At 66.5% G+C, this 57,671-nt stretch carries 49 protein-coding genes, 1 tRNA gene and 1 pseudogene (2 of these 51 cut by a window edge); 19 read left to right on the top strand and 32 right to left on the bottom strand.

The window, feature by feature from the left end; genetic code table 11:
• From N0D28_RS15110 to N0D28_RS15080, 7 genes are all read right to left on the bottom strand, one after another.
• A protein-coding gene (locus N0D28_RS15110) for a YetF domain-containing protein (RefSeq protein WP_260560298.1) crosses the window boundary here: on the bottom strand, positions 1-89 show its 5' end (the start). It extends 106 nt beyond the left edge of the window; 89 of the gene's 195 nt are visible here — the first part of the coding sequence; its start codon is at positions 87-89; its stop codon lies beyond the left edge, outside the window.
• 90 nt (positions 90-179) lie between these two features.
• On the bottom strand, positions 180-917 hold the full coding sequence (locus N0D28_RS15105; protein ID WP_376777638.1) for an ABC transporter permease: 738 nt from the start codon (positions 915-917) through the stop codon (positions 180-182).
• On the bottom strand, positions 914-1,855 hold the full coding sequence (locus tag N0D28_RS15100) for an ABC transporter ATP-binding protein (RefSeq protein ID WP_260560297.1): 942 nt from the start codon (positions 1,853-1,855) through the stop codon (positions 914-916). Before N0D28_RS15100 ends, N0D28_RS15105 begins: the two co-directional genes overlap by 4 nt.
• Positions 1,856-1,859: 4 nt before the next feature.
• Entirely contained in the window at positions 1,860-3,077 is a 1,218-nt protein-coding gene (locus tag N0D28_RS15095; protein WP_312846418.1) for an ABC transporter permease, read from the bottom strand.
• 126 nt (positions 3,078-3,203) lie between these two features.
• Entirely contained in the window at positions 3,204-4,106 is a 903-nt protein-coding gene (locus N0D28_RS15090; RefSeq protein ID WP_512699008.1) for a glycine betaine ABC transporter substrate-binding protein, read from the bottom strand.
• A gap of 425 nt (positions 4,107-4,531) precedes the next feature.
• Entirely contained in the window at positions 4,532-4,894 is a 363-nt protein-coding gene (locus N0D28_RS15085; RefSeq protein WP_260560295.1) for an HU family DNA-binding protein, read from the bottom strand.
• A gap of 212 nt (positions 4,895-5,106) precedes the next feature.
• Positions 5,107-5,841, bottom strand: coding sequence for a HesA/MoeB/ThiF family protein (locus N0D28_RS15080; RefSeq protein WP_260560294.1), 735 nt, complete (start codon positions 5,839-5,841; stop codon positions 5,107-5,109).
• A 97-nt stretch (positions 5,842-5,938) separates the two neighbouring features.
• Between N0D28_RS15080 and N0D28_RS15075 the strand changes: the two genes are divergently transcribed.
• The 3 genes from N0D28_RS15075 to N0D28_RS15065 all read left to right on the top strand — a co-directional run bounded on the left by N0D28_RS15075 (position 5,939) and on the right by N0D28_RS15065 (position 8,736).
• Positions 5,939-6,382 (top strand): isochorismatase family protein, encoded by a 444-nt coding sequence (locus N0D28_RS15075; RefSeq protein ID WP_260560293.1) that lies wholly within the window; start codon positions 5,939-5,941, stop codon positions 6,380-6,382.
• Entirely contained in the window at positions 6,379-7,428 is a 1,050-nt protein-coding gene (locus N0D28_RS15070; protein ID WP_260560292.1) for a M42 family metallopeptidase, read from the top strand. Before N0D28_RS15075 ends, N0D28_RS15070 begins: the two co-directional genes overlap by 4 nt.
• Positions 7,429-7,500: 72 nt before the next feature.
• Positions 7,501-8,736 (top strand): cytochrome P450, encoded by a 1,236-nt coding sequence (locus tag N0D28_RS15065; protein WP_260560291.1) that lies wholly within the window; start codon positions 7,501-7,503, stop codon positions 8,734-8,736.
• A 22-nt stretch (positions 8,737-8,758) separates the two neighbouring features.
• On the opposite strand, the pseudogene N0D28_RS15060 reads toward N0D28_RS15065, so the two are convergent.
• Positions 8,759-11,787 (bottom strand): annotated as a pseudogene (locus N0D28_RS15060) (adenosylcobalamin-dependent ribonucleoside-diphosphate reductase).
• Between the two features lie 415 nt (positions 11,788-12,202).
• Here N0D28_RS15060 and N0D28_RS15055 point away from each other — a divergent pair.
• A complete protein-coding gene (locus N0D28_RS15055; protein WP_260560289.1) occupies positions 12,203-12,664 on the top strand; it encodes a ferritin-like domain-containing protein in 462 nt (153 codons plus the stop codon).
• Between the two features lie 186 nt (positions 12,665-12,850).
• Here N0D28_RS15055 and N0D28_RS15050 read toward each other — a convergent pair whose 3' ends face one another.
• Positions 12,851-14,134: an aminopeptidase gene (locus tag N0D28_RS15050; protein ID WP_260560288.1), complete on the bottom strand. Its 1,284-nt coding sequence runs from the start codon at positions 14,132-14,134 to the stop codon at positions 12,851-12,853.
• A 172-nt stretch (positions 14,135-14,306) separates the two neighbouring features.
• On the opposite strand from N0D28_RS15050, the gene N0D28_RS15045 reads away from it, so the two are divergent.
• The 3 genes from N0D28_RS15045 (at position 14,307) to ppk1 (ending at position 18,082) form a co-directional block, all read left to right on the top strand.
• A tRNA-Pro gene (locus N0D28_RS15045) sits at positions 14,307-14,383 on the top strand.
• 161 nt (positions 14,384-14,544) lie between these two features.
• Complete coding sequence (locus N0D28_RS15040; protein ID WP_260560287.1) at positions 14,545-15,606, top strand: GGDEF domain-containing protein; 1,062 nt, start codon at positions 14,545-14,547, stop codon at positions 15,604-15,606.
• A gap of 268 nt (positions 15,607-15,874) precedes the next feature.
• Positions 15,875-18,082, top strand: coding sequence for a polyphosphate kinase 1 (gene ppk1, locus N0D28_RS15035; RefSeq protein WP_260560286.1), 2,208 nt, complete (start codon positions 15,875-15,877; stop codon positions 18,080-18,082).
• 550 nt (positions 18,083-18,632) lie between these two features.
• Here ppk1 and tnpC read toward each other — a convergent pair.
• Positions 18,633-20,042 (bottom strand): IS66 family transposase, encoded by a 1,410-nt coding sequence (gene tnpC / locus N0D28_RS15030; RefSeq protein WP_260560285.1) that lies wholly within the window; start codon positions 20,040-20,042, stop codon positions 18,633-18,635.
• 102 nt (positions 20,043-20,144) lie between these two features.
• Here tnpC and N0D28_RS15025 point away from each other — a divergent pair, with 102 nt between their 5' ends.
• Entirely contained in the window at positions 20,145-20,753 is a 609-nt protein-coding gene (locus N0D28_RS15025) for a hypothetical protein (RefSeq protein WP_260560284.1), read from the top strand.
• Between the two features lie 45 nt (positions 20,754-20,798).
• On the opposite strand, the gene N0D28_RS15020 is transcribed toward N0D28_RS15025, so the two are convergent.
• From N0D28_RS15020 to tal, 14 genes are all read right to left on the bottom strand, one after another.
• On the bottom strand, positions 20,799-21,497 hold the full coding sequence (locus tag N0D28_RS15020) for a phosphodiester glycosidase family protein (RefSeq protein ID WP_260560283.1): 699 nt from the start codon (positions 21,495-21,497) through the stop codon (positions 20,799-20,801).
• Between the two features lie 218 nt (positions 21,498-21,715).
• Entirely contained in the window at positions 21,716-23,311 is a 1,596-nt protein-coding gene (locus tag N0D28_RS15015; RefSeq protein ID WP_260560282.1) for an Rqc2 family fibronectin-binding protein, read from the bottom strand.
• Positions 23,312-23,360: 49 nt separating this feature from the next.
• Positions 23,361-24,335: a DsbA family protein gene (locus N0D28_RS15010; RefSeq protein ID WP_260560281.1), complete on the bottom strand. Its 975-nt coding sequence runs from the start codon at positions 24,333-24,335 to the stop codon at positions 23,361-23,363.
• A gap of 44 nt (positions 24,336-24,379) precedes the next feature.
• On the bottom strand, positions 24,380-24,709 hold the full coding sequence (locus N0D28_RS15005) for a cyclic-di-AMP receptor (RefSeq protein WP_260560280.1): 330 nt from the start codon (positions 24,707-24,709) through the stop codon (positions 24,380-24,382).
• Positions 24,710-24,751: 42 nt separating this feature from the next.
• Positions 24,752-25,369: a hypothetical protein gene (locus tag N0D28_RS15000; RefSeq protein ID WP_260560279.1), complete on the bottom strand. Its 618-nt coding sequence runs from the start codon at positions 25,367-25,369 to the stop codon at positions 24,752-24,754.
• The gene (locus N0D28_RS14995) at positions 25,366-26,136 is read right to left on the bottom strand and encodes a redox-sensing transcriptional repressor Rex (RefSeq protein WP_376777636.1); all 771 of its coding nucleotides are present in this window, start codon (positions 26,134-26,136) and stop codon (positions 25,366-25,368) included. The genes N0D28_RS15000 and N0D28_RS14995 overlap by 4 nt, the downstream gene beginning before the upstream one ends.
• 27 nt (positions 26,137-26,163) lie before the next feature.
• A complete protein-coding gene (locus N0D28_RS14990; RefSeq protein ID WP_260560278.1) occupies positions 26,164-27,177 on the bottom strand; it encodes an SPOR domain-containing protein in 1,014 nt (337 codons plus the stop codon).
• A gap of 334 nt (positions 27,178-27,511) precedes the next feature.
• Positions 27,512-29,248 (bottom strand): tetratricopeptide repeat protein, encoded by a 1,737-nt coding sequence (locus N0D28_RS14985; protein WP_260560277.1) that lies wholly within the window; start codon positions 29,246-29,248, stop codon positions 27,512-27,514.
• A gap of 62 nt (positions 29,249-29,310) precedes the next feature.
• Complete coding sequence (locus N0D28_RS14980) at positions 29,311-30,468, bottom strand: alpha/beta hydrolase family protein (protein ID WP_260560276.1); 1,158 nt, start codon at positions 30,466-30,468, stop codon at positions 29,311-29,313.
• Between the two features lie 81 nt (positions 30,469-30,549).
• Entirely contained in the window at positions 30,550-31,578 is a 1,029-nt protein-coding gene (gene rlmN, locus N0D28_RS14975) for a dual-specificity RNA methyltransferase RlmN (RefSeq protein WP_260561930.1), read from the bottom strand.
• A 45-nt stretch (positions 31,579-31,623) separates the two neighbouring features.
• Positions 31,624-32,745, bottom strand: a complete 1,122-nt coding sequence (locus N0D28_RS14970; protein ID WP_260560275.1) for a hypothetical protein — start codon at positions 32,743-32,745, stop codon at positions 31,624-31,626.
• A 95-nt stretch (positions 32,746-32,840) separates the two neighbouring features.
• Positions 32,841-33,041: a hypothetical protein gene (locus N0D28_RS14965; protein ID WP_260560274.1), complete on the bottom strand. Its 201-nt coding sequence runs from the start codon at positions 33,039-33,041 to the stop codon at positions 32,841-32,843.
• A 29-nt stretch (positions 33,042-33,070) separates the two neighbouring features.
• Positions 33,071-35,365, bottom strand: coding sequence for an endonuclease MutS2 (locus tag N0D28_RS14960; RefSeq protein WP_260560273.1), 2,295 nt, complete (start codon positions 35,363-35,365; stop codon positions 33,071-33,073).
• A gap of 88 nt (positions 35,366-35,453) precedes the next feature.
• Positions 35,454-36,464, bottom strand: a complete 1,011-nt coding sequence (gene tal / locus N0D28_RS14955) for a transaldolase (protein WP_260560272.1) — start codon at positions 36,462-36,464, stop codon at positions 35,454-35,456.
• A 300-nt stretch (positions 36,465-36,764) separates the two neighbouring features.
• On the opposite strand from tal, the gene N0D28_RS14950 reads away from it, so the two are divergent.
• Complete coding sequence (locus tag N0D28_RS14950) at positions 36,765-37,382, top strand: DUF47 domain-containing protein (RefSeq protein ID WP_260560271.1); 618 nt, start codon at positions 36,765-36,767, stop codon at positions 37,380-37,382.
• A 5-nt stretch (positions 37,383-37,387) separates the two neighbouring features.
• Positions 37,388-38,380, top strand: a complete 993-nt coding sequence (locus N0D28_RS14945; RefSeq protein WP_260560270.1) for an inorganic phosphate transporter — start codon at positions 37,388-37,390, stop codon at positions 38,378-38,380.
• A gap of 71 nt (positions 38,381-38,451) precedes the next feature.
• Here the strand turns inward: N0D28_RS14945 and N0D28_RS14940 are convergent, their stop codons facing one another.
• Complete coding sequence (locus N0D28_RS14940) at positions 38,452-39,372, bottom strand: carbohydrate kinase family protein (RefSeq protein WP_260560269.1); 921 nt, start codon at positions 39,370-39,372, stop codon at positions 38,452-38,454.
• Between the two features lie 177 nt (positions 39,373-39,549).
• On the bottom strand, positions 39,550-40,407 hold the full coding sequence (gene rsmA, locus N0D28_RS14935) for a 16S rRNA (adenine(1518)-N(6)/adenine(1519)-N(6))-dimethyltransferase RsmA (protein WP_260560268.1): 858 nt from the start codon (positions 40,405-40,407) through the stop codon (positions 39,550-39,552).
• 40 nt (positions 40,408-40,447) lie between these two features.
• On the opposite strand from rsmA, the gene N0D28_RS14930 reads away from it, so the two are divergent.
• Both N0D28_RS14930 and N0D28_RS14925 read left to right on the top strand, forming a co-directional pair.
• A complete protein-coding gene (locus N0D28_RS14930; RefSeq protein ID WP_260560267.1) occupies positions 40,448-41,380 on the top strand; it encodes a tetratricopeptide repeat protein in 933 nt (310 codons plus the stop codon).
• Positions 41,380-42,825 carry an NAD(P)H-hydrate dehydratase gene (locus N0D28_RS14925; protein WP_260560266.1) on the top strand — a complete coding sequence of 482 codons (1,446 nt, stop codon included), beginning with the start codon at positions 41,380-41,382 and terminating at the stop codon, positions 42,823-42,825. Before N0D28_RS14930 ends, N0D28_RS14925 begins: the two co-directional genes overlap by 1 nt.
• 49 nt (positions 42,826-42,874) lie before the next feature.
• Here N0D28_RS14925 and hrpB read toward each other — a convergent pair whose 3' ends face one another.
• Together hrpB and N0D28_RS14915 are read right to left on the bottom strand one after the other, a co-directional pair.
• Positions 42,875-45,565 (bottom strand): ATP-dependent helicase HrpB, encoded by a 2,691-nt coding sequence (gene hrpB, locus N0D28_RS14920; RefSeq protein ID WP_312846416.1) that lies wholly within the window; start codon positions 45,563-45,565, stop codon positions 42,875-42,877.
• Entirely contained in the window at positions 45,555-46,349 is a 795-nt protein-coding gene (locus tag N0D28_RS14915; protein WP_260560265.1) for an exodeoxyribonuclease III, read from the bottom strand. Before N0D28_RS14915 ends, hrpB begins: the two co-directional genes overlap by 11 nt.
• Before the next feature lie 119 nt (positions 46,350-46,468).
• Between N0D28_RS14915 and N0D28_RS14910 the strand changes: the two genes are divergently transcribed.
• The 4 genes from N0D28_RS14910 to N0D28_RS14895 are packed head-to-tail and all read left to right on the top strand — an operon-like array spanning position 46,469 to position 48,857.
• Entirely contained in the window at positions 46,469-46,777 is a 309-nt protein-coding gene (locus tag N0D28_RS14910) for a hypothetical protein (protein ID WP_260560264.1), read from the top strand.
• 1 nt (position 46,778) lies between these two features.
• On the top strand, positions 46,779-47,354 hold the full coding sequence (locus N0D28_RS14905; RefSeq protein WP_260560263.1) for a UbiX family flavin prenyltransferase: 576 nt from the start codon (positions 46,779-46,781) through the stop codon (positions 47,352-47,354).
• Positions 47,351-48,028 carry a 2-C-methyl-D-erythritol 4-phosphate cytidylyltransferase gene (gene ispD / locus N0D28_RS14900; protein ID WP_260560262.1) on the top strand — a complete coding sequence of 226 codons (678 nt, stop codon included), beginning with the start codon at positions 47,351-47,353 and terminating at the stop codon, positions 48,026-48,028. Before N0D28_RS14905 ends, ispD begins: the two co-directional genes overlap by 4 nt.
• Positions 48,018-48,857, top strand: coding sequence for a 4-(cytidine 5'-diphospho)-2-C-methyl-D-erythritol kinase (locus tag N0D28_RS14895; protein WP_260560261.1), 840 nt, complete (start codon positions 48,018-48,020; stop codon positions 48,855-48,857). The genes ispD and N0D28_RS14895 overlap by 11 nt, the downstream gene beginning before the upstream one ends.
• 9 nt (positions 48,858-48,866) lie before the next feature.
• Here the strand turns inward: N0D28_RS14895 and N0D28_RS14890 are convergent, their stop codons facing one another.
• On the bottom strand, positions 48,867-49,475 hold the full coding sequence (locus N0D28_RS14890; RefSeq protein ID WP_260560260.1) for an IMPACT family protein: 609 nt from the start codon (positions 49,473-49,475) through the stop codon (positions 48,867-48,869).
• Positions 49,472-50,059 (bottom strand): NUDIX domain-containing protein, encoded by a 588-nt coding sequence (locus tag N0D28_RS14885; protein WP_260560259.1) that lies wholly within the window; start codon positions 50,057-50,059, stop codon positions 49,472-49,474. The genes N0D28_RS14890 and N0D28_RS14885 overlap by 4 nt, the downstream gene beginning before the upstream one ends.
• A 124-nt stretch (positions 50,060-50,183) precedes the next feature.
• Here N0D28_RS14885 and N0D28_RS14880 point away from each other — a divergent pair, with 124 nt between their 5' ends.
• Positions 50,184-52,205, top strand: a complete 2,022-nt coding sequence (locus N0D28_RS14880; RefSeq protein WP_260560258.1) for an N-acetylmuramoyl-L-alanine amidase family protein — start codon at positions 50,184-50,186, stop codon at positions 52,203-52,205.
• 15 nt (positions 52,206-52,220) lie between these two features.
• Here the strand turns inward: N0D28_RS14880 and N0D28_RS14875 are convergent, their stop codons facing one another.
• Positions 52,221-53,087 (bottom strand): AIM24 family protein, encoded by an 867-nt coding sequence (locus tag N0D28_RS14875; protein ID WP_260560257.1) that lies wholly within the window; start codon positions 53,085-53,087, stop codon positions 52,221-52,223.
• Positions 53,088-53,143: 56 nt separating this feature from the next.
• Positions 53,144-54,175 (bottom strand): ATP-grasp domain-containing protein, encoded by a 1,032-nt coding sequence (locus N0D28_RS14870; protein WP_260560256.1) that lies wholly within the window; start codon positions 54,173-54,175, stop codon positions 53,144-53,146.
• A gap of 517 nt (positions 54,176-54,692) precedes the next feature.
• Between N0D28_RS14870 and N0D28_RS14865 the strand changes: the two genes are divergently transcribed.
• Positions 54,693-56,987, top strand: a complete 2,295-nt coding sequence (locus tag N0D28_RS14865) for a 3-hydroxyacyl-CoA dehydrogenase/enoyl-CoA hydratase family protein (RefSeq protein WP_260561929.1) — start codon at positions 54,693-54,695, stop codon at positions 56,985-56,987.
• Between the two features lie 44 nt (positions 56,988-57,031).
• Positions 57,032-57,671, top strand: partial view of an alpha/beta hydrolase gene (locus N0D28_RS14860; protein WP_260560255.1) — the 5' portion only. The gene runs 584 nt beyond the window's last position; 640 of the gene's 1,224 nt are visible here — the first part of the coding sequence; its start codon is at positions 57,032-57,034; its stop codon lies beyond the right edge, outside the window.

Raw genomic sequence — 57,671 nt, 5'->3', positions numbered from 1 at the left:
ATAGCGAACTGCACCTTGCCCACATCGGTGACGCCCTGGTGGCGAAGCTGCGGCTTGAGTGACTGCATGGACATGTGGGTGCGGTGCACGGCAGAATTCCGCTGTAACGCCCCGCCCAAGAAGGAGATATTTAGTAGCCGACGCCTGAGGGGTCTTGAGAACTCGTTTATACCTCTGCGTCAATCCTGATGGGCTGCCAGCCCCAGCAGTCCATCCAGACTCAGCGCCAGCAGGGCGGCCAGCAGCGCTCCGATGACCACCAGGCCGGTGTTCTGCTGCGAGAGGCCCTCGATGATCGGGGTGCCCAGGCCGCTCGCGCCCAGCGCCGCACCGATGGTGGCAGTGCCGACGTTGTAGACAGTGGAGGTCCGTACCCCTGCCAGCAGCACTGGCAGGCTCAGCGGCAGCTCGATGCGGAGCAGGCGCTGGCCGTCGGTCATGCCCATGCCGCGCGCAGCATCCAGGGTGGGTTTGTCCACGGCCAGCAGCCCGGCGACGGCGTTGGACACCACCGGCACCAGACCGTAGAGCAGCAGCCCCAGCAGGGTCGGCCTGACCCCGAATCCCAGCGCCGGAACCGCCAGCGCCAGAATGGCCAGGGTCGGCACCGTCTGGCCCAGCCCGGCGACGGCTTCGGCCAGCCGCATCAGCGATTCGCGGCCCGGCCGGGTGACGGCCACCGCCAGCGGCACGCCGATCAGCAGGACCACCACCTCGGCCAGCAGCACCAGCCCCAGGTGTGCCAAGGTCAGCTTCCACAGCGGCGTGTCGAGCACTGGCACCTGCCCCGCCGAGAGCGAAGACACTGCTTTGTTGAGCAGTCCCGGAATCAGGCAGATCAGTAGCAGCACCGGCCAGATGAAGGCGGGCCAGACGGAGCGCAGCGGACGCCTGGAATTGAGTGCCAGCAGCGTCACGTCTGCTCCAGATCACGAAACGACAGCACACCGCTGATCTGACCGTCCTCGCCCAACACTGCCACCGCCTCGGCCCGCTCGCGCAGCATCACGCTTAGGGCGCTGCGGGCGTTGAGCGAGGCGCTGATCTGCGGCAAGCCCGCGCCGTCGCCCGCCCGCGCCAGCGTCCCGGCCTGTATTCCCGCCAGCTGGCGCAGCAGGGCGTCCTCGCCCAGAAACTGCCGCACGAACTCGCTCACCGGGCGGCGCACCAGGTCGTCGGGCGTGCCGAACTGGGCCAACTCCCCGGCGTTGAGCAGCGCCACCTTGTCGCCCAGCTTGAGCGCCTCATCGATGTCGTGTGTCACCATCACGATGGTCTTCTTGAGGTTGTGCTGGATCTCGCGGAACGCCTCCTGCAACTTGTCGCGGGCCAGCGGGTCGAGCGCCCCGAACGGCTCGTCCATCAGCAGCACTGGCGGGTCGGCGGCCAGCGCCCGCGCCACGCCCACCCGCTGCTGCTGCCCGCCCGAGAGCTCCGAGGGGCGCTTGTCCCCAAACTGCCCCGGCTCCAGGCCCACCAGCTCCAGCAGCTCACGCACCCGCGCACGCGTTTTTGCTTTCGGCTGGCCGAGCAGGTCCGGTACGGTGGCCACGTTCTGGGCGACGCTCAGGTGCGGAAACAGCCCGATCTGCTGGATGACGTAACCGATGCGGCGGCGCAGCGCCTCGGGTCTCAGGCTCTGGGTGTTCTCGCCCTCCACCAGAATCTGGCCCGCCGTCGGCTCGATGAGGCGGTTGATCATTCGCAGCGTGGTGGTCTTGCCGCAGCCCGACGGCCCCAGCAGCGCTGTGATTTCCCCGCTGGGAAAGATGAGACTCAGATCCTTGACGGCGTAGAACGGTTGCCCCGTCAGCGGGTTGTCGTAACGTTTTTCCAGGTTTCGCAGTTCAATCATTCTCTCACGCCCTTCCCAGTCTGCGTCCCAGGAACGCTTCCAGCCCGCGCAGCAGGGTGTCCAGCACAATCGCCAGCAGCGCGGCGGGCAGCGCCCCCAGCAAGATGAGATCGGCGGCCCCGCTTTGCAGCCCGCTGAAGATGAAGTAGCCCAGCCCGCCCGCGCCGATGAGTTGCGCCACGCTGGCGACCCCGACCAGCATCACGGCGGCCTGCCGGATACCACTGAGCCACACTGGCAGCGCCAGCGGCAGTTGCACCCGCCAGAAGCGCTGGTTGTCGGTCATACCCATGCCGCGCGCGGCGTCGAGCACGCCCGGCAGCACTCCGCGCAGGGCCACCACGCCGTTTCGGAGCACCGGCAGCAGCGCATATAAGGTCATGGCAGTCAGCGCCGGGGCCACCCCGATGCCGCTCACCCCCACCGCCCGCAGCGCCGGAACCGCGTTGGCCAGTGCCGAGAGTGGCGCGATCAGCAGACCCAGCAGCGCCAGACTCGGCACGGTCTGCACACCGCCCGCCACGCCCAGCACCACGCCCGACACGCGGGCATTTCGTGAGGCCCAGACCGCCAGCGGCGCACCGATCAGGGTGGCCAGGCCCAGCGCCACCAGAATCAGGTAGAGGTGCCGACCCAGTTCCTGAAAGAAGCGGTCATGCTGCACCTGGTACTCGGCCACCACCGACCAGCCGGCGAAGTGGCCCAGCGCTGCCATCGCCACCACGGCGGGCAGCCACAGCCAGGCCAGATACGGCTGCACGCCGCCCGACACGCTGGCCAGTCTGCGTCCGACCAGCCCCGCGCCGTACACCGTCACGGCGGCCCCCAGCAGCCACAGCCACAGCCCGCTGCTGACGCTGGCCCGCGCAAATTCAGCCTGCCCCTGCACGGCGGCCCCGGTGCGCGAGCCGAGCCACCACGCGCCGAGACTCAGGGCGGTGCTGGCAAGGAGCGGTACGGCGCGCGGCCAGAAACGCCCGGCCAGCGCCGTCGCCAGCGCCGCCAGTAGCCCCAGCCCGATGTCCAGCGGCGGCAGGCGCAGGAAGTCGCCCGCTGCCAGCCGGTTGGGCCTCAGCAGCACCCAGGGCAGCCAGCAGGCCACCAGCATCGGCGCGGCCCCCAGCCACAGCACGGTTTGCAGATCACTGCTGAGCCGGGCGGCAGACGAAAGGGCAGGGGAGAGATGCTCTCCCGCTGCCCCTGCGAGTGGGCGGCTGTTCACCAGCCCGGCTCGGTTCGCGCGGCGCGGATAAACTCGGTATAGGTAGGCGTCACTGCGCCCATCAACCGAACTCGCAAAACCGGCAGACTGCCGTTGACCCGCGCCGCCCTCTTCATTTGATCCGGCTCACTTGATCAGGCCCTTGGACTTGAGGTAATCGCTGGCCACCGACTGGGCGCTTCGGCCTTCCAGGGCCACCTCGCCGTTGAGCTTTTGCAGGGTCGGCTGGTCGATGCTGGCAAAGGCCGCGTTCAGGATGCCCGCGATCTGCGGGTTGGCCTTGAGGGTGTCAGTGCGGATGGTGGGCGCGGGCTGGTAAACCGCCTGCGCGCCCTTGGGATCGGTCAGGGCCACCAGCTTGAGGGCGCTGAGGGTGCCGTCGGTGCCGTAGGCCATCGCCGCGTTGACGCCGTTGGTGCCGTTGGCGGCCGCCTGCTGGGCCTGCGGCGGGGTCGCTCCGGCCAGCACCAGCTTCTGATCGGCGCTGAGCTTGAAGCTGTAGACGCTCTCGAACATCGGCATGGTATCGGGGCGGTTGAAGTACTCGGGGCTGCCCGCGATCTTGAACTTGCCGCCGCCCTTGAGGTAACGCGCCAGATCGGCCACGCTCTTGAGCTTGTTGGCGCTCGCCAGTTCCTGCGGCACCGAGATGACCCAGGTGTTGTTGACCTTGGCGGGTTTGAGCCAGGTGATACCGTTCTTGGCATCGAGTTTCTTGGCCAGGTTGTAGATGGTGCCTGAGTTGCCCGCCTGCTTGGGCGTGATCTTGGCGTCGGGAAAGAGGTACACGGCGTTGCCAGTGTATTCGGCGTACACGTCCACTTCACCGGCCATGATGGCCTTGCGGTTGACGCCGGTATCGCCCAGCGCCGTCTTGTCGGTCACGTCCAGCCCGGCGTTTTTCAGGGTCAAGTAGATGATCTGGCCCAGAATCTGCGCTTCGGGGTCGAGCTTGCCTCCCACCACGATGGACTTGGCGGCGGCAGAGCCCATCAAAGCGGCCACGGACAGGATCAGTACTTTTTTCAAATTGTTCGGCATTCGGTTCCTCCATGTTCCTGCCCGGCCCGGCGCTGAGAAGAGAATTGACGCTCCAAACTTCTGAAATGCTGTCCTACATAAGTAAGTCCAGCGTTCAGAACAGCGCCGCGCCGTGAGTCAGAACAAGGCCAACATACCCGCTTGACCTGACGCGAGTTGAACGAACAAGCACAAATGCATGGCCGCCTGCAAAGACACTTCCGCTCACCTTGAGCAGAGATCAAGAACGTTTGACACGCCTTTTTAAGCGAGCCGAATGGTGGTTCAGACAAGTGTTGGCCGACTTTATCTATTATTTAGAGTCGCTTCAGAGAAGATGTTCGGAGCTGGGAGTTGGGCGCTCAGAGATAGGTGACAGCAAAAACCGCCGTCTCCAGACTTGGAAACGGCGGAGTGGTAAAGGCAGTGCTCGCTTAGAGGTTGCCTTTGAGGGTGCTGGCGACTTTGAAGCGCACCTTTTTGCCAGCGGGAATGGTGATCTTCTCGCTGGTGCCGGGGCGCACGCCCTGACGTGCTGCCGTCTTGGCGACGCTGAAGGTGCCCAGGCCTGGCAGGCCCACGCTCTTGCCGTCTTTGAGGGCCTCGACCACGACGTCGAGCATCACGGCCACAGACTCGCCCGCCTGCTTCTTGTTCAGGCTGGTGCGGTCGGCGACCAGATCGATGATCTGGGTCTTGGCGATTTTCTCGCTGGTTTCGGCAGCGGGAGCGGGTGCCTTTTTGGGGGCAGCGGGTTTGGCGGCAGGTTTGGCTGGCGCTTTGGTACTTTTAGCCATGTAGGACCTCCAGGAGTTGAAGTTGAGCAGGTTGTCGGCTCGAAAAAGACAGTAACACACATTTCAGGGTTTGTGAACGGCACCGAGGCCCTCTGGGACCGCCTCTACCACCAAGAGGCGCTGTTCCTGAGAGGACGAATTCCCGCTAAAATCGGCGATTTGCCGTCCTGGACGGACTTAACCGATGAGTTACTTATGTGTAAACAGTTAATTTATGTTCCTGCTGAAATCGTCTTCCCCAGGCGCACGATCCGCACACGGGCGCTCAGGGCGTCGTATGTCCACAGACGACCCGAGAGTACATCTGCCTGCCCGGTCAGTATCTTGAGGGCTTCGAGCGCCATCACGCTGCCGACCACCCCGAGCAGCGGGCCCACCACCCCGATGTCGTCGCAAGACTCGGCTCCGTCCGGTGTCGCAAAGACGTCGCGCAGCCCGAAATCGGGGCCGAACACGCTGACCATGCCCTCGAAGCCGCCTGCCGCGCCCCAGACCCAGGGCAGGCCAGCGGCGGTGCAGGCGTCGTGGACCAGGTAGCGGGCCGTGAAATTGTCGCTGGCATCGATGACCAGATCAACGCCTTCGAGCAGCGCCGGGGCCGTCTCGGGGCTCAGTGCGGGCGCGGCCTCGACTCCCACATACGGATTGACCTGCTGGGCACGGGCGGCGGCGGCCTGGGCCTTGCTGCGGCCCACGTCGGCAGTGGTGTAGAGCGTCTGGCGGTGCAGGTTGCTGAGCGACACCGTGTCGCCGTCGGCGATGCGCAGGAATCCGGCACCCGCCCCGGCCAGATACGAGATGACCGGGCAGCCCAGCCCACCCGCGCCGATGACCAGCACGTGGGCGGCCTTGAGGCGCTCCTGGCTGTCAGCGAACTCCGGCAGCAACAACTGGCGTCCGTAGCGCCGCAGTTCGGTCCGGGAGAGGGCGGCAGGGTCACGGGTCACGCAGGCAGTCTAGAGGCTGGGCTGTGACTGGATGTGGAGACCGAACAGTTGCGTTTGACCGCTTCCACCTGCGCCCGGCCAGTATGATGAAGCGGTGATGAGTTCATCCTCTGCCCAGGCCCTGCTCCTGCTCGACGCGCAGCGCGCCCATCACCGGGCGCTCGAAGACGTTGATCCCCGCGCCGCCGACGCCCGGCTGCTGCCCTGGCGCGCGGCGGTCAGTCAGGCCCGCTCACAGGGCGTGCTGGTGGTGTTTGTGCAGCGCGACGGCGAAGCAGGCAGCGATCTGGAGCCGCTGACGCGCGGCTGGACGCTGCACCCGGATTTCCGGGTCGAGGAGCGCGACGTGCTGCTGCGGGTCGCGGCCAACGACGCCTTCGAGCACAGCGCCTTGGCCCTTGAACTCCGCAGCCGGGGGGTGGGCCACTTGAAGGTACTGGCCCTGCCCGGCAGCGCCGCCGACGCCCCCACCCGTGCAGGAGCGCAGCGGGCTGGGTTCAGCATCATTGAAGCAGCTCCCCAATTGGAGGTCCAACCGTGAACGACGCTGTCCTCGATTTTCTGCTGCGGCTGCTGAAGACGCCCAGCCCCACCGGCTTTACCGAACAGGCCGTGTCACTGATCGAGCGCGAGGTGCAGGCACTCGGCCTGGAGACCCGCCGCACCCGTAAGGGCGCACTTTGCTGGACGCTGCCCGCCGCCCCTTCATCCGACCCGGCCCGGCATCTGGCCTTCAGCGCCCACACCGATACGCTCGGCGCGATGGTGAAGGCCATCCTGCCGGACGGACGGCTGCGCCTGACCCAGCTCGGCGGCTACGACTGGGCCACCATCGAGGGCGAGTATGTGACGGTGCATGGGCAGAACGGTGTGGAGGTGACCGGTACGGTGGTTAACGAGATGCAGAGCATGCACGTCTGGGGCGCGAAGCTCTTTGAACTGCGCCGCAGCGCCGATAACCTTGAAGTGCGGATCGACGAGCGAACGTTCAGCGCAGCCGACACCCGCGCCCTGGGCATTGGGGTGGGCGATTTCGTCAGCTTCGACCCACGTGCTGTGCTGACGCCCGCCGGATACGTCAAGAGTCGCCACCTCGACAACAAGGCCAGCGTGGCCATTTTGCTGGACCTGACCCGGCGGCTGCTGGCCCGGCCTGCGCCCGTCAACGTCAGCTGCTGGATCACGACCTACGAGGAAGTCGGGCACGGCGCGGCTCCCGGATTTGCCACCCCGGAATTCGGTGCGGCAGACGAGCTGATCGCCCTCGACATGGCGGCGGTGGGACGCGGCCAGACCAGCAGCGAGCACCATGTGACCCTGTGCGTGAAAGACAGCAGCGGCCCGTACGACCACGCGCTGGGCAACCGGCTGCGCGCCGCCGCCCGCCGCGCAGGGGTTGATCTCAGGGTGGACATCTACCCCAACTATTCTTCCGATGCGAGCGCCGCCTGGCGGGCCGGGCACGACCTGCCCACCGCCCTGATCGGCCCCGGCGTGGACGCCAGCCACGCCTACGAGCGCACCCACACCGACGCCCTGGACGCGAGTGCGGCGCTGATCGAGGCGTACTGCCAGGTTCCGGACTGAAGTCTGCCGGGGGCCGGGGAGAGGCCCGTGAGAATCACACTTGAGCCAAATGCCGGGGGCGTAGGCTGAGTCATGACCCTGCCTGAATCCATGTTGCCGGAACCCGAACTGCGCCCTGCGCTCGCTGACGTTCAGGCCGTCTACTCGCGGGCGGCGCTGCCTGATCCGTATCCGCTCTATGAGCGCGCCCGCTCGCACGGTCAGGTCGTGCCGGTGCCGGAATGGAATGCGGTGGCGATCTTCGGCCACGAGGAAGCCAGTCAGGTGCTGCGCTCGCCCGCCGCGCTCTCGGGCCAGCAGATCGGGCAGGCGGTAGAGGTGGGCCAGGTCAGCGAGGCCATGCAACTGCTCGCGCCGATGATGCTCTTTCACAACGGCCCCTCGCACGCCCGGTTGCGCGGGCTGGTGAGCGCCGCCTTCACGCCGCGCGTGGTGGCCGAGCAGGAGGAACTGGTGCGCGGGCTGGTACGTGAGATGCTCAGGGCCGAGGAGGGCCGCCCCTTCGATCTGGTCGACAAGCTGGCGGTGCCGCTGCCGGTGGCGGTCATCACCGGGATGCTGGGGCTATCGAAGGACGATGAGCAGCAGTTCCGGGCCTGGACGCAGAGCGTGGCCGAACTGCTCGGCGGCATCGACCAGTCGCCTGAACTGATGGCCCGCATCGAGGGTGACGCCCGCGAGATGCGTGCTTACTTCCGCGATCTGGCAGGCGACCTGCGCGCCCACCCGCAGCCGGGCCTGCTGAGCGCCCTGGCCGCCGCCGAGGACGAGGAGGGCCGCCTGAGCAGCGCCGAGCTGCTGGCCAACGCCGTGCTGCTGCTGGCCGCCGGGCACGAGACCACCAGTAACCTGATCGGGCGCGGGGTGCTGGCCCTGCAAGAGCAGCCGGGCGCGTGGGCTGAGCTGGCTGCCCTGCCCGACATCGGCAACACGCTGGCTGACGAGCTGCTGCGCTTCACCAGTCCGGTGCAGCTCACGGGCCGCGCCCTGGGTGCGCCGCTGGAGATCGGCGGGCAAATGTACCCCGCTGGAACCCATACCATGCTGCTGCTGGCCGCCGCCAACCGCGACGAGCGCACCTTCACCGACGCCAACCGCCTGAACCTGACGCGGGCCAACGCGGGGCGGCATCTGGCCTTTGCCAGCGGGCCGCACTACTGCCTGGGCGCGAGCCTGGCGCGGCTGGAAACGCGGGTGGTGTTCGGTGAGCTGGCCCGTTACCCGAAGTTGCGTGTGCTGGAGCAGACGCCGCAGTACCGCCCCAATATCGTGCTGCGTGGGCTGAGCAAGCTGATGGTGGAGCTTTAGGAATTGAATTCGGAGAAGCGGATCACCCGCACTTGCTATACCCGCACGCCTGGCACTTCAAGCACCCCTCTTCCCGAATCACCGCCCGCTCCTCGCACACCGGGCAGCGCTCCTGCCCCAGCCCCTCGGTGCTGACGCCCTGGCTGGCGGCGGCGGGAAGGCGGCGTCTGAGCTGCCCCCCGAGAGCGGCGGCAACCTGGAGGCCTCCATGTCGCGGGCGAAGGTTTCCAGCGCCACCGCGATCAAATCGGCCTTGCTGCCCACCAGCCTGCCGTTGTAGCTGCCGTACAGCCCGCCGTTGATGCCGCGCATGGTCTTGATCAGCGCCTCGGCGGGCACGCCGTGTTGCAGCGCGATGCTGACCACCCGTCCCAGTGCCTCGCTGTCGGCGTTGGCCTCGTCGCCCGCCCGCCCGGAAATGACGACCACTTCCACCGGATTGCCCTGAAGGTGGTTGACCGTCACCAGAAAGCTGCGGCGGTGGCCGCTGGTGGGGTCGGTGAGCTTCACCATGTCGGTGACGCCCTGGAGGCGGGTGGGGCGCTCGTAGCGCGGCTGGTTCGGGCGCGGGGCGGGGGCGGCGGGTAAGCTGGCCTTGACGGGCACGGGCGTAGCTTCAGCCATGACCTCGGCGGCGGCCTCATGCACCAGGTCAGGCTGCGCCGCGTTGGGTTGAACAGGGTCAGGTGAAGCGTCGTCTGCCTTCGTCTCCGTCTTGCTGGTACTCAGCACCTGAAACTGGCGCGAGCCGTCGCGGTAGACCGTGATGCCCTTGCAGCCGGTCCGGTACGCCTCGCTGTAGGCGTCCTGCACGTCCTGAACGGTGGCCGAGTTGGGCAGGTTGATGGTCTTCGAGAGACTGTTGGCCGCGAACCCCTCGGCGTCGAAGGCCCGCTGCACCGCGCCCTGCATCCGCACATGGTCGAGCGGCGCGATATCGTGGGCGCACACGAACACCTGCTGCAAGGCGGCGGGAATGAAGCTCAGGCCCACCACCGAGCCGTGGTTCTCACTGACCGCCTCAGTGACCTTGGCCCAGTCCCATTTTCCATCGCCGTTTTGACCGGGTAAGGCCATGTTGGGCGCGGGCGGGTAACTCTCCAGCAATTCCACGAACAGCGGGGCCAGCAGGGCGCGGTACTCGCTGCCGATCTTGCGCCAGATGAACGGACTGAATACGGGTTCAATACCGCTGGACACGCCCATCAGCATGGAGGTCGTTCCTGTCGGGGCCACCGTCAGCACTGCCACGTTGCGCCTCGGTGCGTGCGGCATCTGGCCCGCGTTCCGCTGGTAGACGGCGTACACCCCGCGCTCCTGGCCCAGCCGTTCGCTCTCGGCCACGGCTTCCTCGCGCAGCGCGGTCATGATCTCGAAGATCATCTCGCGGCCCGCCTCATTGTCGTAGCGCAGCCCCAGCTTGATCAGGGCGTCGGCCAGCCCCATCACTCCTAGCCCCAGGCGGCGCAGGTCCTGCGAGGCGACCCGGTTGTCTTCCAGCGCGAACACGTTCACGTCCAGCACGTCGTCGAGGAAGCGCACGCAGGTCCGCACATCAGCGCGGAAGGTGACGAAGTCAAAGCGGCTGTTGTCCACGTAGGCGGCCAGATTGATCGCACCCAGATCGCAGGGTTCGCCCACGGTCAGGGGAATCTCGCCGCAGGGATTGGTACTCCGAATCTGATACCGCTCTCCCAGATCCTTGAGTGCCGAGTACTCGTTGATCCGGTCCACGAAGATCAGCCCCGGCTCGCCGGTACTCCAGGCGTGCTGCGCCACCTGATCCCACAGCCAGGCGGCGGGAATGCCGCTGTGCTGACCGGCGTTGTAGATGGGCACGCCCCTCGCACCGTCCTCTGCGCGCTCCGGCAACTCGGGCCAGCTGCCGCTGAAGTCGCCCGCCTGCTCGGCCAGGTAGTACTTGCCCGGCACCTCCTGGGCGGCCAGGGGCCACACCCCACCCGCTTGCAGGGTGTCCCAGAACGCCTCATTCACCAGAATGGAGATATTGAACGTCGAGATGTCGCCCTCGCTGGCCTCGCGGTCCAGGTCCTTGGCGGTCAGGAAGTCGAGCACGTCGGGGTGTGAGACGCTGATGGTGGCCATGCCTGCGCCTCGCCTTGTGCCGCCCTGCCTGACCACCCGCAGCACCGGTGAGTACACATATCTCAGCGTGTTCACTGGCCCACTCTGCTCGGCTCCCCGGTTGGCCCACTCCAGAAAGTTGTCGAAAATCTCCATCAGAAAGCTGACCGGGCCGCTGCTGGTGCCGCCCGAGCCCTGAATGGCCGCGCCCTCAGGCCGCATCTGCGAGAGGTCGAGGCGCGGCTCCAAGTTGAGCTTGGCGGTTTCGGCCACGCTGCGGGCTGCGTCAATGATGCCGCCCATGTCGTCGGGCACCTGACCCACGCCCTCGGGCAGATCGCGTACGATCTGCACCCCGTTTTGCCGGGCCAGCCGCACCAGTTCGCCGCTCACAGCCTGGCCGTAGACCACCCGCGTCCAGTTACGGATCGCCACCGGCTGCTTATCGCCGTCCGGCTGGGTGGGCGGGCGCATCAGGCCCAGCACGAAGTCGGTCACGTCGGGGTGCGAGGCCGCCATATAGACCCAGCCGCGCACGCCCGCGTCGGGGCGCGAGGACGCAGCGCGCGGCGTGTACACGTCCAGATTTACACCGTTGCCGCCGCCGACCTTGGTGACCAGGGCCAGTTTCTTGGCGACTTCCATCACGCCCTCGAAGCTGCTGGGGGCGTGCTCGGTGGCCCCCTGCACGAAGCAGTTGAGGACGTTGCCGTGCTGCGTCCCCGCGCCCGCCAGCACCCGCCCACCGGGGCAGAACTTCTTGCCCACCATCAGGTCGTAGTACTGCTGTGCCCAATGGGGCCGCGCTTCTGTCGCTTCGGCCCCGGCGACCCAGTGGGCAATGCGCTCGAACATGCCGCCGAGATCGCCGTCGCTGCTTTGCAAGTACTGCCGCCCGGCGATGTGGTGGGCATTGTCGTCGAAGTTGGTCAGGGCAGCACTGCTCAGGCGGGGCGTGGTGGTCATTTGAACTCCTTAAGACAGTATTTCGGCAAGAGAAGGCGAGGCGGCAAAAGGCGGCTCCACCTGCTCAGGAAGTGGTGCGAGGATTGCGGTCAACGGCGACCCCGACGGGATGTCCAGCGATGCATAAACTCTAGCACCGCCGCCTCCTAGGTACAACGGCTTGTATGAGCGAGCGAATAGGTGTACAAGATGCAGCTTGAATGCCGCTGTGCTGGGCGGCCCAAAGCCCCAGCCGATGGAGCGTCTGCGCCTGATATTGCGGCACTCCACACAGTTGTGCCTCACTTTCTGACCGCTTCCCCAGCATCGACCCAGGGTCAGTTGAATGGCCCGGCCCGCTTTTCTCAGCCCGGTGCAGATCTGATCTCCGAGAATAAACACATCAAGCGCTCCCCCGCGATGAGGAGAACCCACCATGACCATGAGCAACGACCAAGTCAACGACAAGCTCCAGTATCTGCTCGGCACCCTGCGCGACGGCGAGAAGGGCTTCAACGAGGCTGCCGAACACGCCAAAGATGCCAGCCTCAAGCAGCTCCTCCGGGCCCGCAGCTCGCAGCGTGCCGAGATGGCCAGCGCCATAGAAACCCACCTGATGCAGGGCGGCGAGAAGCCCAAGTCGGGCGGCAGTGTGGGCGCGGCCCTGCACCGCACCTGGATCAATGTGCGCGACGCCGTAACCGGCAAGGACGACAGCTCTGTCGTGGCCGAGACGGTGCGTGGCGAGGACGCAGCCGTCAAGAACTACCAGGACGTCCTTAAGGAAACCGATTTGCCCGGCGACGTGCGCTCACTCGTCGAGAGCCAGTACGCCCAGATCCAGTCCAGCGACGCCGAGCTGAACGCCCTCAAGCGTCAGCATGAAGCCAAGAGCTGAGTATTCAGTAATTAGGACGTGGAGAAAGACGCGTCTCCACCGCAGTTCCCAGAAGTCTGGAACCAGCACAGAAGATAAAGCGCCGCACTCCTGACTGGGGTGCGGCGTTTGGTCATGTGCTCAGCAGTGACGGCGGACCTGATGCCTGTGGACGGTTTCCGCCGCCCGCGCACCGCCCGCTCCAGCTCAGAGCACGAACTCGCCCGCCCGCATCACGGGTTCGTGCTCGCCGCTCTTGGTCACGCCGTCCACGTTCATCTCGGCGCTGCCGATCATCCAGTCCACGTGGACCAGCGAGTCGTTGCCGCCCTTTTCCACAAAGGTGTCATTGCTCTCCACGCCGCCAGTCACGTTGAAGCGGTAAGCGCTGCCGATGGCGATGTGGGAGGCGGCGTTCTCGTCATACAGGGTGTTGTAGAAAAACAGGCCGCTCTGGCTGACCGGGGACGAGTGCGGCACCAGCGCCACCTCGCCGAGACGGTGGCTGCCCTCGTCGGTGGCGATGAGCTGGCGCAGGACTTCCTCGCCCTGCTCGGCGCTGGCCGCGACGATCCGCCCGCCCTCAAAGCGGATGCGGATGCCGGAGATCAGCACACCGTTGTAGCTCAGCGGCTTGGTGCTGACCACCGTGCCCTCGGTGCGCTCGCGGTGCGGCGCGGTCCAGACCTCCTCGGTGGGGATGTTGGCGACAAATTCGATCCCGGCGGGCGTGGAGCTGCTGCCGCCGCCCCAGATGTGGTCGTCGGCCAGGCCCACCGTGAGGTCGGTGCCGCTCTTGTCCTGACTGAAAAAGTGCAGGGCCGCGTACTGCTTGTCGGTCAGAATCTTCTTGCGGGTGTGCAGCTTGCCCAGGTGCTCTTTCCAGGCGGCCAACGGGTCCGGCTGGTCGGCGCGCGTGATCCTGAAGACGGCTTCCCAGTACTGCTGAACGGCCTCCTCGCAGCTGACCTCGGGGAAAATCAGCCCCGCACTCTCCGGCAGCGGCGCGGTGATCAGGTTCCAGTTGAGCCGGTTGGTCATCACCTGAAGGCTGTAGGGCTTGCGGTAGGTCGCCAGCGCCCGCTGGTGCTGGGCCAGGGTGGTGGGGTCGGCCCCGGCGTGCAGCTTCGGGTCGGTGGCCCGGATCGCCAGCACCGCGCCGCCCGCGTCGGCGGTTTCCATCTCCGCGTCCACCCGCCAGCGGCTGATCAGCTCAAAACTGCCTTCCGGGGCCAGCTCGAAGCGGGCCTTTTGCACGTCGTCATCGTCCCATCTGACATCGGCAAAGACGGCCCCGGCCCGGTAAGCGCTGCGGACGATGGCGCGGGCCAGGGGCGCGGCCTCCACAGGCGACTCGACCAGCAGGTGCTGACCGCTTTTGAGGCCCAGCCCCACCTGCACGGCCAGGTCGGCGTAGTTCTGGAGTTTTTGCTCGAAGCTGAGGCCAGCGGCGGGCGCAGCGGTGGACGGTCCAGCGGAAGATTGGGTCATGTCTGGCAGGATACGCCGCGCAGGCAGACGGCCCGCCACGTTTAAGGCTCTTCTGAATATCCGGGCCTGATCTGGCGGCAGGATGCAGCTTCGGGAACAGGGTTCGGGGGAGAAGTTCAGCGCCGCTTGACCAGGCCCCCAAACTCCGCTACACTGCCCGTCGCTGGTTTGACGAGGCGTAGCGCAGCTTGGTAGCGCACTACCTTGGGGTGGTAGGGGTCGCAAGTTCAAATCTTGTCGCCTCGACCAGCGTGGCGGGAGTGGAGAAATTCACTTCCGCTTTTTCGTTTTTTGAGCGTTCGATTTCTGAGCGCCTGCCAGCACGGATCTGCTGCTTTCCTCGTTCCTGTCTGCATGAGCGTTTCTTGAGTGTGCCGAGTTTGTCACGGTCCCAGGTCTATTCTCCAGGCATGAAACCGATTCCGGGGCTGATCCGTCTCCGCACCGCTCCCGGCGTGAGGACTGAGGAGCTGCGGCGGCGGGTTTACCTGGGGGTGGCTGCGCTGGCCTGCCTGAGCCAGCTCACTGTGACGGGTCTGGACATCTTCCAGGGCGGCGGCTTTCAGAATGGCCTGCACTGGCAGGCACTTCACGGGGAACCGGTGTTCGGGGCGCTGCTGTGCGGCAGCCTGATTCCACTGCTGCTGCGCCGCACCATTCCGGTGCAGTGGATTGATTTCGGCGTGCTGGGGGTCGCCTCGGCGGCCGTGGCCTTCGCACTGGTGGCCGCCTTTCAATCACCGGACGTGCCACAGGCCCGGCTGTATTTCGTCGGGGTGTTTCTGTTTCTGGCGGCGTTCAGCATCCTGCCCGCTTCTCTGGCGGCGCTCTATTCGGCGGCGCTGTACTTCATTGTTGTGGCCCTGACCCTGCTCAAGGGCGGTGACACGACCCTGCTGCTCGAAATGGCCCTGATCGTGCTGCTGATCGCCCACCTTTCGGTGTTCGGGCAACGGGTGAGCGCCGAGCGCCGCGAAACCCAGGTGTTTCAGAAGCTGGCCGAAACCGACGCCCTGACAGGCCTGACCAACCGCCGGGCGATGTACTGGCAACTCGAACGGGTGCTGACATCCAAGGCCAATGCGAATTCGGCGGCGCTGCTGCTTGACATCGATCATTTCAAGCAGGTCAACGACCAGCACGGGCATCTGACAGGCGATCAGGTGCTGCAATGTTTCGCCTCGGCCCTGCAAGGAGCGGTAGGTCCGGACGACGTGGTTTCGCGCTGGGGCGGTGAGGAATTTCTGATTCTGCTCTCCAATGTGAACCAGGCAGGTGCCCTGGCGGCGGCCCAGCGCTTACTGGACGCGGTGCGGCGCTGCGCCATGCCCGCAGGACTCCATATCACCGCCAGTTGCGGCGTGGCCCACGCCCGTGAAGTGACCTCGGCGGCGGCGTGGCTGAGCCAGGTGGACCTGCGGCTCTACGCCGCCAAACATGCCGGACGAGACCGGGTGATGCCGCAAGCCTGAGCTGTATCCGGGCTGCACCTGAGCCGCACTTGTGCTGGGGGCGCGTGAGGGCGGTCTTTATTTTCTCAGTTTTGTGCTGGCCTTCGTAAGCGCTAGGCTCAGGACATCCTCTCGCCGTGAGGTGCGGGGCCACCTCGCCCGGCACTCCCTTCACGCGGCCCTGACCCCCGGTCTACTGAATGGAAAGCCCCTGGACCGGGTCAGACCCGCACGCCCCACACCGACTAAAAACCTCCAAAAAACCGAGCCAAAGTGGTGAGTCCCTGTCATGAACAAATCAACCCAGAAGTCGGCGCTCGCCAAAGCCCTTTCCGTCAAGGCCCAGCCTGAGGCGGCTGAAGCCAACGCCAGAGCGGCCCACAAACACCACAACGGCAAGAATGCCAAGCTGCCCAGGCCGGGGCCGCTGCCCGAAGGCGTCAAGGACCAGACCCAGAGCACCAGCGCCGTGCTGGACAGCACGTATCTCAACCGCGAGCTGTCGTGGCTGGCCTTCAACGAGCGGGTGCTGTTCGAGGCCAGAAACGAGCGCAACCCCCTGCTGGAGCGCCTGAGCTACGCAGCCATCTGCGGCAGCAACCTCGACGAGTTCTTCATGGTGCGGGTGGCGGGCATTCACCGCCAGATCGCCGCCAACGTGACCACCAAGAGCCTGGACGGCCTGCTGCCCAGGGAAGTGCTCAACCTGGTGAGGTCGCGCACCCACGTGATGCTGCAAAGTATCGAGAAGACCACCCGCGAGATCTTCAAGAGCCTCCAGTCGCAGGGCGTGGAGATCGGGCGCGTCAAGGACCTGGGCAAGCGGGCGCGGGCCACCCTGCGGGCGCAGTACCTCTCGCAGATTCAGCCGGTGCTGACCCCGCTGATCGTCGATCCGAGTCACCCGTTTCCGTATATCAGTAACCTCAGCCTGAATCTGGCGGTGCTGCTCGACGCCGGAAGCGGCGAGGCCCCCGACTTCGCCCGCGTCAAGGTGCCAGTAGGGGTCTTGCCGCGCATCGTGCGCTGCGGCGAGCACCTGCTGCTGCTCGAAGATGTGATTGCCGAGCACCTGGGCGAGCTGTTCCGGGGTCGCACGGTCATCCGCGCGCACGTCTTCAGGGTCACCCGCAATACTGATTACGAGTTCGACGAGGACGAGGCCGAGGACCTGCTGGCGACCATCGAGGACGGCCTGCGGCGGCGGCGCTTCGGCTCGGCGGTGCGGCTGGAAGTCACCAGAGACATGCCCGGCGAGATGCTGGACCTTCTGCGAAGCCGCCTGAAACTCGCTGACGAGGACATCTTCGAGCTGCAAGGCCCGCTGGGCACCGCCAACCTGATGGGTCTGCCGGTCGAGCGCCCGGATTTGCAGTTCCCACTGTTCTCGCCGCGTGTGCCGGATCTGGACGGCGAGGACGATCAGGGCATTTTCCACACCTTGCAGCAGGGCGACGTGCTGCTGCACCACCCGTACGATTCGTTTACCAACGTGCTGGCCTTCGTGCAGGCGGCGGCCAGCGACCCCGATGTGCTGGCCATCAAGCAGACCCTCTACCGCACCGGCGACGATCCGCGCCTCATCGGCGCACTCAGGACCGCCGCCGAGAACGGCAAGCAGGTGGTGGCCCTGATCGAGCTCAAGGCCAGGTTCGACGAGCAGCGCAACATCTCCTCGGCGCGTGAGCTGGAGCGGGTCGGGGCGCACGTGGTGTACGGCGTCAGCGGTCTCAAGACCCACGGCAAGGTCACGCTGGTGGTGCGCCGTGAGGGTGAGCAACTCAAGCGCTACGTGCACATCGGCACCGGTAACTACAATCCCAAGACCGCCCGGCTCTACACCGACCTCTCGCTGCTCTCGGCCCGCGAGGAACTCGGCGCAGACGTGGCAGCGCTGTTCAATCACCTGACCGGCTACGCCGAGGCCGACTACGCTTACCTGCTGGTGGCCCCCGACACTGCCCGCAGCGGCTTCATCCGGTTGCTGGAGAGAGAAGCGGCCAACGTGGCGGTGGGCAAGCCCGGCTGGGCGCGGCTCAAGTTCAACCAGCTCACTGACCCCGGCATGATCGAGGCGCTGTATCAGGCGTCCCAAGCGGGCGTGCGAATCGAGCTGATGGTGCGCGGGGTGTGCTGCCTGCGCCCCGGCGTGCCGGGCCTGTCCGAGCACATCGAGGTCCGTAGCCTCATCGGGCGCTTTCTGGAACATGCCCGCATCTACGCTTTCGCGGGCGACGCCGCCGATGGCAAGGGCCGCGCGCCCGATGTGTATTTCGGTTCTGCCGACTGGATGAGCCGCAACCTCGACAGGCGGGTGGAGGTCATCGCCCCGGTGTTCGAGGACCGCCAGAAAGCCAAGCTGCTGGCCCTGCTCGGCACCGAGTGGGCCGATACGCGCGGCGCGTGGGTACTGCAAGCCAGCGGAGAGTACTTCAAGCTCAGCGGCGATACCAGCGCCCAGTCGGTTTTCATGGGCAGTGAGGACGCGCCGGGCTGAGCGGGGGTGGAGGTCAGGGCGGGCAGCTCACTCCGGCGGGCCAGCGTAGGGCGGCCCCACGTTGTGGCCCGCTGCTCTTCGGCTCGTCGCTCGCCTGCCGCAATGATCAGCTCCAGCATTGGAAGTCCCATGTTTTCCAGCGTGCGTCCCGCCTGTGCCGAATCCCTGGGTCGGCTGGGATTGGAGCAGACCGAAATTGGACCATAAAAAATCCGCCTCACAGGCGGCTTGTCGTTTGATTGATAAGAGCAGTTTAGCTTGGTATACAGCTGAAGTCAAGAACCATGCACTGAAACGGAGCCAAGGGACTGAACGTAGAGCGCTGGGAGGGAAATTTTTGGATCGCTTCTAGTGTAGGGGTAAGACGTTGCTGGGCTGGACGGCATTCAGAACGCGCTTCTGCGGCTTAAACACGGTGTGTCGTCGACCCTGCTTTTCTGACCTTCTCACCGCCAGTCGGAGAGAGACTGATGTGGCCAGCGCAGTGAATGGTAAGAGAATCGAGTCCGGAGCTCAACAACGACCCAGAGCCAGGGGTCTGTGATTAGCGTCAGCGGATGAGGTTGATCAGAACCGCGACGGGATCCTGACCGCGTAATCGCGCGGTCTCCACCGTGGACTTGATGCGCATGTACGTCTGCGCCCCAACCGCGTTCTTACTGCACTGAGAGACCTTCCTCGCCATCACCACGGTCCGTAGGCTCCGTTCAGCCGCGTTGTTCGTCGGGGGAATGTCGGGGTCCTTCAGGAACCGCCACAACCGATCCAGCACGTACTGCTTCAGTATGCCCAGCCGGAGGCGCTCGTTTGACTTCGACTTCAGCGGTGCCCGGTTCAGCAGGGCGTCCAAGCGCAGGGTGAGTCCCTCACCCTGCTGCGCATATTCCTCCCGCGTACACCCACCCATCGTCACGTCCCGGTGCAGTCGGATGCCATCCCGGAAGACCTGCGCCACCCGCTGTCCGTAGACCTCCCCGCGCCCTGGACGACCCTGCTCCCCAGCAGCCACCTCATCCGCATTCCGGATCAGGTGCGCCAGGCACTTCTGCTGCTTGACGCCTACCAGGAAGCGACTGTCGTACGAGGAGAAGCGGTCACAGATCAGCACACCCGCGAAGTTCTGTCCCAGGCCTTCCCGGAGTTCCACGTTCGTGTGCTGCAGGTTTGCGCGGAACAGCACCGTGTCCGCACTGCGGAACGCGCCGACCCAGGCGTTCTGGGTGCCGACTCGCCAGCCGGTGTCGTCGTGATGCACGAACGGCGCTTGCTGAAGATCTGCCTGTAGGGCGTTCACGTGGGCAGTGAGAGGATGGCCGTCAGCGGCAAGCCGCTGTGCGGCTTGCGTGATCGCACTCTGCGTGACGGGCAGCGCGGTAAGCAGTTCCATGACCCGCCCGATCCGGCGGACAGGCAAGCCCACCTCGTGATGCAGGGTCTGGAGGGTGGCGTGCAGGACAGGTCCGAGTCTATGGGCAGTCGCGCCCACTTGATCGGCTTTGAGAGCGGGATGGTCACCACGCACCACGGCGTGACACTGGGGGCAGTCCATGACGGGCACGTGGTACTCGGTGACCTGCACGGCGTTCTGAGGGGCGAGTTCTGTGACCCAGGCCTTGTCGTGACGGGTGAAGATCAGCGGTCCTGTGAACCCGCAGCGACGACAGGTGTTCGGCGTCGCGACCTGCACGGTCTCGGTAACCTGTTGTGGGGTGGGTGGGGACTTGTGCGCGAATGGGCCTTCACCAGAACGCCGTCCTGGTGATTTGGGCTGGGCGGTGCGCGTCTCCCGGCTGAAGGGAGCGGTGTACTTTCGAGCACGTCGTTCCAACTCTTCGATGCGCTTCTTGAGACGGGCGTTTTCAGCCTGGAGCGCTTTGTTCTGCGCGATCAACTGGTCGATCTGCTCGGACTGGCGACGAATGATCTCGAAGAGATCCTTCTGAGTCACCTTGGAGTCCATGGACAGCATGGTAACGGCAAGGGTGCCTACCTGGAAGCCGGGCACCTAGGGGGCGCTAATCACAGACAGCCAGGGTGGGCCCACCTCGGCTCTGCGTCAGCTATGCGCTACAACAGAGACCATGATGCGCGCCGCCAAGAGCAAGAGATGAAGACTGGACCCCGCACGATTACGATTCTGCGCCATGCCGAAAAACCCAGTGCAGCGGATAGCCTCCAGCCTGCCTTCGGGGTTGACGAGCAAGGGCAGCCGCAGGCTGAGTCGCTGATCCCGCGTGGCTGGCAACGTGCGGGGGCTCTGGCCGCCGTACTCAGTTCTACTGCGCCACCTCCACCGTTCGTCCGTCCGACGGCGCTGTTCGCCCCCGCTTATCCGGACGAAACGTTGCATCGGCCTGGTGAGACGATCACGCCGCTGGCGCGCAAGCTCAAGGTGCAGATCCAGACGCCGGTTTCCAAGGGTCAGGAGGACATTCTGGTCCGCGCTTCCCTACTTTCTCAGCCGGGTCAGGACGTGCTGGTGTGCTGGGAGCATCACCACATCCCCGCCATCGTGGCCGCGCTGTCGCTCGCCTTGAGCGTCAGCACATTGACCCCCAATGGAACGCTCTGGCCTGACACCGACTTCAGTTCGGCCCTCTTGTTTATCCGCCAACCGGACGGTCTGTACACGTTGACGCAGGCCAGATTGAGGTTGTTAGACAGTGACTGACCCTTGAGGACGAAGAACGAAGCGGTTCGCAGGTTCAGACCACTTTCAGCGCTTCGTCGTCACGGCCCACATTCCGGCAAAGTTGACGAGTTGTCCGTCGCCGAGCTGCGGTGTGTAGAGGGCGCTGATTGAGCCGTCGAGGTAAAGGGCGTCGGGGCAGTTCAGGGCGTCGCGGAAGAAGGTGGCGAAGGTGTAGAAGTTGACTGGCGCGGCGCTGATGGCGAACTTGACCAGTGTTTTGCCGGTCTGTTGATCCTGGCAGACGCCCACGCCGCTCCTGAGCTTGAAACTGGTGCTGCGGGTATTGAATTCGGGATGCAGTTTGCCGCCGATGACCAGCAGCGGCCCACTCTGCGCGGCGTAGTCGGCAGCGGGGGCGCGGCGGGCGTAGGCGTCGGTTTCCAGAATGCCTGCCGTGCCCGCGCCGACCCAGAACACGCCGTTGGGGCGCAGCGAAAAGTTGCCGCCCCCAGTTCCGGCGCTGCTGCGGGCGTTGTTGAGGCGCACCAGGGTCTGGCTGCCCTCCACATGCAGGCCCAGCGGGGCATAAGCGGGGGTGTAGATGCCGCTGTTGGTGGCAAACAAAACCGTCTCGCCGCGCCCCGCCAGATACGCCCGCAGCGTCTGGAAGCGCAAAAAAGGCTGGCCTGTCTGCGGATTTTTCCAGTAAAGGCGCAGGGTGTCGCGGCTGGGATCGAGGGTGGTGACGGTATAGCTGTTGCCCTGCCAGACGGGAGAAGTCACGTTCAGCGCTCCGGCGGGCGCGCACCCGGTCAGGGAAAGGGTGAGCAGAGGGGAGAGGAAAGCGCGGCGCATCAGTGGCCCATCATGCCGCCCGGAGCGTGGGGGAGATGAGTCATACCGATTTGCTCTGAGTCCGACATAGGTTTTCATCGCCACCAGTCTGCATTCCCTTATTCTCGCTCCGCTCCGCTTCGTTTTCGGCTCAGCTGAAGTTGGTATCAGGTGCTGCCCTCCTCAGTGCGGGGATCGAGCGGGTCCACGTAGACGGTTTTCTGCTGGGTGTACTGGACCTGCCCGCTGGGCGCGCCCTTGGGCCGCCAGACGTGCTTGATGCGGGTGTAGTCCACCGGCACGTTGCCGCTTTGCCGGGCCTTGCTGTGCCAGGCGGCCAGCCGGGCGGCGTAGAGGATATCCGGCAGATCGAGGTCGCGCCCACCGGAGCGCACCAGCACGTGTGAGCCGGGGTAGCCCTGAACATGAAACCAGTAATCCTGGCTGCGGCCCAGGCGATGGGTCAGGGCAGCGTTTTCCTTGTTGTTGCGGCCCACCAGCACCTCGAAACCGCCCGGCGAGGTGTAGCGCGCACCGTAGGCACTGCGCAGGGGCTGCTCGGCGCTGAGCTGACGTTCCAGCGCTTCGAGCTGCTCCAGGCTGGCCCCGTCGAGGTCGGCCAGGCGGCGCTCGGCGTCGGTGTAGTCGGCCCGTAGGGTGGGTTCTCGCTGGGCCAGACGCTCGAAGACCTCCTCGCGGCGGCGGGCGCGGGTGTAGCGCTTCTCGGCGTTCTGGATCGGCGTCAGGGCCGGGTCCAGCGCGACGGCCACCTCGCCCTCGCCGGAAAAGTCGGGCAGCAGCGCCGACACTACGCCTGCTTCCACTGTGTGCGCGTAGGCCATCAACAGATCGGCCTCGCGGCGGTCCTGGGCCGCGTCGTCCAGATTGTTGGTTGCCCGCTCCACGTCGCCGAGCTGGTGGGTCAGCAGGGTCAGGCGCTTGGCCAGCGGTTCGCGCAGGGCCTTGCGGAGCTGTGCGGCCTTCTCGCTGCGGGCCGACTCGCGCGAGGCGTCGTTGAGGTCTGTCTCCGAGGCGCTGAGGGTCGGGTCGGTGACCAGGCTTTGCAAAGCCCTGAGCGCCTGCGGCCACTGCGCGCCTGGCGGCCCCGTCAGCCCGGCCCGGCGCGCCAGTTCGGCACTGAGGGTCGGCCCCAGCCCGTCAATGTGCTCCCGCCAGCGGGAAAGTGGCAGCTCGGCCAGCGTCCGGGCATCGTCGTGCGTCATGGTGCGCGGATCGAGCTTGGCATAGGGCGGCGGCGGCACGTAGAGCCCACCGCTGCGGACCGTGCGAAAGCGGTTACGGCTGCCAGTGATCTCGCGCCCGGCGGTGAGGATGCGGCCCTGCCAGACGTCCGCTTCTTCGGCGGCGGGCGGCAGGGCTTCCAGCACCAGCAGGTTGGTATTGCGTCCGGTCAGCTCGAACAGCAGCCGCGCGGCAGGCACATCCACGAAGCCGCCCTCGCCCGCGAAGCTGAGCTGGGCCACCCGGTCGAGCTTGAGCTGCTGGGCACCGATCAGGTCGCCGCGCACCTTGGCTGCCAGAAAGCGCTGAAAGGCGTTGTGGGCGTCGCCGCGTAGCCGCTCACGGCTAAGATACAGCACCGGCTGCGGCGGGCGGTACGACAGCACCAGATTGCTGACGCCCCGGCGGCCTTCCAGCAGCAGCGCCGCCGAGGTTTCGTCGGGAAAGACCCAGCCGAGCGTGCGGGCGGGCAGATGTTCCCGCAACTCGGCGAGGGTGTGGGCCAGGGCTAGACCTTCCATAAGGCTTCATTGTGCCTCAGTGACAAGCGCTCTATCTGTTACCGAACTGTTACTGGCCCAGCACGTAGCGGATCAGTTGCAGGGTGGCGGCAGGGTCGTAGATGTTGGGTACCTTGTAGCCGTTGACATAGAGGGTCGGGGTGCCGTTGACGCCGACCACTGACGCTTCTTTAAGCCCCGCGTCCACCTGGGCCTTGCCGTCCCGGTTGGCCAGGCAGGTCTTGAACGAATCGGCATTGAGCTTGAGGGTTGAGGCCAGCGCCAGAAAATTGGGATTGGGGTTGGCCGCTGCCGTCCAGGTCGCCCAGTTCCTGGGATCAAACAGCGTGTCCTTGTAGGCCCAGAACTGCCTCTGCGCGGCGGCGCACTCGCTGGCCTCGGCGGCGGCGCGGGCGTTCGGGTGAAGCTGCTCTAAAGGCAACTGGTGAAACTCGACTCTTACTTTGCCGCCGAAATTTTTCTGCAACTCGGCCTTCAGGGTCGGCCAGGTCTGGGTCTCGAACTGCTCGCAGTAGGGGCACTGGAAGTCGCTGAAGAGGCGCAGCACCACCGCTGCCTTGGTCGGGCCAGTGGCGTTGGCGCTGCTGGCAAAGGCGCTGGCGGGCACCTCGCTCAGCTTGACGCTGAATTGCAACTTCCCCCCGGTCTGCCTGGTGGTGATCAGGTACTGCTCGGCGTTGACGGACGTGCCTGCCGGGGTGTTGAGCTGCGGTTTGACCTGCGGGTTGTCCAGATACCCGGCGTAGGGGGTGCCTAGGCCGTCGCCGTAGCCAGTCAGCACCCCAAGCAGTTGGCCTGCTCTGGCCGCGTCGAAGGTCGGGAGCGTGACGGTGGCTCCTGCCAAGTACGGTCCCCGGCTGGAGAGGACGATCTGGGTGCCGTCGGGAGCGCTGAGGGTATTGCCGCTTCTAGCATAGTCGCTGAGGGCCGGGTTGCCGCTGAGCGATGTGGCGGGGCCGCCCACTTGGGCGAGAGCGGCGCTGCTGAGCAAGGCCAGTGAAAGTGGGCGCGCAAAACGAATCATCCCGCCATTCTAAGCGGGATGATTCAGGGAGAGCGCAGGCAACTTCAGACCCGCACGAACTCGTCCACGTTGACCACGAACATCACCGCGCCGCCCACCGGCACTTCCACCGGGTCGGACACCAGGCCCTCGCCCTGCTCACCCATCGGCACGCTGGGCGTGACCAGGCGGCTGCGGCTGCGGCAGTTCTGGCCCACCAGGGTCTTGAGATGAGGCAAGCGCTCGTCTTGCACGCCGATCATCAGTGTGGTGTTGCCCTCGCGCAGAAAGCCGCCGGTCGAGGCCAACTTGGTGACTTCGTAGCCCTGCTCGGAAAGGCTCCGCATCAGCCCCGGCGTATCGGCGTCTTGGACGATGGCCAGTACCAGTTTCATGGAGAGGAGTTTAGCAGATGGGATGTGAGGGGGAGGTCAGGGTCAGGAACCCGCTTTTGCAGGATTGGTAAATTGATAGCGCTGCTTCCAACTCACTTTGGAGCCAGTGGACATGTAAGCCGTGTAAGTGAACTCGGCGTACCACTGAGCGGTGTTGCCCTCTTTCGCGGCTCCGATGTTGGCAACGGCCCATTCGCCTGGGGTAACGGCTTTGCTGGCTACCGTGTTGGCGGCCCAACTGCCGTTGTTGCTCCATACAGCGTCCGCACTCGTGGGGGTACAAGCTGTTTCTGGTGTTGCGCCTGTGCAGCGGTAACCGCCTTTTCCCCCGACCAGCAACGTGCCGCTGGCCGGAACGATGGGCGAGTTGTCAACGGCTGCAGGGTCACCGTTCCCATTCAAAAGTACGGCAGTGTAGTCAAGTTCGCGGACATCAGGCGCGCCAGCCGTGGCAGTTAGGATGGCGGTAACGGCAGGAATGGTGATCTTCCCCGTTGTATCAACTTCATAGCCCAGATTGGTCAGGCTCACCCGGTAGGCGTCCTGATACCCTGTCGGCGTGATGCCGCTGACACCGCCGTTGCACCCCACCAGCGGCAGCATCAGCGCGCCGAGCAACCAGATCTTGTGGGAATAGCGCCTGTTTTTTTCGTGCTTCATGTCCTCTCCTCCGGGTCCTGGTCTTTGAGCTGCGGATTGAGCATATAAAACGCCAGCCGCTTCATGCCCACCAGAAAGTCCACGTTCTCGACCATCACATCACGCCACTCGTCACTGATCTCTTGCAAAGGCCCGCCTTCTTTGGAGCGCGGCTGAATTAAGGTGGGCGCGAAATTCAGAATGCCCTTGATCCCGGCCTCGACCAGCGACTGCGCCGCGCTCTGGGCGTGTTCGGGCGGCACCGCCAGAAAGCCCATGTCAATGGCCTGCTGGCACCCGCGCTGCTGCTGAGCGAAGTCGGCCAGGTCGCGGATGTGCTCGATCCTGAGCTGGCGCGGTGGTGGGGCCTGACCCAGTCCGCTCACCTGCTCGCGCTGGGCGGGCACGTCCACATGCTTCCCGATCAGCTCGGTCTTCACGTCGAAGAGACCCACGTAGCCGAACTGGTACTCACTGGCCCCCGGATAGTGGGCAACGGCCTGCCCCAGCCGCCCCATGCCGACGATGACCACGTTCCACGAGCGGTTGAGGCCCAGCACCCGCGTCAGTTCGCGCTTGAGCACGCTGACGGTGTAGCCCATGCCGCGCGTGCCGAAGCGCCCAAAGTAAGCCAGGTCCTTGCGAACCTGAAAAGCGCTGACCTGGGCGCGCCCGGCCAGCGCGCCGCTACTGGTGGTCAGGGTCTGGGCACGCTCCAACTCTTCCAGAATCCGCAGGTAAGTGACCAGCCGCGAGACGGCGGCGGTGGGAATACCAGGAATGATCATCTGTCCAGTGCTCCAGGCCGACGCGTCTCAGCGCACCCGGAAGTGATCAAAGCCGTTGTCGTTGAGTTTGCTCTCGGCCCTCAGCACCGCGTCGCCGGAGAAGGGGCCGATCAGTACCGTGACTTTCTTACCATCGGGCGCTTGCACGCTGGGTGAGTAACCCAGGTCGCTGAGCATTCCCACCAAGCGCTGGGCGCTGTCCTGGCGGTCAAACGCGCCGACCTGTAAATAGACCGGGCCGCTGGGTGCAGCCGCCTGGGCCGGTTGCTTGGGTGTGGCGGTGCTGGTGGCAGGAGTCGGGGTCGCGGCGCTGGCTGGGGCTGGGCTGGCTGAGCTGGATGCAGAGCTGGCCCCAGAGCTGGCTGTGCTAGTGGCAGCGGGCTTGTCGGGCGACGGACTGGGAGAAGGTTGGCTGCCAGCGTTGGCCGACTGCCGGGGCGCGTAGAGGGCCGCGCCGCCGTAGGCCCGTGCGATATCGCTCAGGGCGGCGTTGGCGGTGGCCGCGTCGGCGAAGGGGCCGACCTGCGCCACCACCTGCGATCCCAGGTCAATCGGGTAGACGGTGTAGCCCAGCGCCCGCACGGCGGCGGTGCTGGCGTTGGCCTCGGCCTCGCTGCCAAACGTCCCGAGGCTGATCCGGTAGTCGCGCTTGAGCGGCGTGCGGTTCTCGCTGGTGGCCACCGCGCCCCCACTGCGGGGAGCGGGTGTGCTGGCGGCGGGGGTAATGGCCCCAGACGAATCGAAGGCAGGCGCATTCGCTGGGGGTGCACTGGGGGCGGGCGGCGTGGTCGTAACTGGCGGCTGTGTGGTGTCAGGTTGCGGCGTCACCGGGGCGGCCACGCTGCTGGTGGGTACGGGGCCAGTGGCTGTGGGGCCGGTCTTGGTGACTCCGGTTGCCGTGCCTGCGCTGCTGGGTGATTCGGGCTGCGCCGGGACCGCTGAGGTTGCGGAAGGTTGGGCCGGAGCAGTTTGCGCTGTGCCGGTCTGCGCCGTTGAGGGCTTGGTGGCGGACTGGGCCGCGCTGTCCGGGGCGCTGGGCACCGGCTGAGCGGCGGGCGGCGTGACAGCCTGCGTCTGGGCAGGCGTCTGGGATGTACCAGGGGCGGCAGGGATACTGGCGGTGCTGTCGGGTGTGGTGCTGGCCGCTGGGGGGTGAGGGCGCTCGGCGTGCTGGCGGCGCGGTTGCGCTGGGTCAGCAGCAGACTGCCCAACCCCAGTGCCAGCACCACGATCAGGATGCCGATTAGAATATCGGGTAAACGTCGTCCAACAAGTCTCATATCAGGTACCTCACGCTACAGAGTAGGGTATTTTCCCTGCCTTGCAACGCGGTAAAACCTGTGGAGGAGATGTGAACGGGCCGCCACACATCACACTATTTCAGTTCGGTCCTGGCCTCGGCCAGCCCCAGCTTGGCGGCGGAGGCAAACGCCGTTTTGGCCTCGGCGTTCTTGCCCTGGGCCTTGCGCGACAGCCCCAGTTGATACCAGGCTGCCGCGTTGCTGGGGTCCTCGACCACCACACTGCGGAGGTTGGGTTCGGCTTCGGCAAAGCGCCCCGCTGCCAGGAGCGCCGCGCCGAGGTTGAGCCGGGCACTGGAGGTGTTGTTCAGCCGCACGCTGTCACTCAGCGCCGCAATCGCCGCCGGGTACGCCTTCAGGGCGTAATGGCTCAGGCCCAGCCACAGTGAGGTCTCGGCGCTGGGCTGCCGGGCAGCGCTGCCTGCGAGGGCGCTGGCGGCGGCAGGATAATCCTTGAGGCGGTAGGCGCTCACGCCCTGCACGAAGGCGGCGCGGGCCAGGGTGGCGCTGTCGCTGACGGCGGCCAGCTTGAGGGTCAGCGCGGCGTTGTGGCGGGCCTCGGTATTCTGGCCGAGCGAGAGTTGCACGGCGGCCAGATTCAGCAGGATGCTGGCGTTGGCGGATTCGAGCTGTGCGGCTTTTTTCCAGGCGTCGAGGCTGCCCCTGAGGTCATTGGTGGCGGCCAGCAGCGCGCCCAGGGTCGCCTCGGCACTGGCCGAGCGGGTGTCGGCCAGCGTGGCTTCCCTGGCGGCCTGGGCGGCGGGCTTGAGCTGGTTCTGGGCCTGAAGGAGCTGGGCCTTGCGAACCAGAAGGCGGGCGCGGTCGGTGCCGCTGAGCGACTGCCCGGCAGCGCTGTCGAGTTCGCGCACGGCCCGGTCCGGCAGCTTCTGGGCGTCGTAGATGTCGGCGATAAGGAGCGCGGCCCCGGCGCGGGTGGCGTTGTTCTGAAGTGCGCCGTAGAGCAGCGGCAGCGCTCGCGCACCGTTGCCGGACAGCGCCACCGCCTGACCGAGCCGGTACTGGAGCGAGACGTCATTCGGGTCGATGGCCAGCGCCTGGGTCAGCGTGGCGCTCAGCCCGGCATAATCCAGGCGGCGGTTTTGCTCGCCTGCCAGCGCTTCGAGGACCTGACGGCGGGCACTGGGGGTGGCCTTACTGGAAAGGGCCGCCGCCGACGTGAACTGCTTGAGCGCCTCGTCGTATTCCTTGTTCTGCACAGCGATGATGCCGAGGTTGTAAGGCCCCTCGAAGCTCTCCGGCGAAAGGGCCACGAACTGATTGAGCTCGAAGCGCGCCCCGGTAAGGTCATTCAGCGCAAACAGGCTCAGTGCCAGTCCGAAGTGCGGCTCGGGCTGCTGGTAGTTGTCGGCGATCAGGCCCTCGTAGATGGCGCGGGCCTGCGCCCACTTGCTCTGCGCGAGGAGCGCCTTGGCCGACTTGAGCCGGGCCGCCTGGGCGTCGCTGAACGGCAAGGTGGGCGTCGTAGCAGGCAGAGTCGGGGCGGCGCTGGTGGGGGCGGCAGCGGGGACTGTACCCGCCGCAGGCATGGCCGGAACCGAGGTGTCCGGCGCGGCCTGGCCCTGGAGCTGGCCTTTGAGTGCTCTGGCCCGGTCAAGGGCCGCCTGACCGCCGCTGACATTTTGCTGGTCGAGCGTGTTGGAAATATTGATGGTCTGCAACGTATCGAGCATCGTCTGGGCGTGGGCTGCCGGTGCAGCCGCAAGAGCGAGGGTCAGGGCCGCCCAGCGCCAGCACTTGCTTGCGGGCGCGAAACGGGCAGGGGCCAGCGGCGAGGGCAATAACGTCTTCATCGTGGCTGACATGCTAGCAGCCGTTTCCTTGCCCAACTCTTACGGGTCATGCCGACTGCTCTTCAGCGGCTGCGCTGCTCCAGCCAGGTGGCCACGTCGTTCATGGGGGCGCGCTGCATCGGCGCAAAAGTATCTTGCGTGATGTCGGGGGCCAGGCCCAGCGAGTGACCCAGACCGGGATAGAGCTTGAGGGTGTGGTCGGGGTTGCCCGCTGTACCCAGAGCGGCGTTGAGACGTTGAGCGGCAGCAGGATCGATGTTGCCGTCGTTCTCGCCCTGCACGATCAGCACCGGCAATGTGAGGTGCGGGGCCAGTTCGCCCAAGGTCGGCAGGCTGGTGGCGGGGGCGTACATCGGCGACTGGGGCGTGAACTGCTGGTAAAACTGGCGAATCTGCGGCAGGGCTTCCGTCTTCAGGTCGATCAGGCCGTCGTGATTGGTGTCGAGCATGCTGCTCAGAACGGGCTTTTCCGGCGTGCTGCTCAGCGAGAGGAGCAGGCTGGCCTCCGTTTTGGCCAGGCCGCTGCCGGGGCCGTAGAGGGCGGCGAGCACGCCTTTGAGGTCTATCTTTCCGTCCACGCTGTAGGGCTTCAGATAGGTCAGGCCCACCCGTTCAAATTGGTTGGCGAACGAGTCGGCAAACGAAGCCACCACCGGCCCCTGCAAGATCAAACCGCTGGCGCGGCTTTCCAGTGCCAGGCTGGCCGCGACCACTGTGCCCTCGCTCCAGCCGTAGATGAAGACTTTGGAGGTGTCCACCCTCGGCTGCTCTTTGGCGGCGTTGAGAGCAGTGCGGGCATCTGCGAGCAGGTCAGTCATGCCAAGCTTGCCGTAAGCGGTGAAGGCCGCCTGCGCCGTCTGGGGCTGGAAGGTGGCGGCGGCGTAGCGTTTGTCGAAGCGCATGACCGCGAAACCCGACTGGCTGAGGTGTCTGGCCAGTGCGCCCATCGAGCCTTGAACGATTTTACCCGCTGCTACGGCGTAGCTGCCGTTTTGATCTTCTGGCCCGGTGCCCTGAATCAGCAGCACCAGCGGCGCTCTGGCTCTGCCTGCTGGGAGTGTCAAGGTCGCCTGAGCGCTGACCGGGCCAAACTGAAGGGTCAGGGGGCGCTCAGGATGCTGCGGGCCAGCACCGCCTGCCAGGGCCGGGACTGTCGATATACCCAGAACAAGGCTCAGCGCCAGGCTTGAGCGGCGCAATCCGGAACGAAGGGAATTCATGGGTTCTATTCTGCTGCCCACACTATGAGAGCCAGACTACTTTCCTTTAAGGGGAAACGCAGTGTCGAGAGCTGTCCGGCCCTAGGCTCCCGCCACCGCGTTCGGCTGCTTGAGGGCCAGCTGTCCGCAGGCGGCTCCAGCGTCGCGGCCCCGTGAACGGCGCACGCTGACCGGTACGCCGCGCGCCGCCAGACGGTCATAAAACGCCTGCAATTCATGCTCGGGCGTCTCGGTAAAGCCGCTGCCTTCCCAGGGATTCATCGGAATCAGGTTGACGTGGCTGACCAGCCCTTGCAGCAGGTCAGCCAGCAGATCGGCTTGCCACAGGGTGTCATTGACGCCCGACAGCATGGCGTACTCGAAGGTCACGCGCCGCCCGGTGACGGCCTGATACTCGCGGGCCGCCGCCATGATCTCGCTGATGCTGTTGGCCTGTCCGGTGGGAATGATGCGCTGGCGGGTCTCCTCGTCGGGGGCGTGCAGGCTGATCGCCAGCTTGAGGCCGAGTTCGTCTTCCAGGGCCAGCTTGCGAATGCCTTTGGCCAGCCCCACCGTGCTGAGGGTCACGCGGCGCTTGCTCATGCCCAGGGCCTGCGGATGCAGCAGCACCTTGGCGGCGGCGATGGTGTGGTCGTAGTTGAGCAGCGGCTCGCCCATACCCATGAACACCAGATTTCGCATCTCACGCGGTGAGAAGCCCTGGTCCCAGCTGACCGCCAGAATCTGGCCGACCACCTCGCCGGGCGTCAGGTTGCGCCCGAAGCCCATCGCGCCCGTCGCGCAAAACGAGCACTTGGCCGGGCAGCCCACCATCGTCGAAACGCAGATGGTCTTGCGGTCGAGGTAGGGCATGTACACCGCTTCCATCTGCCGCCCGTCCGGCAGGGTGAAGAGGTACTTGACGCTGCCGTCGGTGCTCTCGAAAGTCTCGGTGCGGCTGAAGGGATTGAGGGCGTAAGTCTGCTCCAGCTCGGCGCGCCGTCCGGCGGGCAGGTTGGTCATGGCGGCGAAGCTGGGCGCGCCGTGCACAAACACCCATTCGAGCAGTTGTTTGCGCCGGTAGCCTTCCAGCGGGTAGGCGTCGGGGTGCAGGTCGAGGAGCAGCGGCAACATCCCTTGAGTGTACGTCGCGCCGGGCAGTTCAAATGCAAGGGCTTACTTGTCGGTTATGACCAGTCCAAGCTGCCAGACACTGCCTGTCCAGCTGGAGTCAGCGGGCTTGTAGGTATAGATCAGACTGGGGCCAAAGGCGCTCGTGCCGGAGGCAGGTTTGTAGAGGAGGGCGGCCTTGACCGAAGGCAGGCCGAAATAGAAGTCGTACTGGGGCGTGATCTCCAGGGCCAGGAAAGAATTCACCGTGACGCGCCCGGTAGCGCCCAGCTTCAACTGGTTACCGATATTGGCCGGATCGAGCCAGATGACGTAGCCGTCAAATTGCACGCTTCTGAGGGCCAGTGCCGGAGGCATCTGCTGGGGCAGATAGAGTTTGTAAATCGTATTCAAGTGGCTTTCACGGTAGGGGCCAGGGCCAAAGCCCAGCACGCCAGGGGCGAACGACAGCACATCGTTACCCAGGCCGTGGCGCTCCAGATGTGTCACAGAGAAGTTCAGGTGCGGGTTCAGCGGCCCGCTGAGGGCGGCGTAGAGATCGACATTGGTAAATTGCTGGCCTGAGGTGAAATAAACCCAGTTTCGTAGCGTGGTGGCGACATTGAGGGTCAGGCCCGGCACCTTCAGCGCCTTGCCCACGTTGAAATTATTGCCGGTGGTGGCGACGGTGTTGAGATAAGGCGCACTGACCGCACCCAGGGAACCGTACCCCACTCCGCCGTACAGCCGGAAGAAGGCCCAGCGGTGGGCGTAGCCGAATTGACTGTAATTGAGATACGTCTCGGCAGGCACCGGACTGGTTTGCAGCAGCGTGGTGGACTGAAAGCCCTGGTCGGGGGTGTGGTCGATACTGGCGGTCTGGATACCGTCGGCTCCGCCTGTGAAGGTGCCCAGCAGGATATCGGTACCGACGATATGCGAATAGATGCCGTACTCGTTATAGCCGGGGTGGGTGACGAAAAAGAGGCGGATATCGTATTTGAGAGGGAGTGGCAGATAGCGCACACCGTAGAGTGAATTGGCAGTGTCAAATACGCCTGTAAATGCACCGAAGCGTGTGGAGTAATCCGGTGGCAGGGTCACGCCAAAAAAGCCCTGAGCTGAGGCTGCGCTGCCGAGCAAAATGAGTCCGAGCAGGGTGTTACGGGCAGCACTCGAACGAATCAACGAACGAAGTGAAAAGCGCATCTCGACGATTGTGACGCAAAAAACAGGAAAGTAGGTGAAGGCAGCGGTCAGGTTGGTGCGTTTGCCGTCTGCCTCTACACCTTTAAACTCACAGCGCTGTGCCAGGCTGAGCGGTAGACCCTCAGCAGATGGATCAGCGGCTGATCCGGCGCAGCCACCAGATACGACGTGTCGTTGAGGGCGCGGGCGAACAGACGGCAGGTCAGGGCCGGGTCCAGACCGTAGTTGTTGACCAGAAACTCCATCAGCGCCGCGCTGGAGGGCGTGGAATGCATGGCGGGGGACGGTTTGCCCCCAGTCGCTGTCACACCTTCAGATTCACGATGGTGACCCCGTGGCCGCCCTGGTTCGGCTCGGCGTCGTGGAAGCTCTCGACCCGTTTGTCGGCCTTGAGGAAATCGCGGATCAGGCGGCGCAGCACGCCCTGGCCCTTGCCGTGAACCACCCGCAGCGGTGTCTCGCGCAGGGCCGCCGCCTCGCCGATGGTGCTGCGCAGCTCCTCGATGGCCTCCTCGACGTGCTGGCCGCGCAGTTGCAGTTCGGTCTGGAAAGTGCTGGCGGTGCGGCCCACGAAGCTGCGCGCCAGCGTCGTGTTGCGGGGTTCTTCCTTGAGGCGCACGTCGCGGCGGCGTACGTTGACCTTCATCACGCCGAGTTGCACCACCAGTTCGTCGCCGCGCACCTCCATCACCTGCCCGGCGGCTCCGTAGGCCGGAACATTGACGCTGCTGCCGACCTTCAGCGGGTCACCCCTCGGCTCTACGGGTTGACTGGCCTGGGGGCGCTCCTGCTGGGCGGCGCGGCGCAGGTCGCGCAACTCCTGCAACACGCGGGGCCGGGCGGATTCCTCGCGGGCACGGGCACGCAGGCCGCGCACCTGTTCGAGCGCCTGGGCGTAGGAAGCCTCGGCCTTCTGCGAGGCCTCGGCGATCAGTTCGCCCCGGCGCTCCTCGATATCCTGCCGCTGAGACTGCATCCGTTCGCGCTCGATGACGGCCTCGCGGCGGGCCGTTTTGGCGACTTCGAGTTCCTGCGAGAGCTGGCGGCGCTCCACTTCCAGATTTTCGAGGAGCCGTTCCAGCAGCCCGCCTTCTGGCCCCAGGATGGTCTCGGCGCGGGTCATCACGCCGCCGGGGATGCCCATGCGCCGGGCAATCGCCAGCGCGTAGCTGCGCCCCGGCTGCCCGACTTGCAGGTGGTAGGTCGGCGCGAGCGCTTCCAGGTCAAAGCCCATGCTGGCGTTTTTGAGGCCCGGCGTTTCCAGCGCAAACAGCTTGAGCGGGGCCAGGTGCGAGGTGATGACGCCGCGCGCGTCCTGCGAGAGCAGTTGCTCGATCATGGCCTGGGCCAGTGCTGCGCCCTCGGCAGGGTCGGTGCCGCTGCCCAGCTCGTCGATCAGGATCAGGGTGCGCGGCGAGGCGTACCTGAGCACATACCGCAGGTGTTGCAGGTGGGCGGCGAAGGTCGACAGGCTTTCTTCCAGGCTCTGCTCGTCGCCCACGTCGACCAGCACGTCGTCCACGATGGCGAGCCGGGCGCGGCTGGCGGCCACGTAGAGGCCCGACTGGTGCATCAGTACGGCCAGGCCCAGCGTCTTGAGGGTGGCCGTCTTGCCGCCCATGTTGGGGCCGGTGATCAGCAGCAGGTTGGTGCCGTTCTCGCCCAGCGAGAGGTCATTGGGCACCGGGTCCTCAATCAGTGGGTGGCGGGCCTCCTGCATGATGTAGACCGCTTCGGGCGCGGTTTCGGGTCGGTTGAGCCGCCAGTCGCGGGTGAGGGCTGCCTTGGAGGAGATCAAATCCAGCTCGCCCACCGTCTCGATGGTCAGGGCGACCCTTTCGTCGCTGGCGACCAAGGCGCTCAGCTCGGTCAGGATGCGCCGGACCTCGGCCTCCTCATCGAGCAGCAGCCGGGTCAGCTCGTTGTTGAGCGGGGTGACGCTGGCCGGTTCCACGAAGTAGGTCTGCCCGGTGGCCGAGGCGTCCACGATGATGCCCTGCACCTGAGATACCCGGCTGGCCTGCACCGGCAGTACGTAGCGGTCACGGCGGATGGTGATCAGGTTGTCTTGCAGCACGTCGGCCCACTGCTCCAGACTGCGGGTCAGGCGTTCGCGGATGCGCGTGCGCAGCGGCTCTACCTTGCGCCGGATCTCACGCAGTTTGTGCGAGGCGTCGTCGCGCACCTGCCCGTCGCGGTCGAGGCTCTCCAGCACCCGGCGCACCAGCAGGCTGTGTTCACCGAGCAGATCGGAGAGCCTCAAGAGCGGCCCACGCGAGTTGCTGACGATGCTGCGGCGCACCGTCATGGCCGCGTCGAGGGCGTAGGCCACTTCCAGCAGTTCCGAGCCGGACAGGACCCGGCCTTCGAGAGCGCGGCCATGCAGCTCGCGCACGTCGCCGATGCCGCCGAGCGACAGCGACACGCCGAACAAAGCGTCTTCCAGTTCATTGAGGTCGCGCTCGATGCGGCCAGCGTCGGCCACCGGACAGAGGCGGCGGGCGAGTTGCACGCCCATCGGGGTGGCGGCGCGCTCACTCAGGGCGGCGCGGACGCGCGGGTAATCCAGGGTATCGAGGGCATGGGCATCAAACGGCACGCCCCTCAGTATAAAGAGGGGCGCGGCGGCGAGTGTGCGCCTTGTGGCTTAGTGCGGCGCTCACAAAACAGTGGAGGTGAAGCGGGGATCAGGCCCCGGTGTTCGCCACCGCCTGCTTGTCCGGGGCCTTGCTCTGGCCCTGAGTCAGCAGCGCCTTGAGCTTCTCGGTGTCCTGATGAAAGAGCCGGATGCCCTCGTTCAGCTTCTCTCCGGCCATGGCGTCCTCCGCCAGACTCCAGCGGTACCCGGCCTCGCTGACCCTGGCTTCGGTCTGGTGGCCCTGGGCCGGGTTGAGCTGGCGCTCCAGGGTGCCGTGATCCTCGTCCAGTTCGCCCAGGAACTGCGGGCTGACGGTCAGGCGGTCACATCCGGCCAGCGCCTCGACCTGTGCGGCGCTCCGGAACGACGCGCCCATGATGATGGTGTCGTAGCCGTGCGCCTTGAAGTGCTTGTAGATGGCCTTGACCGACTGAATGCCGGGGTCTTCGTCCACCGGATAGTCCTTTGTGCCGGTGGACTTCTTGTACCAGTCGGTGATGCGGCCCACGAACGGCGACACCAGGTAGGCTCCGGCCTGGGCGCAGGCGATGGCCTGCTCCAGCCCGAAAATCAGGGTCATGTTGCAGCGGATGTCTTCTTTTTTCAGGATCTCGGCGGCCTGGATGCCTTCCCAGGTGGACGCCAGCTTGATCAGGATGCGCTCACGGCCCACGCCGTTGGCTTCATAGAGCTTGATCAGGTGGCGGGCGCGGGCCAGGGCGGCGTCCTTGTCGAACGACAGCCGGGCGTCCACCTCGGTGGAGACGTAGCCGGGCACGATCTTGGTCAGCTCGGTGCCGATACTCACCGTCAGCTTGTCGATCACGTCATCGGCGCTCTCGCCGGACTTGACCCAGCCCTGGGCCTCGGTCATCAGCGCTTTGTAGCCTTCGAGTTGCGAGGCCTTGAGAATCAGCGACGGGTTGGTGGTGCAGTCCTGCGGCTGGTATTTCTTGATGGCCTCGATGTCGCCGGTGTCGGCCACGATCACGGTCATGGCTTTGAGCTGCTCAAGTTTGCTGGGCTGGGTGCTGCTGGACTGGGCGTTTGCTTGCGTCATGTGGCTCCTTGGCGGCTGGCCGGTCAGAAGGAGGTGGGGCCAAAAGAAGGGGTTTGCCGGGCCAGCCAGAATCCCCTGCATGCTAGCGCTGCCCCCCACCGGGCAGATGATGAAGGGAACTGCCGCCCGCGCAAAAAGTTAAACCTCGCCTTCACGCCTCGTTCATCTGCCCGGATTCATCTGATCCGGTTCGTTTGACTGGATTCATCTGGCCGAGTCACGCTGCCGCCAGAGCTGACCAAACCCTGACATTCACGCCCCCCAAACCCGCTAGCTTAGGTCATGGTCTTGTCACGCTTCATGCCAAAAAACGAAAAATTCGGTGAACTCTTCACCGCATCGGCCCGCAACGCCCAGCAGACTGCCGAAGCACTGCTGGAGCTGCTGGGCGCGTCAGGCGACCTCGCGCCCCACGCCGGGCACCTGCGCGATTTGGAACATGCCGGAGACGCCCTGGCCGCCCAGATCACCCAGATGTTGGCCGACTCGTTCATCGTGCCGTTTGACCGCGAGGACATCATCGAACTTAACGCCCAGCTCGACGATCTGACCGACTTCATCGAGGAGGCCGGGCGCAAGTTGTGGCTCTACCGGGTGACACCCACGCCCGCCATGCGTGGTCTGGCGGAAGTGGTCCGGCAGCAGTGCGAGGTGCTCTCGCGCGGCATGCCGCTGATCGAGGACAAGAAGCGGGTGTCGGAGCTGAGCGCCCTGGCGCTGGAAGTCCGCACCCTGGAAGACGAGGGAGACCGCCTCAGCGACGCGGCGCAGTCCAGCCTGTACGACGGCGTGAGCGAGGTGGCGCAGATGATCCAGGCGATGCGGGCCGGGGAAATCCTCTCGCTTCTGGAAGACGCCTCGGATCAGGCCCAGCGGGTCGCCAGGACCGTCGAAAATATTCTGCTGAAAAACGGCTGAGTGACATGGACACAGCCCTGCTCGCCCTGATCGGCATCATTGCCCTGGCGCTGACCTTCGACTTCATCAACGGCTTTCACGACACTGCCAACGCCATCGCCACCTCGATTGCCACCAAGGTGCTGACCCCGGCCCAGGCCATCATGATGGCTGCCGTGCTCAACGTCGTCGGCGCGCTGACTGGCACCGCCGTTGCCAAGACTGTCTACAAGGACATCATCTCCCCGGACGTGGCCTCACTGACCTTGGTGGCCGCCGCGCTGGTCAGCGCCATCATCTGGAACCTGCTGACCTGGTGGCGCGGCATTCCCAGCAGCAGCAGCCACGCGCTGGTCTTCAGCCTGGTCGGGGCGGGCCTGGCGGTGGGCGGCTGGAGGGCCATCATTCCGCTGGGCGTCAACAAGACCCTGGCGGGACTGGTAACCTCTCCGGTGCTGGGCTTCCTGATTCCGATTGCTTTTATGTTCGTGGTGGTGTGGCTGGTCGCCCGGCGTCTGAGACCCCGCACCGTCACGCGGGTCTTCGGGCGCTTGCAGATTCTCTCGGCGGCGTTCATGGCCTACAGTCACGGCGGCAACGACGCCCAGAAAACCATGGGCATCATGACGCTGGCGGTCTCGACCTACCTGGGCACCCAGCTCGGCAACGTGCCGCTGTGGATCATTCTGGCGGCGGCGTCGGCGATGGGCCTGGGTACGGCGGTGGGCGGCTGGCGGATCATCAAGACGATGGGCTTCGGGGTGGTCGAACTGCGGCCCATCGACGGCTTCGTCGCCGAGATGAGCGCCGCCGTCATCATCGAGGGGGCCAGCGCCCTGGGCATCCCAGTCAGCACCACCCACGTCATCTCGACCAGCATCATGGGCGTGGGGGCCACCAAGGGCTTCAAGGCGGTGCGCTGGCAGGTTGCGGGCCGCATCGTCGTCGCCTGGATCATCACCCTGCCCACCTGCACGGCGCTCGGCTGGCTGTGCATGAAGGCCGCGCAACTGCTGTAATGCAGCATTGGAACACAGAAAAACGCGGCCAGAGCGAGGAAGCACTGGCCGCGTTGGTGTTTCTATGAGACTCAGGCGAACGATTCCAGCTCGGCGGCGCTGATGGTCCGGGCCTGCGCGCCGAGGCTGGTGGCGCTCAGCACGCCCGCCGCGTTGCCGAGCTTGGCGGCCTCGGCCAGCGGTCTGCCGCTTAGCGCGGCGTGGGCGAAGGCCGCCACGAAGGTGTCGCCCGCGCCGGTGGTGTCCACGACAAGGTCGCCCACCGCCACGGCGTCCACCAGTTCGGTCTCGTCGGGTGTCCAGACGATGCTGCCCATCGCGCCCACCTTGACGACCACCTTCTTGCTGCCGCGTGCGCCCAGGGTAGCGAGGGCGGCACTGATGCTGTGGGTGCCGGTCAGGGCCAGCAGTTCGTGCTGGTTGAGCAGCAGATAGTCGGCGCTGACGGCGCTGTCGAGCAGACCCATACCCACTGCATTGACGGCCCCGGTACCCAGGTCGAGAAACACCGGCACGCCGCCCTTGTGGGCGAGTGCTATCGCCTTGAGGGCGTAGTCGCGCTGCGGCCCGCCAATCAAACTGTAAGCCGAGACGATCAGGGCGTCGGCGCTGTCGATGTCTTTTTTCTTGAGCTTGGCCGGATCGAGTTCGCGGTTGGCGGCCCCGTAGCTGATCATGGCCCGCTTGCCGTCGGGCGTCTGCATCACCGTGATGGTGCTGGTGAGCGCCTCGGTGTCGCGCTGCACCGCCGCTTCCGAGATGCCGCTGGCGCGCACGCCCGACAGCGCGAAGTCGGCGAAGGGGTCTTGCCCGACCCGCGCGGCCAGGATGACACTGTGGCCCAGGCGCGCGAGGGTCACGCTGATGGTGCCGCCCGCCCCGCCCGGCTGCATGGTGGCGTGGCTGGGGGCCACTTCCTCACCGGGCGCGGGCAAGTGGTCCAGATGATAAAGGTGGTCCACCGTCACGTCGCCGATTACATAGAACTTCACTGTCTTCCTCCACACCCGCGCACCGCTCAGCACGTCCAGACTTGAACCCACCACGCTGCGGGGAGAATTTCCGTCTTCAGTACGCTTACCGCCCATCATACACGGCGACTCCTGCCCACGTGGGAGCGGCGCGTGCGCCCGCACAGCGGGAGACGGCAGTGAATGAAAGTGAGACCGTCAGTCTACAGGAGTTGGTGGCGGCAGCGCCGTGAATACTTCGTTCATCTGAGAGAGCGGCACGTCCTCGGCCCGCACGCTCTCGCCCAGGCGCGCGCCGAGAATGGCCGCGTCAATGTCGGTGCCCGCGTAGCCGACCAGCCGCAGGTTGTTGCGCAGGGTCTTGCGGCGGTGGTGCAGGGCCGCTTCCAGAAAGCGCACGAAGGCCGGGTCGGGCTTGTCTCCGCTGAACTCCAGCTTGACGATGCTGCTGGTGACATCTGGGGCGGGGAAGAAGGCCCCCTTTGCCACGTCGCGCACGATGCGGGCGCTGCCGTGCAGCGAAACCAGCGCCGAGAGGTAACCGTAGCCGTCCTGACCGGGTTGCGAGCCGAGCCGCACAGCCACCTCGCGCTGCACCAGCACGGTGGCCGAGACGATGCTGGGGGCCTGCATGAAGCGGGAGAGCAGCGCCGTGGAAATGTAATACGGCAAATTGGCGACGACCCGCGTGCCGGGCGGCAGCGAGGCGTAGTCGAAGGTCAGTGCGTCGCCCCAGACGACCTGCACGTCCAGGCCCGCCAGGGTTTCGGCCAGCACCGGACGCAGCCGCTCGTCTTTTTCCAGGGTGATGACCTGTGCGCCGCGCCCGGCCAGTTCGCGGGTCAGCACGCCCAGGCCCGGCCCGACTTCCAGCACGCTGATGCCCGGCGCGGCCCCGCCGACTTCGGCGATGAGACGCAGGGTATTGCCGTCGATCAGAAAATTCTGGCCGAGGCTCTTGGTGGGGCGCAGCTCGAAGCGGGCCAGCAGATCGCGCACGGTGCGCGGCGAGTAGAGCGGCCCCGCACTTGTCGGGAGTGAATCAGATTGGGTCATAGGAATCCGCCGGGGTGCAAGCAGTCAGTATACTGTCCCCATGACCGAGAGCAAGGCCGCCGTGAGCCTCAGCAAACCGGGGCCAGCGCCCGATTCCACCCCCCCGGACGCCGAATTGCCCATCCCCGCATCACCTGTACCTGAATCATCCGTGCCGCCGCACCTGGAGGGGCTGAATCTGGACTGGGCCGGGTACGTGGCTGCGGGCGAGTACCGCCGCGCCCTGGCTGCCGCCCGGCTGTCACCCACGCCGCTGCCCGGCAGTCTGGTCAGCGCGCTGGAATCGCTGCACGACTTTCAGGAACATGTGCGCGCCCACAAGTACCCGCAGGCCCGCCGCTCCCTGACCCGGCTCAGCGAGGACCTGAGCGAGCCTGACCCGCCGCTCGCCGCCCTGCGCCGCAGCCTTCAGGTGCCGACGCTGGATGCGGCGCTGGGCAGCCTGGAAGCCTCGGAGACGGCCCGCCATGTGGAGCCGGACGCTTTGAGGGCTGCGCTGGCCCCGGCGCTGGACACCACGCTGACCCGCGCCGAGGCCCTGAACGCGGTGGGCGTGCTGCACGCCATCCACGAAGAGAACGGGCAGGCCAGGCAGCTGTTCGAGCAGGCTGCCGAGGCCGATCCTGGCCACTACCGGGCCATCAGCAACATCGGCAACCTGGAATTGCAGGCCGGACACCTGAAGGAAGCCGAGGCCGCCCAGCGCCGCGCCATCGCGCTCAGCCCCGATTTTGCCGGGGCGCACCACAATCTGGGGGTGGCGCTCAGGCGGCAGGGCCGGGTCAACGACTCGGTGAAGGCCATCCGCAAGGGTCAGCGCCTGGCCATCCGGCGCATGCGTGATGACACCCCGCGCGGGCTGGGCGGCGCTGCCGGGAGCAAGGCGGCCACCTGGCTCAAGCCGTCCACTCTACGGATCATCGGGCTGGTGGTGGCGGTGCTGGTGTTCTACTTCTTCCTGAAAGGCCGCTGATGGCAGGGAGCGTGCTGCTGCCCGGCGGTGTGAAGGCCCTTGACGCCCGTCTGGAACGTGCGGGCCTGCTTGATCTGGCGATGGAGACGGCGGGCCGGGCGGTGGCCGACCACCTGCAACAGGTCTTCCCGGCGGGCCGGGTGCTGCTGCTGGCGGGCGGCGGGGCCAACGGCGGAGACGCCTGGGTGGCGGCGCGGCATCTGCTGTCGTTGGAGCGCGAGGTCACTGTGCTGGCGCAGCCGCCCAGACACCCGCTGAGCAAGCTCAACAGGAAGCGGCTGGCAGCAGTCGGAGTAACCTCGCAAGTGCTTGCAGCCACCAGTCTGCGCCGCGCTCTTGCCGCCGTGGACGTGGTGGTGGACGGGTTGCTCGGGACCGGCTTCAGGCCGCCGCTGCGGGCCGAACTCGGCGAACTCGTCGGACTGCTGAACGGCAGCGGTTTGCCGGTGCTGAGCATCGACCTCCCCTCCGGCCTGGACGCGGCCAGCGCCGAACTGCCGGAGGTGGTGGTCAAAGCCGCCCACACGCTCACCTTCAGCGGCCTCAAGCCTGCGCTGATCTACGGCCCCGCCGCGCACGCTGCCGGACAGGTGACGGTGGCCGGGCTGCGTATACCGCCCGATTGGACTGTGCGCGAAGCGGTGGCCCTGCGCCCCACGGACGACGAGATCGCCGCACTGCTGCCCAAACGCTTTGCCGACGCCCACAAGGGGACGGCGGGCCGGGTGTGGGTGCTGGGTGGGCACCCCGGCACCCTGGGTGCGCCCGCGCTGGCCGGACTCGGGGCGCTGCGGGCCGGGGCCGGGCTGGTGACGATTTACAGCGGGGCCGACGTGCCGCTGATCACCCCGGAGCTGATGGCCCACCGAATAAAGCTGAGTGATTTGGAGAGGGAGCAGAAACCTGACGCTGTGGCGGTGGGCATGGGCCTCGGCCCCCAAGCAAGCGAGGTGGCGAGGATGGTGCTGGGCTGGCGTGTACCGACGGTGGTGGACGCTGACGCCCTGCAACCTGGGCTGGCAGGCGCGGGCCACCCGCAAGTCATCTGGACGCCGCACCCCGGCGAGGCGGCACGGCTGCTCGGCACCGATACCCAGGGCATTACCCGCGATCCCCTGAGCGCGGCGCGGGCGTTGCAGGAGAAGTTCGGCGGCGTGGTGGTGCTCAAGGGCGGGCCGTCGACGGTGGCCACCCCGGACGGCCTGTTCGTGGCGCGCGGCGGGCACCCCGGCATGGCCTCGGCGGGCATGGGCGACACCCTCAGCGGCATCCTGGCGGCGCTGCTCGGCCAAGGGCTGAATGCCCAGGATGCTGCTCTTGCGGGCGTGCGGCTGCACAGTAAGGCAGGCGAACTGGCGGGGCAGCAGCACGGCTACGGCTTGATGGCAACGGACGTTTCGGGCGAGCTGGGCCGTGCCTGGCTGGAGCTGGTGGGCGGGGCTTGAGGGGCTAAAAGCAACGTCCTGCTTTCAATTCGACCTTCGCCCTCTCGTTTCACCAGCCGGGGAAATCTTGAACGGGGCGGCCTGAACGCAGACGAAGGCGCAGCCGTCTGGAACGCTGATGCAAGGAACTGCGAGAAACGCCGCGAAGACACCCTACCGAGCGCAGCGACCTGCTCCCTCGCCCCACTGGGGCGGGGCCAGCCGAACATGGCCCCCACAGCGTCAACCCCTCACATTCGCTTTTTCGTCGCCCGCGTGGCCTGCGCCGTCCACGGATCGTCGGGCCAGGGGTGCCTGGGATACTGCCCCGCAAATCCTTACGGACCTGAAAGTAACCGCTCTGCCAGAACGAGCGTAAGTCCTGGGTGATCTGCACCGGGCGGCGGGCGGGCGAGAGCAGGTGCAGCAGCACCGGAGTGCGCCCCGCGTTGACGGTGGGCGTGTCGGCCAGCCCGAAGAGTTCCTGTAATTTGACCGCCAGAATCGGTGCTTCGCCGCCGGAGCGGTAGTCCAGCCGGATACTGTGCCCACTCGGCACCACCACCTGCCGGGGTGCGAGTTCGTCCAGGCGGCGCGGCAGCGGCCAGGGCAACAGGGTTTGCAGCGCGGGCAGCAGCGCGATCTTGCCCAGGTCCTCGCGCTTTCTGACCGGGCCGAGGTGCGGGGTCAGCCAGTCGTCCAGCCGGTTCAGCAGGGCGTCGTCGGAGAGGTCGGGCCAGGCTTCGCCCGAGGGGTCGCTGCCGTTCCAGGCGTGCAGACTCAGCACGCGGGCCTGCCACTGGCGCACGTCGTTCGTCCAGGCCAGGGAACCCAGCCCCTCGGCGGCCACGGCGGCGCGCACCGCCTGAATTCGCAGGGCTTCCGGCACCTGCTGAAGTGGCCGGCTGTCCAGCAGCAGGCGGCCATAGCGGCGCTCACGGGCGGCGGTCAGCGTGCCGCTCCGGCTGTCCCAGGCCACCGTGTCGGTGCTGAGCGAGTGGGCTTCCAGCACGGCTGGGTCGAGCGGTGCGGCCAGATACAGGCGGCCCTCGCCGCTGGTGTGGTCGCGGCTGGACGTGTCGAGGTGGGCGGCCACCAGGTACGGCTGCCCGGCCAGATCGTCGCCTTCCGGCAGCCGTACGCCCTGGCCTCCCGCCAGCAGGTAGCGGTCCAGGCTGCCGGGTCGGAGCTGGGCGGCCCGCTCGGGGTACGCCAGAAACAGCAGCCGCCCCACCTGATCGGCTTCGGGAAACGACTGGTCGGGCTGGACCCTCAGCAGACCGCGCCACTGCCGACTGAGGCGCTCGGCGCGCTCCAGCACGGCCCGGTCTCCCTCGCCGCTGCCGCCTGCCCGGTGCTGGCGCAGGGCGGCCACCCGGCGGGTCAGGTCGCTCCCGGCTCCGCGTGGGAGCGGGTTGCGCTCCTCCAGCAGGGCGGCGAGGTCGGCAGCCAGCCCGCCGAGGCCCAGCTCCGTGCCCACCGAGAGCAGGTGTGCCAGGCGCGGGTGGGTCGGCAGATCGAGCAGTTGGCGTCCTTGCGGGGTGATGCGGCCCTCCTGCAAGGCGTCCAGCTCGGTCAGCAAGATCTGGGCCGTGCCCACGCGCATCGGGGGCGGGGCATCGAGCCAGGGCAAAGCGGCGACGTCTGCGCCCCAGCCCGCCACTTCCAGCACCAGCGGCGCGAGGTCGGCCCCCAGGATTTCTGGCGCTCTGGACGCGGCCAGTAGCGGCTGGGTGCGTTCACTCCACAGGCGGTAGGCCACGCCTGCTGCGGTGCGGCCCGCCCGACCAGCGCGCTGGTCGGCGCTGTCGCGGGTCACCCGGCTGGTCACCATCCGGCTTAAACCCGTGCCAGGGTCGAACTGCTGGCTGCGGGTCAGGCCGCTGTCGATGACCACCCGCACGCCGTCGATGGTCAGGCTGGTCTCGGCGATGCTGGTTGCCAGCACCACCTTGCGCCGGGCCGGGTCAGGCACGATGGCGCGGTTTTGCTCGGCGATGGGCAGATCACCGTAGAGCGGCAGCACCGTCACGTCGGGGTGACGCTCTTTCAGCGCCGCCAGGGTACGGCGAATCTCGGCCACGCCCGGCAGGAAGGCCAGCACGTCGCCGGGGTCGGTGTCCAGTGCCCGCGTCACCGCGCCCGCCATCGCTGAGGCGGGGTCCAGCGGGTCGGCGGCCAGGTAGCGCACCTCCACCGGGTACTGGCGGCCCCGGCTCTCGATGATCGGCACCGCTGCGCCCAGCCGGGCGGGCAAACCGGGGTCGAGGGTGGCCGACATGATCAGTACCCTCAGGTCGCCGTGCAAGGCACCCTGCACCTCGCGCACCAGGGCCAGTGCCAGATCCGCATTGAGGCTGCGCTCGTGAAACTCGTCAAACAGCACCAGCCCGACGCCTGCCAGCTCCGGGTCGTGCTGAAGGCGGCGGGTCAGGATGCCCTCAGTGACGACTTCCAGCCGGGTGCGGGCTGACACCAGCGTCTCGAAGCGCACCCGCAACCCCACTGTCTCGCCGACCCGCTCACCCAGCGTGGCCGAGAGCCGCGCCGCCACCGCCCGCGCCGCCACCCGGCGGGGTTGCAGCAGCAGGATGCGCTTGCCGCCGAGCCAGGGTTCATTCAGCAGTTCCAGCGGCAGCCCGGTGCTCTTGCCCGCGCCGGGTGGGGCTTGCAGCACGGCCAGCGGATGCGCGGCCAGCGCCGCCCTGATCTCCGGCAGGATCTCGAAGATGGGCAGCGTTACGGCCAATTTATTCGTCACCGTCACCCGCCCCACTCACCGTAGCGCTCAGCGGCGCGTGGTCGGAGAAGCGCTCGGTGCGTTCCACCCAGACCCCACTCAGCGGCACTCCCGCCGAGAGCAGGTAATCGATGCGCCAGCCCACGTCGTTGGCGTAAGCGTTGGCCCGGTTACTCCACCAGGTGTACTCGCGCCGATCAATCAGGTGTTCGCGGTGGCTGTCACGCAGGCCCAGTGCCAGATACTGCCCAAACCACTCGCGCTCCTGCGGCAGAAAACCGGGTTTGTTGCGGTTGCTGCGCCAGTTCTTGAGGTCGAGTTCGGTGTGGGCCACGTTGAAGTCGCCGCCGATGACCAGCGGCGGTCTGGACATGCCCGGCGTCGGGAGGTGCCCCTGGGTCCAGCGGGCGAAGTCCGGCAGCACCCGCTCCTTGAATTGCTGGCGGTGCTCGGCACTCGCGCCGCTCGGCAGGTACACGCTGGCAAAGCGCACCCCCGCCACCAGCGCCGACAGCACGCGCCCCTCGGCGTCCACCTCGGGGTCGTTCATACCCACCTGCACGTCCGAGAGGCCGCGCCGACTGAGCAGTGCCACGCCGCTGTACCCGGCTTTCTGGGCCGGATGCCAGCACGATTCGTAGCCTAAAGTGGCGAACACCTCCGGCATGGGGTCGGCGCGCACTTCCTGAAGCAGCACCACGTCGGGGGCATGATTCTCCAGCCAGCCGGGCAGGCCTTTCTTGAGGGCGCTGCGAAGGCCGTTGACGTTCAGGGTGGTCACGCGCAGAGGCGAGGCAAAAGACACGCCCGCAGGATAGTGCAGGCCGACTCGCCAGCCCAGCTCGCCAGCCCAGACGGGATGCGTCAAGACAAGATGTAAGCTGCCCAGACCCAACTTCATGAGGAGCGCGCTACCCTGGAGGCATGGCAGAGATCCTGTTTCGCAACGAGGCCGACGGCAGCCTGTTCCAGATGACGCAGCCCAAGGCCGCCCGCGTGCTGGACGATATTCAGAAGTGGGCCGACAACAACAACTTCGGCCACGTCACCTTCTGGCGCGACGCGGACGACGCCAGCAAGTACTGGGTGCAGCTCGGCGACGATAAGCTCAACTACTGGATTCACGAGACGACCTTCAGTGAGGGCAAGCACGAGGAAGTGGAAATGCAGCTCGACTACGCGCGGGGTGCCCAGCGGCGCTCGGCGGCGGGGTACGCCAAGTTTGACAAGTGAAGTGAGTGATCTCGGTGCCCGGCGGCTGGTGGTGGGCGTCTCGGGCGGCAGCGGTATTCCCTACGCCCTGGCGGTGCTGCGCGCCCTGCACCACCTCGGTACCGAGACGCATCTGGTGGTGTCGAGCGGGGCCAAGCGGGTCATGAGTCTGGAGGGCGGGCCGCAGCTCAGTGACCTGACCGAACTGGCCCACACCGTCCACGATGACCGCGACCTGGGGGCCAGCATCGCCAGCGGCTCGTACCGCACGGCAGGGATGCTGGTGGTGCCGTGCAGCGCCGGAACGCTGGCCAAGATCGCCCACGGCTTTGCCGACAATCTGCTCGCGCGCGCCGCCCATGTGACCCTCAAGGAGCGCCGCCGCCTGGTGCTGGTGACGCGCGAGGACCCGTTGCCGCGCCCGATGCTGCAAAACATGCTGCTCGCCCATGACGCCGGGGCCACTTTGATGAGCGCCAGCCCCGGTTTTTACCACGCGCCCAGGACGGTGGACGAGTTGCTCCACTTCGTGACCGCGCGGGTGCTCGACCAGTTCGGGCTGGAGGCGGGCGGCTTTCAGCGATGGGGTGAGGCTTGAGCGGCGTATTGAAGGTCGCCGCGCTGATTCCCGCTGCCGGATTCGGTACCCGGCTGGGGCAGGGGCCGAAAGCTTATCTGGACCTGGGCGGCCTGAGCCTCCTGGCCCGCAGCGTGGCCGCCCTCGCGCCTCACGTGGACGAGGTGGTGGTGGCGCTGCCGGAAGGTTTTGCCCTGCCTGAAGGCATACCCGCCAGGGTCGTGATCGGCGGCGCGACCCGGCAGGCGTCGGTGCTGGCCCTGCTGCGCGCCACCGACGCCGAGGTGGTGCTGATTCACGATGCGGCCCGGCCCTTTTTGCCGCCCGAGGTAATTCGCACAGTGCGGACTGCCGCCGCCGAAACCGGAGCCGCCACCGCTGCCCTGCCGGTGGCCGATACGCTGGTGCGTGGGCAGGGCCAGGCATCGGCGCTGTGGGGCGAGTTGACAGCCCGTGAGAACTTGTGGGCAGTTCAGACACCGCAGGGCTTCCGGCGCGAGTTGCTGCTCAGCGCCCACCTGGAAGCTGAGCAAGGCGGCATTCAGGCCACCGACGATGCCGGACTGGTGGCACGGCTGGGCCTGCCGGTGGTGCTCATTCCCGGCGACGCGAGACTCTTCAAGGTGACCACGCCCAGCGACCTGGCGCTGGCGCGGGCGCTGGTTGTGGTCTGGGACGCCGAAGATGCTGACTGAGCGCTCGACCCGCTTCGCGCCCGCCAAGATCAACCTGGGCCTCTCGGTGCTGGGCCTGCGTCCCGATGGGTACCATGACCTCTCCACCCTGATGCTGCCGCTGTCGGTGGGCGACGAACTGATATTCGAGGCCGCTGCCGATCTGAGTCTGGAAGTGGTGGGGGCCGATCTGCCCACGGACGGGGGCAATCTGGTCTACCGCGCTGCCGCGCAGTATCTGGCGGCGGCGAACGCGCCGGGCGGCGTCCACATCACCTTACACAAGCATTTGCCTTTGGCCAGTGGACTGGGCGGCGGCAGCAGCGACGCGGCGAGCACCTTGCTGGCCCTCTCGGAACTGTACCCGTCGGCGGTGAAGGTGCCCGAACTGGCGCGGCAACTCGGCTCGGACGTGCCGTTTTTCCTGCTGGGCGGCGCGGCACGGGCTGAAGGCATCGGCGAACGGCTGACCCCATTGGACGTGCCGCCGACCTGGCTGGTGCTGCTCAACCCTGGGTTGGCCGTCAGCGCCCGCGACGCCTACGGATGGCTGGATGAACTCCGGGCCTATACACCGCCGCTCGACGTTCCCTCGCTACTTTCAGCCCTTGCAACAGGCCAGCCCGTGCCGCACTTCAACGCCCTGCAAGCCGGGGTGGTGGCCCGCCACCCAGAGGTCGCTGAGGCCTTGAGCGCCCTCACTGCCGCCGGACTCCACAGCCCGCTGATGAGCGGTTCCGGCAGCACGGTGTTCGGTTTAGCCAACAGTGAGGCGCAGGCGCAGGCAGCGGCCATCAAGTTGCAGGCGCAGTTTCCCGGCTGGTGGACGCGAGCGGCGCAGGTTCTCTAGCTCCCTGTTTTAGAGTTCCTCAAGGCTGCCGCTGCCCCGCGTGGCGTCGCGCAGGGCTGACCCGAACGGCTCCGTATCCTCGGGGTAGAGCTGCACCGCCAGCGTCAGGCCCGCGCCGCTGTACTCCTCCTCGCCGCGCTCGACGGAAAACTGACTGAGCAGATGGTAGAGGGCGCTGACCTGCTCGTAAGGCACCGTGACGCGCCGGGGCACGCGGGGGCGCACGTCCAGCCGGGGAGCGGTGCGTAGGCACTCGGCGCCGCCGCCGCCGTAAGCCCGCGCCAGACCCCCGGTGCCGAGCTTGACGCCGCCGTAGTAGCGCACGATGACCACCATCACGTGATCGAGTTGCTGGCCCTGAATGGCCCGCAGCATCGGGGTGCCCGCCGTGCCGCCGGGTTCGCCGTCGTCGGAGAAGCGGTAGAGGGAGCCGATCTGGTAGGCCCAGCAGTGGTGGGTGGCGTCCGGGTAGCGCTCCTTGAGTGCTGCGAGCTGGGCCAGCGCCTCCTCGGGCGTGTCGGCCCGTGCGGCAAAGGCCAGAAACTCGCTGCCCTCGATGACTGCGTCCAAGCGGTGCGGCGAGGCCAGGGTCACGAACGGCGTCAGATCACGGCTCACAGCAGGCCGCGCGCCTCCAGTTCGCGCCGGGCGTGAAACAGCACCAGGCTGCTGGGACCGTCGAAAATCTCGCCCGCCTCCAGCCGCCGGTAGACTTCCGGTAGCGGCAGGACCAGCCGCTCGATCAGTTCGCTGTCCTCGTTGTGGGCCGCCTGCACCACCACCCTGAAGGCCAGAAACGGGTAAAACACCACCCCGCTGATGCTCGGCTGAGGGTAAAAGCCTGGCAGGGCCAGCCACTCGCCCGCCACGCCGCCCGCTTCCTCCAGCAACTCGCGGGCAGCGGCGGCGCTCAGGTCCTCGCCTTCCTCGACGCCGCCCGCCACCACCTCGGTGACGAAGGCCCGCAGCGGGTAGCGGTACTCGCGGATCAGCACCGCCTCGCCCTCAGGCGTGATCGGCAGCACGAACACGGCGCGCGGACCGCGTGGCCGGTACACATACTCGCCCTGCTGGCCGCCGTGCAGGCGCACCGTGTCGCGCACCAGGCGACGCGGCGGGGCACTCAGTTCAATCTGGTCGAGGGTCTGCCAGGGCTGCTCGGCGTCGGGAATCAGGTGCGGCCAGTTGGGATGCTGGGTCATGCATTCAGGGTAGAGCGCCGGGACAGAGGAGGACCGATTGCCGTGTCCGCTACACTCGGCTGACACCCGCGTGAGATTCGTCTGAGCCTTTCTCACTCCTCTTCTTCTAAAGTGAGTGTCAGACATGCATCTTGCCTTGAAGATCCTTTCATCTGCGGGCCTGCTGCTCAGCGCGTCCCTCAGCCAGTGTGCCGCTGCCCAGGGAGTCACGCTGGGCGACCCGTTCGTGCGCGGTGCACCGCCCCAGAGTCTGCCGGAGCTGTCTCCGTTGCCCGCCACATCCGGCCAGTCGGGATTGGGCCGGTCGGGATTGGGTCAGTCGGTGCTCACCCAGCCCCCACCCGCCCCGCAAACTGGTTCCCAGACCGGTGCTGCGCCTGCCTCCAGCGCCCTGCCCAGCCTCAGTGCGCCGCGCGTCTACAGCGAGGGCAGCCAGACCAAGGTGGTCTACGATCTGCCCGCCGGGGTCAGCTACACCCTGATCCCGGGCTTCAGCGGTCTGCGGCTGGACTTTCGGGGATTGCGGGCCGCGCCCAGCATCACGGCGCAACTCGGCGCGAGCGTCGGCGAGTACCGGGTGGCGACCTCGCCGGGTGGCGCGCAAGTCAGCCTGGCCACCCCCTACGCGCTGGGGCTGCGCAGCGGCTGGCGGGCCAGCGAAACCGTCATCGCCTCGGGTGGGCGGGTGCTGATTCTGGAATTCGGCCCGGGCATGAGCGGCGGCGCGCTGACCAGTGTTCGCGGCGAGGTGCGCGGCGATCAGGTCGTGAATCCGGCTCCCACCAATCTGGTGCCTCTCAGTCCCATCACCCTCACCGCGCCCGGCCCCGACGGTGGCCCCGGCTCTGTCAATCCCAATGCCATCAGCCTCAGTCGCAGTGCCCGCCCAACCATCCCAGCAGGTCTGGGATTGACCAGTCAAAGTTCAGCCGATGCCGCTTCGGGCAGCGTACTCGGTCTGGCCGACCCCGCACCGGGGCTGAATACTGGCGGACTGAACACGGGGTCGAGCGCTGGGCAGCTCCCACCGGGCGACGCGCCGGGCAACGCCAGCGGCCCACTGCCCGCGCCCGCCGTGGGCTTGCCGGGCGCGGGCGACAGCGACCCCAACGTGCTGCGCGGTCAGGCCAGCGGAGCCGCGCTGCCCGGCGCGCTGCTGGCCGCACCGCGCATCGGCAAGAATCCCGGCGTGACGCGGGTGGTCCTTGATCTGCCGCCCGGCACCAGCTTTGTCATCACGCCCGGCGCGCTGGGCCTAAGCATTGACCTGACCGGCGTGGGCGTCAACCCCCAGACCAGTGACGTGATCAGCAGCGAGCTGCGCGGCTGGCGCTACGGCGCGGTGGGGACGCGCAGCAACGTCTTTCTGATGACGGCCTCGCCGCTGAATGTCCACAGCGGCTGGCGCAGCGTTTTGCTGCCGCCCGCCAGCGGTTCGGACCGCTCGCGCCTGGCAATTGACCTCTCGCCCGCCTTCGCCAACACCACGCGCCTGACGCCCGCCGAGCGGGTGCTGGCCGCCGTGCCGCCGATGCGCTCCGGCGCGCTCGCCTTCAGCGGCGCGGCCCTGGTGGCCCCCAGCGTGGTCATCGACCCCGGCCACGGCGGGCGCGACCCCGGCGCGGTGGGCACGGTGACCGAGAAGGCGGTGGTGCTGGACGTGGCCCTGCGGGTGCGCCAGTACTTGCAGTCGGCGGGTATCACCGTGATCATGAGCCGCGACACGGACCGCGAACTGCTGCCCAACAAGAACGCCGATTTGAACGCCCGCGCCGCGCTGGGCTACAACGGCGCGCAGCTCTTTTTGAGCATCCACGCCAACAGCATGGAACCGGCCAACGTGCTGAGGGGCTACGGCATCGAGACCTGGTGGAACAACAACAATGCTGCCAGCTCGACCTTTGCCAATGTGCTGCAAAACAACGTCATCCAGACCACCGGGGCCTTCAGTCAGGGTCTCAAGAGCGGCCGCTCGCTGGCGGTGCTGCGCGGCTCGAAGGTGCCCGCCGCCCTGATCGAGATCGGCTTTGTCGGCCACCCGGTGGACGGCGGCAACCTGCTTGACGACAACTATCTGGAGCGGGTGGCGCTGGGTATCGCGCGCGGCATCCGCGAGGCGCTGATGACGGGCGTGGGTGCGAAGTAAAGGTAGGAGCTCAGTTCAGGTCTTCAGGCCGCTGCTACTGTCGCCCAGCGGGATTGCCACCTGCTTGCGGGCAGCCTGGGCGGTGGGGGTCAGCCACACCACGCCGCTGCCGGTCAGGCTGTAGATCATGCCCTCGCCGCTGCGGTAGGTGCTGAACCAGCCCCGGTCGAACTTCTCGATATTGAATTGCAGGCTGCTGGAAAACAGCAAGATCAGATCGCCGTCCACCCGCATCTCGTCGTTCTGGAGGGTGTGAATCTCGATTTCCTCGAACGGCACCGGGCTTTCCAGAACGAAAAATCCGGTGCCCTTGAGTTCTGGCGACACCAGGCCGTTGCCGCCGAAGGCGCGGGCGTCAAGCATCAGCCGGGGCGACATGTCCATGGTCGTCTCGCACGAGTAAAAGGCCCCGTCGTCGATGATGTAGTTGTCGTTGGGGGTGTCTTTCTCGCCGATGATCAGGTGCTTGTAGGTGGGTTCGGTCCAGACCACGCCGTTGCCCTGAAACAAATTGCGCGCCGAGGACTCGCCCATCGCCCGCCCTGCTGCCATGCGTGCCACGCCGCCGAGCAGGCCGCCCAGCCCACCCAGCCCGCCGCCCTGGTTGTTCTGGTTGCCGCCCAGGTTGCTCTGCATTCCGCTGATGGATTTCATGCGTACGTTGCCCCGGCTGAACTGAAAAGCCCCCGGTTGCAGCAGCGCGCCGCCGCCGTCGAGTTTGATTTCCAGCACGTTGGGGCGCATGCCCATGCGGTCGGCAGCGTAGAAGTGCTGCGCCTCGTAGAGGTCGTGCGGCTGCACTGGACTCTGGTAGGTGGTAAAGGTGACGCCCTGGCCCGCAGCGGTGTCGAGTTGCTTGAGGTTCTCACGGCGTTTTTCCATGCGGCTGGCCCTCCTGAATAAGGTGAAGACTCACGGCCCAAATTGTGCCCGGAGTGTCAGTTTAACCCAACTGGCAGCTCAACGACTTCCTGGGTATCGGTGACGCGGCGGCCCGGCGCAAAACTCAGGTCGCCCAGTGCCGCGCCGAAATGCGAATCGACTTCCAGCAGGCCCAGCGGCAGCCCGCTGAGAGCCGCGCTGATCGGCAAACCGCCGCTGGCACGGGCGTTGACTTCCAGCAAGCGGGGCACTCCCGCCGTATCCTCCTTGAACTGGGCGTTGAAAAGGCCGTCCATCTGGAGTTCGCGGGCGAGCAGGGCCGTCCACTCGCGCAGTTGCGGCAGGTCCACGGCCACCTGCACATTGCCCAGCCCGCCCACCTTGCGCCGGATCACGCCGGTCAGCAACTCGCCGCCGCGCGCCAGGGCGTCGATGCTGTACTCGTGGCCGGGCAGCGTCTCCATGACCAGCATGTTCGGCAGCGCCTGATTCCTGAAGAGGAGTTCGGCGGCGGCGTAACTCATTCTCAGGTTATTGCCGCCCAGGAAGTGCTTGAGGTCGCCGCCCTGACTCAGAATCCGGAAGCCGATGCCGAAGATGCCGCGTGCAGGCTTGAAGCAGGCCGAGCCGTGCCGGGCTTCCAGCTCGCGCGCGGCATCTTCCAGCGCGGCCCAGTCGCGCACTGCCCGCGTCTCGGGCATCGGGATGCGTCCGGAAAACACCTGGTAGAAGCGGGCCTTGTCCTCGCACAGCCCGTAACTGTCCGGGTCGGCACTGGGCACGATCAGGTGGCAACCCAGGGCTTCCAGCTCGGCGCGGTGGCGGGCCAGTAGCGCCGCAAAGCGCCCGCCGACGATGGCCTGCACGCCGTTTTCCTGCACCTTCTCCAGCAGGTAGTTCAGGTAAGCCCTCTCCTCGATGGGCGTCGGCTCGGTGAAGCCCTGGTGCGCCGCGCCGAGGTAGCTGGCGTCGGTGGAGGTGTGGCTGGCCAGCACCCGGTAGCGCCCCGACTGCGCCACCTGCCGGACGCGGTGGAGGGTGGGGTTGATGTTCTTGGTGAACCAGACGGTGGGCAGGGGAGACGGCATGGCCCCGTAGTATGCCCCAGTCGTATGACACAGTCGCCTCTGACACGCCCGCCTTCACTTGCGGCAGGCCAGGTTTACCCGGAAGGTCGGGTCTTTGACGCTGTAGTTCAGTGTGATCTGGTTGCCCTTGAGCGTCAGAGTGTAGGTGGCGGTCACCTGGTCAGCGCTCCATCAACCGAGGGCCAAAACCCCCAGAACCTGTTGAAGCGCCGTCATGCAAGCCTCTTTGGAGAATCCCTCTCAAAGCTGTCATGCCAGCATGCGAGGATGGCGTGATAGGTCCGTGACGTGGGGCGGCGCTTGCTGCCGATTGTGCGGCAACAGGTGGACAAATCCCCCACGCCGCCCTAAACTTTGAACTGAGTCTAAAATTATCCATTCGTCCCGTTCCCGCTCCAGGAGGTCTTCCGTGACTGCCCCCCAAACCCAGCCGAACCAAGTTCAGCCGAAATCTAAGTCCGCACCTCAGCCCCAGCCGTCCCCTATTCAGAAGGCCGCCGTCATCGGCGCGGGGGTGATGGGCGCAGCCATTGCCGCCCAGCTCGCCAACGCGGGCATTCCGGTGGTGCTGCTCGATATTGTCTTGCCCGACAAACCTGACCGGAACTTCCTCGCCAAAGCGGGCATCGAACGTGCCCTGAAAGCCAGCCCCGCCGCCTTCATGGCCCCGGAAAACGCCAGGCTGATCACGGTCGGCAACCTGGAAGACGACCTGAGCAAAATCAAGGACGCCGACTGGATCATCGAGGCGATCATCGAGAAGCTGGACGCCAAGCGTGCCCTCTGGGAGAAAGTGGAGCAGGTCGTCAAGAAGACGGCCATCATTTCCAGCAATTCCAGCGGTATCCCGATGCATTTGCAAGTGGAGGGCCGCAGCGACGACTTCAAGAGCCGTTTCGTGGGCGCGCACTTCTTCAACCCGCCGCGCTACCTGCACCTGCTGGAAGTCATTCCCACCGACAAGACCAGCCTCGCCGTGCTGAAGGCGTTCAGCACCTTCGCCGATCACACGCTGGGCAAAGGGGTCGTCGTCGCCAACGACGTGCCGGGCTTCGTGGGCAACCGCATCGGCGTGTACGGCATGGTGCGGGCCATGAAGCGGATGGAGGAGACCGGCCTGAGTCCCGCCGTCGTGGACCTGCTGACTGGCCCGGCGATTGGCCGCCCCAAGAGTGCGACCTTCCGCACCGCTGATTTGTCGGGCCTGGACATCATCTACCACGTCGCCAACGACATCGGCGCGGTGACGGGGCCAGATGAGGACTTCACCCTGACGGACACCTTCAAGACGCTGGTGGAAGACAAGAAGTGGCTGGGCGACAAAACCGGCAGCGGCTTTTACAAGAAAACCAGGGACGAGCGCGGCAAGACCAAGATTCTGACGCTGAACCTGGATACCCTGGACTACGAGGACCAGCCACCCGCCAAAGTGGCGGTGCTGGATGCGCTGAAAGGCAAGTCGCTGAATGATCGCGTCAAGGGCCTGTACGAGGCCGAGGGTAAAGAGGGCGACTTCATGCGCGGCGTGATGAACGACGGCTTCTGGTACGCCGCCAAGATGGCCGGAACGGTGTCGGGCAAATTGCAGGACATCGACAACGCGCTCAAGTGGGGCTTCGGCTGGGAGCAGGGGCCGTTCGAAACGATGGACGCGCTGGGCGTGCAGACGGTGATCGGCAATCTGGAGAAGGAAGGCCGCACGCTGCCGCCGCTGCTCCAGAAGGTGAAAGACGAGGGCCAGGGCAGGTTCTATAACGGCGACCAGATCGTGGACGCTGAGGGCCAGCTGCAGCCCTACGCTGCGCCGTACCTGATTCTGAGTGACCTCAAGAAAGACGCCAGCAACATCGTGAAGAAGTCCGGCGGCGCGAGTCTGGTCGATCTGGGCGACGGCGTGCTGCTGTTGGAATTTCACAGCAAGATGAACGCGCTGGGCGAGGACGCCATCCGGATGGTCGGCACCGCCCACAAAACGGTGCAGGAGATGGGATACGCAGGCCTAGTGGTTGGTAACCAGGGCGAGCACTTCAGCGCGGGCGCGAACCTGCCGCTGATTCTCTCGCAGGCGCAAGACGAGGAGTGGGACGAGTTGGACGCGGCCATCAAGCTGTTTCAGCAAGCGACCACCAGTCTGAGATTCAGCCCGCACCCGGTGGTGGTGGCTCCGTTTAGCCTCACCCTCGGCGGCGGCACCGAGATGGCCCTGCACGCCGACGCCGTAACCGCCAGCGCCGAAACGTACATGGGTCTGGTCGAAGTCGGGGTGGGCCTGATTCCCGGCGGCGGCGGCACCAAGGAAATGCTGCTGCGCTTCACCGACCAAACCCTGCCGGGCCAGCCGCTCCTCCCCGCCGTGCAGCGCGCTTTTGAGCTGATCGGCACCGCCAAGGTCAGCACCAGCGCCGCCGACGCCCGCAAGCTCGGCTTCCTGCGGAAGAGCGACGAGACGGTGATGAACCGCGACAACCTGCTGAGTGAGGCCAAGCGCAAGGTGCTCGAACTCGCCCCCGATTATGTGCAGCCCGCCATGCGAATGGACATCCCGGTGATGGGCGAGGCGGCCATCGGCGCGATCAAGAGTGCGCTCTACGGTCTGGTGGAAGGCGGCTACGCCAGCAAGTACGACCGCGAGGTGTCGCTGCAACTCGCCAACATCCTGGCCGGCGGCGCGACCAACAACCGTCAGGCCCGCGTGACCGAGCAGCAACTCCTTGACTTGGAGCGCGAGGCCTTCCTGACGCTGGCCGGCAAGAAGGGCACCCAGGACCGGATCACGCACATGCTCAAGACCGGCAAGCCGCTGCGCAACTGAGGGCGTCCGCTTTTACCCCGCCGCCCCACTGGAGACCCGCACCCATGACCCCCACTCGCAAATCCTCCTTCCCTCTTTTCGCCCGCGTGCTGCTGGGCGTGGGCCTCGGCGCGGCGGCGACCCTCGGCACCGGCTGGTACTTCGCCGACGAGTTGGTCAAGGCCAAGCCGGTCAGGCGGCCCATTCCCAAAACCCGCGTGCTGGCCGTGACGCGTGAGGGCAATGAAACGCTGATTCGGCTCAGCCGCAACGCCATCACCGCCCGCGCCGGCGCGCTGACGCTCGACTGGGACAACGACGACGGCGGCTCACTGGTGGGGCCGGTCATCGGGGGCGGGGCCACCTGGGTCGTGCGGCCACTGGTGCGCGGCGGGCAGTACCTGCACCCCGGCCTGACGGTGCGGCCCAGCTCGATGGGGCTGGGCAACCCCGGCTCACGCGGCCTGGCCTACGACAACCTCACCCTGGACGGCGAACACGGCCCGCTGCCTGCCTGGTTCGTGCCGGGCAAGGCAGGCGTGGCGAGTGCCAACCCCGCCGAGGACTGGGTCATCATCATGCACGGCTACCAGGGCCTGCGCCAGGACGCGCTGAGGTACTTGCCGGCCTACCATGATTTCGGGCTGAGCAGCTTGGTCGTGACTTACCGCAACGCGCACGGCGCGGGCCGCACGCCTCAGGGCG

It is taken from the genome of Deinococcus rubellus (genome assembly GCF_025244745.1).
In the GTDB taxonomy this organism is placed as follows: domain Bacteria; phylum Deinococcota; class Deinococci; order Deinococcales; family Deinococcaceae; genus Deinococcus; species Deinococcus rubellus.
This window is presented reverse-complemented; position numbering and strand designations above follow the sequence as displayed.

Excerpts from the sequence above, each read along its gene's own strand:
- N0D28_RS14910 (WP_260560264.1), top strand. The coding sequence starts at position 46,469 with ATGGCAGAGATCCTGTTTCGCAACGAGGCCGACGGCAGCCTGTTCCAG.
- N0D28_RS14945 (WP_260560270.1), top strand. The coding sequence starts at position 37,388 with ATGGACACAGCCCTGCTCGCCCTGATCGGCATCATTGCCCTGGCGCTG.
- N0D28_RS15075 (WP_260560293.1), top strand. The coding sequence starts at position 5,939 with ATGAGTTCATCCTCTGCCCAGGCCCTGCTCCTGCTCGACGCGCAGCGC.
- N0D28_RS15025 (WP_260560284.1), top strand. The coding sequence starts at position 20,145 with ATGCGCTACAACAGAGACCATGATGCGCGCCGCCAAGAGCAAGAGATG.
- N0D28_RS15000 (WP_260560279.1), bottom strand. The coding sequence starts at position 25,369 with ATGAAGCACGAAAAAAACAGGCGCTATTCCCACAAGATCTGGTTGCTC.
- N0D28_RS14870 (WP_260560256.1), bottom strand. The coding sequence starts at position 54,175 with ATGCCGTCTCCCCTGCCCACCGTCTGGTTCACCAAGAACATCAACCCC.
- N0D28_RS14925 (WP_260560266.1), top strand. The coding sequence starts at position 41,380 with ATGGCAGGGAGCGTGCTGCTGCCCGGCGGTGTGAAGGCCCTTGACGCC.
- N0D28_RS15005 (WP_260560280.1), bottom strand. The coding sequence starts at position 24,709 with ATGAAACTGGTACTGGCCATCGTCCAAGACGCCGATACGCCGGGGCTG.
- N0D28_RS14895 (WP_260560261.1), top strand. The coding sequence starts at position 48,018 with ATGCTGACTGAGCGCTCGACCCGCTTCGCGCCCGCCAAGATCAACCTG.
- N0D28_RS15050 (WP_260560288.1), bottom strand. The coding sequence starts at position 14,134 with ATGACCCAATCTTCCGCTGGACCGTCCACCGCTGCGCCCGCCGCTGGC.
- N0D28_RS14980 (WP_260560276.1), bottom strand. The coding sequence starts at position 30,468 with ATGAATTCCCTTCGTTCCGGATTGCGCCGCTCAAGCCTGGCGCTGAGC.
- tal (WP_260560272.1), bottom strand. The coding sequence starts at position 36,464 with ATGACGCAAGCAAACGCCCAGTCCAGCAGCACCCAGCCCAGCAAACTT.
- N0D28_RS14930 (WP_260560267.1), top strand. The coding sequence starts at position 40,448 with ATGACCGAGAGCAAGGCCGCCGTGAGCCTCAGCAAACCGGGGCCAGCG.
- N0D28_RS15010 (WP_260560281.1), bottom strand. The coding sequence starts at position 24,335 with ATGATTCGTTTTGCGCGCCCACTTTCACTGGCCTTGCTCAGCAGCGCC.
- rsmA (WP_260560268.1), bottom strand. The coding sequence starts at position 40,407 with ATGACCCAATCTGATTCACTCCCGACAAGTGCGGGGCCGCTCTACTCG.
- tnpC (WP_260560285.1), bottom strand. The coding sequence starts at position 20,042 with ATGGACTCCAAGGTGACTCAGAAGGATCTCTTCGAGATCATTCGTCGC.
- N0D28_RS14995 (WP_376777636.1), bottom strand. The coding sequence starts at position 26,136 with ATGATCATTCCTGGTATTCCCACCGCCGCCGTCTCGCGGCTGGTCACT.
- N0D28_RS14965 (WP_260560274.1), bottom strand. The coding sequence starts at position 33,041 with ATGCATTCCACGCCCTCCAGCGCGGCGCTGATGGAGTTTCTGGTCAAC.
- N0D28_RS15100 (WP_260560297.1), bottom strand. The coding sequence starts at position 1,855 with ATGATTGAACTGCGAAACCTGGAAAAACGTTACGACAACCCGCTGACG.
- N0D28_RS15040 (WP_260560287.1), top strand. The coding sequence starts at position 14,545 with ATGAAACCGATTCCGGGGCTGATCCGTCTCCGCACCGCTCCCGGCGTG.
- N0D28_RS14875 (WP_260560257.1), bottom strand. The coding sequence starts at position 53,087 with ATGGAAAAACGCCGTGAGAACCTCAAGCAACTCGACACCGCTGCGGGC.
- N0D28_RS14985 (WP_260560277.1), bottom strand. The coding sequence starts at position 29,248 with ATGAAGACGTTATTGCCCTCGCCGCTGGCCCCTGCCCGTTTCGCGCCC.
- N0D28_RS14950 (WP_260560271.1), top strand. The coding sequence starts at position 36,765 with ATGCCAAAAAACGAAAAATTCGGTGAACTCTTCACCGCATCGGCCCGC.
- N0D28_RS15085 (WP_260560295.1), bottom strand. The coding sequence starts at position 4,894 with ATGGCTAAAAGTACCAAAGCGCCAGCCAAACCTGCCGCCAAACCCGCT.
- N0D28_RS15065 (WP_260560291.1), top strand. The coding sequence starts at position 7,501 with ATGACCCTGCCTGAATCCATGTTGCCGGAACCCGAACTGCGCCCTGCG.
- N0D28_RS14865 (WP_260561929.1), top strand. The coding sequence starts at position 54,693 with ATGGGCGCAGCCATTGCCGCCCAGCTCGCCAACGCGGGCATTCCGGTG.
- N0D28_RS15055 (WP_260560289.1), top strand. The coding sequence starts at position 12,203 with ATGACCATGAGCAACGACCAAGTCAACGACAAGCTCCAGTATCTGCTC.
- ppk1 (WP_260560286.1), top strand. The coding sequence starts at position 15,875 with ATGAACAAATCAACCCAGAAGTCGGCGCTCGCCAAAGCCCTTTCCGTC.
- N0D28_RS14885 (WP_260560259.1), bottom strand. The coding sequence starts at position 50,059 with ATGACCCAGCATCCCAACTGGCCGCACCTGATTCCCGACGCCGAGCAG.
- N0D28_RS15015 (WP_260560282.1), bottom strand. The coding sequence starts at position 23,311 with ATGGAAGGTCTAGCCCTGGCCCACACCCTCGCCGAGTTGCGGGAACAT.
- N0D28_RS14880 (WP_260560258.1), top strand. The coding sequence starts at position 50,184 with ATGCATCTTGCCTTGAAGATCCTTTCATCTGCGGGCCTGCTGCTCAGC.